Here is a 47,838-nt window from a genome sequence, read left to right as displayed (position 1 = left end):
ACCTGAATTTTTCCAGGTTTTGGTTTAGCGTGATAAACCAGGGCTTCACGCCTTTTTCTAGGGTTGCTACTCATAATTTTTCAATTTGGCTGTAGCTACAAAGTTAGCAAGGTTGCACTAATAATAGCCACAAAAGTTCAGGAAATAAGCCCTGCAGCATCCTCCGGTAAGACGTAAAAATAAATGGCTATAAAATGGCAGAAACTTCCTAATAAAACGAAAATATGAAAAATAGCATGATTAAATTTAATTCTGTCAAGGCTAAAGATTACAGCTCCCAGGGTATATGAAATTCCACCACCCAGTAACCACAAAAGGCCGGGAGTCGCAAGGTTATCGAGTAATGGTTTGACAGCAAAAACAATAATCCATCCCATTACTACATACATGATAGTAGAGAGTGTATTATAGCGTCCGGTGAAAAAGAGTTTCAAAATTATCCCTGTAAACGCAAGGCCCCATACCACCCCAAAGATACTCCAACCGACAACTCCACTTAATGTGACTAAGGCAAATGGCGTATAAGTGCCCGCAATCAGCACATAAATTGAGGCATGATCTACAATATTTAACCGGTATCTCCAGGTAGAATCCTTTGTGGCATGATAGAAAGTGGAAGCTGCATAAAGCAGGATCATACTTGCACCAAAAATACTAAAACTCACCAAGTGCCTGATACCGCCCAACTCGTTCGCTTTTAAAATTAAAAGGACCAGTCCAATTACGCTCAGCGCAAATCCAAATCCGTGAGAAATAATATTGAATTTCTCTTCTGCCGGAGGATAATAATGACAGGTATTATTTTTATTCATTGTAAAAATGGCAAGGCCAAGGCCAGGAAAGATTTCATTAAAAGCGATAACAATATAATCATTTCTGAAAAAAAATCCAACACTAAAGCAGTTAAGGATTTGGGTTATCCAAATCGGATTATTTTAATTAATTGAAGAATTAATCGACTGAAATTCAGCTATTAAATATAAATTACTTAATTTTATTAATCCCAAAAATCATGGATTTTCATCCACTGCCCCTTCTGATGCTGAATTTCAATTAGGCTCACCTCCCGAATATTTTATTAACCAATCAAAAATTTTTAATTATGAAAAATTTATTTTTTATGCTGATTGCCGGGATTGTTTCTCTTTTCATTTTTTCCTGTGATTCTGAAGTCATTGAGGAAGATCGTATTGAGAATGTTAGTGATCTTTCGGCAAAAAACAAGATGGAACCTGCGGTAATTTCTATTAATGAGGAAAATCTTTTCCCTGAAGGAATTGAATACGACCAAAGGGATGATCGTTTCCTGGTTTCCTCAATAACCCGGGGAACAATTGGGCAGGTTAAGGATGGGGTTTATTCTGAATTTATAAAGGATCCCGACCTATTTGCCAGCCTGGGACTGCACATTGATAATTCCACAAAACGCCTCCTTGTGGTCAATTCCAACATTGACGGCACACTTTCTGCTCTTGCGGCTTATGAGCTTAGTTCGGGAGAGAGAATATTTTATGCCGACCTAGATGAGTGGGAAGAAGGACCTCAATTTGCAAATGATGTAACTGTTGATAATAAAGGAATGGCTTATGTTACCGACAGCTATGCAGGGATAATTTACCAGGTGGATAAAGAAGGAAATTCTTCGGTTTTTTATAAAGATGAAGAACTTGCTCCTACTCCAGGAAACATAGGTATAAACGGAATAGATTATGACCCACGCGGATATTTGCTGGTAAGTCACCTGGAAACAAACCGCATCATAAGGATTCCTATAGATAATCCTGAAAAATTTTCAGAAGTAAACATTCCTGTTGATATGTATAGCCCAGATGGAATATATCTGAAAAACCCCAACGAACTGCTTGTAGTAAGCAATGGTGGAGGTGGAGAAAACGCAGTAGTGCATACCTTCAAAACACGTGATAGATGGAAAAGCGCCATCCTGGAGGATGCTTTTTCTACTTCCGCAACTTTTCCCACTACGGTGACCGTCAAAGGAAATACTCCCTATGTTCTTTATTCTTACCTGCATATCCTACTATCAGAAGGTTCACAAGATGAATTTCAAATTGTGAAAGTGGATTAGGATTTTTGAAAAAAATATGAGCTTCGGCCTTAGCGATTTTGTGCGGCCGGGGCTTTTTTTATTAACTTTAGTTTTAGCTAATTTAACCGGCAATGAAAAACAATCTTCAAGCCATCCTGGGTGCAGGAGGTGCAATAGGGAATCACCTGGCCAGGGAGCTCTTGGAATACACAGATAATATAAGGTTGGTGAGCCGGAAACCCGTACAGGTAAATCCAAATGATGAACTTTTCCCCGCAAACCTTCTGAATATCGAGAAAGTTAAAGAGGCTGTTAAAGATTCTACAGTGGTCTATCTTACTGCCGGCTTGCCTTATAATTACAAAGTATGGCGAAAAAATTGGCCTGAAATAGTTAAAAATGTGATCAATGCCTGTGAAGAAACCGGGGCCAAACTGGTTTTTTTCGATAATGTTTATATGTACAGCAAAGAGAGTATTCCCTATATGACCGAAGATGCCCCTATGGCACCAGAAAGTAAAAAAGGACTGGTAAGGGCCGAACTGGCCAGGCTTATTTTAGGTCGGGTGGAAAAAGGAAAACTTACCGCACTTATTGCCCGTTGCGCCGATTATTATGGGCCCAATTCGCAAAACAGCATGATCACTCAAACAGTAATAAAGCCATTAAAAGAAGGAAAAAAAGCGAACTGGCTGGCTTCGGCTGATTATAAACATTCTTTCACCTTTGTTCCAGATGCCGCCAAAGGCACCGCCCTTTTAGGAAACACCGATGATGCTTACAACCAGGTTTGGCATTTACCTACAGCTGAAAACCCGCTTACCGGGAGAGAATGGATAACGGCTATTGCTGCGGAAATGCAGGTGGAACCAAAATTCAGAGAAGTTCCAAAGTTCATGGCTTATTTGCTAGGATTGGTCATTCCGGTGATGAAGGAAATGCCCGAAATGATGTATCAGTATGATCGTGATTACATCTTTAAAAGCACCAAATTCGAAACGCGTTTTGATTTCACACCTACGCCTTATTTGGAAGGGATCAGGAAAAAATTAGCTGCTCCGGAAAACCCGGTGAAGGCCTAACTTTTCAAAAAATCTATATTTCTCTTCAAGCCTGTAAACTTTGTCCTTTTAACAGCAGATTTCCTGAAGATCTCATTAAAGGTTTCTTTGGTGATCTCTTCCCAGTCTTTTTTCTCATTTTCCAATAAATCGGGATGGGGATTAAACAGTGGTTCGTTATGAGGCTTTGAAAACCGGTTCCATGGGCAAACATCCTGGCAGATATCGCAGCCAAACATCCAGTCTTCAAATTGGTTTTTATAGGAAGTGGGTAGTTCGTCTTTCAACTCAATGGTAAAATAAGAAATGCATTTGCTGCCATCCACTTTGTAAGGTTCTACGATGGCATCAGTTGGGCAGGCATCTATGCAGGCCGTACAGCTTCCGCAGTGATCGGTAACCGGCGTATCGTATTCCAGTTCGAGATCTACAATAAGTTCAGCGATAAAATAGAAAGAGCCGGTTTGCTTAGATAAAAGGTTAGAATGTTTCCCCATCCAACCGAGTCCGCTTTTTGCAGCCCAGGCTTTATCCAGAACAGGTGCCGAATCCACAAAGGCGCGCCCTTCTATTTCGCCAATTTCTTTCTGCATATACTGCATCAGGTCTTTAAGCTTATCCTTTATCACAAAATGATAATCCCGGCCGTAAGCATATTTACTGATCTTATAGGAATCCTGATTCTGAATTTGATGAGGGTAATAATTGAGCAGTAAAGAAATAACCGATTTTGAACCTTCAACCAGTTTAGTGGGATCAAGGCGTTTATCGAAATGATTTTCCATATACTTCATTTCGCCGTGCATTCCCTTCTGAAGAAAATTCTCGAGTCGGGGTGCCTCTTCTTCAAGAAATTCGGCTTTTGAAATCCCGCATGAAAGAAAGCCGAGGCGCTTAGCTTCGGCTTTGATTAATTTTGTATATCGCTCCTTTTGATCAATCATGATAATATTACAAAGATGCGATATTTAAAATTTATGACCTATTTCATAGGTTTCTCTACTCTCTCCTGGAAAGCGTTTAATTCTTGTCTTCCTTCATTTTATTCTCAATATCTGTCATTAAGGCCATCATTTCTTCTTCCGGACTAAAATCGATTATCCTGGCATCTTCAATAACCTTAGCCGTGTGACCGGGAGGCATATAAAAGACCTCTCCGGCCGAAATCATTTCAGTAGGACGATTTTTATAATCAGCCTGCAACTTTCCCTTCTCCAGATAACCCCAATGAGGTACCTGGCATAAATCATCCTTTTGCCCTTTTAGAAGTGGTGCAAAATCGGTCCCAGCAGGAGGTTCGTTAATGGCAACGACCATTCCGCCCCATCCTTTAACGAGATTCAACATATCGTCTTTAGGAAAGTCTGATTTGGAGATATGAGTTATTTCGGGAGTTTCGGGTTTAACTTTAGCTTCGGCAAGTGGTGCAAGGTGCTCATGAGTAATCTTCCAGCCGTCATCGGTTTTAATGAATAATAACACCCCTTGTGTTTTAAAGTGATGCGGATCCTCACCAGTCTTAAATTTAAAATCTGAATGAAAGGTAACCGCAGCCACATCTCCACCAAATACAGCAATCTTAAGATCATCCCAGTTCCATTTCTCTACTTCGGTAATCGAGCCTAAAAAGCTCCTTTCGAACTCTTCATTCTCTTTCGAACCTGTCCTTTCTTCCATTGGTTTAAATTCAGTGAATTTAGGACCATAGGCATGCATGGATATCAATTTGTCGATTTCATTATTTCTAATGCTTTGCTCGATCTCATCCAGAGCTTGCTTTACTTCTTTTTTGGCTTCCGGATATTCCTCATTAATTTCATCACCTGACTGAGCATAGGTTGAGAAAAATGCCAGTAAGGAAAACACGATGGTAACAGCTATTTTTTTCATAATAATAAATTTGATTTTTTATATACGCATTATTACTTGAGAATCGATGAGAGAATTTATGTGCCGCAAAGCGAGGTCTAACCAGGTTTTATGTTTTGATTTAAATGAAAGAAATTCTCAGGATCATATTTCGCTTTAATTTTTGCCAAGCGTTCATAATTTCCTTTATATGAACTTTTTATTCTTTCCTGGCCTTCTTCCATCATGAAGTTGACATAGGCGCCACCCATGGCATGTGGCTTTAAATCATCAAAATAATCTTTGCACCATTTAGTAATTTCATCAGCTTTTTCCGGTTCGGGATCTACACCAACAATTACTTGCGCCCAGCGGGCATCTCTATGTGCCCAGGCTGTTTCTTCATTGCCTACATCGTTTACCGCTCCGTCTATAGGATATAAATGAGTGGTTGAACGCATAGTAGGAATCTTTGAGCCGTGCTTAATATTAACTTTAATAGACTCAGGAGTTAATTCTTTGATATAATGTGCTCTCCAATACCACTGCATTCCGGGCGGCATTAAAGTATCAAACATGGTGTTTAAGGCCGGCATTGGAATTTCAGAAACAAAATCCAGGATAGGAGGTACAAACTTGCGTATAGGTTCAAAAACTTCTTCAGCTTTTTCTATTGGCCCGGTATAATTCCACAGGACTCCGCAAACATTTTTATTCCACAATTCTTTTGGAAAGGGTTCTGCAGGCGGAACTATAAGAAAGGCAAAAAAACCATATAAATCGTGAGATGCATCTTTAGTGATTTGATCATAAAATTCCATCGCCTCTGTCGCTTTTTCCAGTGGCCAAAACATAGGGCCGGCATAGACATTTTTAATCTCGAGGAGCTTAAATTTAAATGAAACAACCACCCCGAAATTTCCACCTCCTCCGCGAAGTGCCCAAAAAAGATCAGAATTAGTTTCCGAATTAGCGGTGACCAATTCTCCATTAGCCAATACAACCTTACATTCCAGCAAATTATCGATGGTTAAACCTCCTTTCCGACTTAAATAACCGAGACCGCCACCAAGGGTAATTCCCCCAATGCCGGTAGTGCCAATAATTCCACTGGGAAGGGCAAGGCCAAATTCGTGAGTCGCCGCATCGATCTCTTTTAAAGTATTCCCCGGTCCTATAATGGCGGTATTAGTTTGAGGATCAATGTCAATGTTTTTCATTTCTGAAAGGTCAATTACCAGCCCATCTTCTACCAGAGCCAAACCGGCCCCATTATGCCCGCCACTGCGAATGGAGACTTCCAGATTATTCTTTCTGGCAAAGTTTACCGTATCGATAACATCTTCTTCATCTTTACATTTTACAATAATGGAAGGTTTTTTGTCTATCATAGCATTATAGATAGCCCTGGCTTCATCGTAGTTCTCATCCTCCGGCATAATAACTGTGCCCTTTACAGAGTGTTTTAATTGGGTGGTTTCTTCTCTCATGACTCAAAAAGTATTGGTTAATAACAAAATAGATATTTACTAATTTAACGAGAGGATGGGTTTCATATACGGTATAAATGATTCAAAATCAGTGAATTTTGATTCATTTATACTGAAGTCGAATTTGAAATGCTATATTACTTTGGACGGGGAAATGCCAAATTTTTGAGTGAAACATTTTGAGAAGTAAGAAGGATCATCATAACCTACTTCGTAGGCCACCTGGGAAACGTTGAGATTGTTATTCTTTATAAGGTTAAAAGCAGTTCTTAATTTAAGGTCGCGAATAAACTTCTTGGGTGACCGCCCCGTGATAGATTTTATTTTTCTATACAATTGTGGCCTGCTGAGGCCAATTTCCCTACTTAAGGATTTTACTGATAACTTTTCAGTTGCAAGATTCGATTCTGCATAATCGCAAAAATCCCCGATAAAAATCCGGTGCTTTTCTTCCAAAACTTTAACCTTTTTCTGATCTAAATTTTGAACTTGAAAAGAGCTTATTTTCTTTAGGCAATGAGATAGCAGGATTTGGTTTTCCCCCGCTATCAAGCTTAATCGTTTGGCATAGTCTATAGAATCTTTAAAGAAACTATCAGCCATGGTTACGGGTTGCCCTTCAGTGAGACCTATCTTAAAACTTATTTCCCATTCTTCCTCCTGAAGTCTATTAGTAAAAATCTCCTGAATATTAAGTACACATCTCAGGGACTGATGAGCGTCTGTAAACACAGCGATGATACTATCGTCTGATAAATTTTCTACCAATTCTCCCTGAAACTCTTGTATTATTTTGATTGCTTCATTCCTGGGTTTCTTCGGAAAAACAAATTTTTCGATATCAGAATGGGTAGATAATGAAGTATTCACTACGATATCCAACACCATTATAAATCTAAAACCTGTATCGATTTCCCCATTCTGGGCATAAACAATTCCATTTTGCATCGGAGGGTTTTTCCCCATAAACAAATTAATCAAACCCGGCTCAACTTCAATAATATTACACGCCACATTTCCGTGCGCTTCTTCATGAACTTTAATACAGGCTTCGGGATTAGGTCCTTCGATTAGGCAGAAAATAGACCCTGTTTCCTTATTCACCCAAAATTGATGATATTTCACGCCGTATTTTGCCTGTGTCGCTTTGTCCGTCATATGGGCGGCCTTCACCTCCTCTACGGAAATTCCAGGGAAAATATGGTAATCCATATAAATTGGCATGATTAAAAAATTGAACCCAAAAGATACAAAATATTGATTTACAAATCTATAGGGGATTGCAGGGGTTTTAAAACTCCTTTTTATATGACCGATTTCTAAGACTAAAAAATTCTTCAAATGTTTGGAAAATCCTTTAATAAAGGAGAATTAGGTAGTCAATATTTTTTGACTGAAAATTGGAGAGTTAGCATTAGGATCTTTCCTCGAACCTCAAAATTGCATTTTTTGGCTTCAGGGTAATTAAAGGTGTAATTTCAATTTCCTGCTTATTTGTGCTGATCCTGTACCTGGAAACCAGTTCTGAAATCGCCAAAATCATTTCATACATGGCAAAGTTATTACCAATGCACTTTCGTGGTCCTGCCCCAAAAGGATAGTAGTGGGAGGTATGTTTGGTGCCTTCAGCAAATCGGGAAGGATCAAATTTCTGTGGATTTTCCCAGTAAGCGGCATCACGATGAATTTCATAGATCGAAAACAATAAATTAGAATTTTTGTGGATTCTGAATCCGTTAAATTCATCTTCTTCAAGATTAATGCGGTCTATAAAATAAACCGGCGGATACAGTCGCATAGCTTCTTCTAAAACTTGCTTTGTATAAGTACAGGATGCGATCAATTCCATAAGATCGCTGGTCTTTTCTTTAGCTTCTTTTGTTTCCGAAGCAATTTTTTCCTGAATTTCGGGATGTCTTGCGAGGAGTTCAGCCGTGAAAGTAAGTGCATTCGAAGTGGTTTCGTGCCCTGCGGTAAAAAAGATCAGAATTTCATCGATCAGTTGTTTTTCGCTCATTGCCGTGCCGTCCTCATACCTTGCCTCTAGCAGCATATCCAAGAGGTCTCCTTCACCGGCAGGATTTTCTTTCCTTTCCCGTACTAATTTTCTAAGAATTTCCCGCGCTTCTTCGACTAATTCCATGTGCTTTTTTATACTGCCACTATATTTGAACCACCAGCGTTTAAAGGGCTGCCGGAGCTCTTTAACCAGCATTCGCTGGGCAGCCTCAGTAATATACTGTAGCCTGTTGATCTCCTTTTGGCCAACTGCACTACTAAAAAGCGATTTTACCACCGTTTGAAAAGCAAGATCATTAAAAACCGGAAAAATATCCATGGGCTTTCCCTGCTCAATTTTATCCAGCTCGATCATAATTGCAGAATTTATAGTATCCATTAATCCGGCAATTTGCTTTTTATGAAAAGCGGGTTGAATGAGTTTACGTTGTTTCCGCCAGTGCTCACCTGTGGAAGTCAGTAACCCGTAGCCCAGGTATTTTGCCATATCCCGGGTTTGGATTGGTGATTTTTCAAAGTTTTTATGGTTTTTCTGAAGAGCATATTCGGCAAAGGCTGCATTTCTGGAAAAAACAAGAGGATTTCCAAAACCGACTTTCACCCTAAAAATATCTCCAAGTTTTGCAAAATTTTCAGCATGAAAAGGCAGAGGGTTTTTGAGGATAAGATTGGCTTTCCCCATAAACTTTAGCCACGATACCGCTGGAATTTCCTTTACTTTCATACTTCCCATTTGAAAACCAAGTTAAGAAGAAACCACCTGAAATGGCTTGAATCAAAAAGAAAACACTCCCTTTTTAACTTTTAGAACAATCCGCCCTGGGTATTTCCTTTGGTCCTGCCGAGGTGACGATAGGCTGCTTCGGTTACTTCCCGGCCCCTAGGCGTGCGGTAAATAAATCCCTGCTGAATGAGGAACGGCTCGTAAACTTCTTCGATGGTTTCGGCGCTTTCGCTTACTGCGGTGGCCAAAGTGGTGATGCCAACGGGACCGCCTTTAAATTTATCGATAATGGTTTCCAGGATCTTATTATCCATTTCATCCAAACCGTGAGTATCTACATTAAGTGCCTTAAGACTATATTTAGCGATTTCCATATCGATTTTCCCATTGCCTTTAATCTGGGCAAAATCCCGCACCCTTCTCAATAGCGCGTTCGCAATTCGCGGTGTTCCCCGACTTCTACCGGCAATTTCTATTGCAGCATCAAGACTTATTGGAACTTTTAGGATTTCAGCACTTCGTTGCACTATATCTGAAAGCAGTTCGGTGCTGTAATACTGCAGTCTACTGGAAATACCAAAACGTGCCCGCATAGGCGCTGTAAGCAGCCCTGAACGCGTAGTTGCTCCCACCAGGGTAAACGGATTCAAATTAATTTGAACTGTTCTCGCATTTGGCCCGGTTTCGATCATGATATCAATCCGGTAATCTTCCATAGCCGAATAGAGGTATTCCTCAACTACAGGGCTAAGACGGTGTATTTCATCTATAAAAAGTATGTCTCTTTCGTCAAGGTTTGTAAGTAATCCCGCAAGATCTCCAGGTTTATCCAAAACGGGTCCTGAAGTCACTTTAATTCCGACACTAAGTTCGTTGGCCAGAATATGAGCGAGAGTGGTTTTCCCAAGTCCCGGAGGCCCGTGGAAAAGCGTATGATCTAAAGCTTCGCCCCTTTGATTGGCTGCTTCAACAAAAACCTTTAGGTTGTCCAATACCTGATCCTGGCCGGCAAAATCATCAAATTCCAATGGGCGCAACGCCCTTTCAATATCGAATTCTTCGGGAGAAAAATTTTCTCCGCTGGGATCAAGGTTTTCATTCATAATTCTCAACAGGTCTTTGGACAAAGATAAAGAAAAGGAAGTAAGAAGAATTATGGAAGCACCGGAAAAGAAAAAGCCTTTCCGGAAAAGAAAGGCTCTAACTCTTGATTTTCTTTTGCTTAATTCCCCAATTCAAATATTTCTATTTCTTTGAAAGGAGAGAGCTCGATCTGCTCCATTTTGGAGCGATATTCCGGCCATTCGGTTTCAAAAAACGAGTTTACTTCCTCTAAGGCCTCCTGCAAATCATTCTTGGCATGAGAAATTAAAGTTTTCTCGGTGGAGGTAAGTCCGTCTGGTCGAGTATTAACGTAATATCTAGCCTCATTAATTCTGGATTGCACCGTTGGTTTACGACTTCTTACAATCCCTTGTCGCTCATCCTCTTCTCCAAGAAAAATTGCGATTTTGTTATTTATAGTATCAGCAATGGCTTTGGAAGCATCAATTTCACTTTCAAACTTTTCCTCATCCTCTTTCTTCAACTTCTCCTGAAATTCTTCTGCGATCTTTTTGCTCTGCACCAGTTGCTTTACAGCATCGGCTGCAACCTGAGTCATATTTTCCAGTTCCTTTTCGGTTTCATATAACACTGAAATATCTTCATCTGAAATATTCAACCTCGGATCGGTTTCTACACTTATTTCGCCTTCTGACTCCAGCTCGCCATAATTTATCACTACCCGGTAAGTTCCGGGCTTCACGGTAATTCCACCCGGCTCATCTTTGGATTCCTTAATTTCCCGGGAAGGTGAATCTCCTCCTTTTTCATCCAAAGACCAGGTCATGTTATAAATCCCTGTAGAATCGGGAGCTTCTTTTTTCAAGGTACGAATCAGCCTTTCCCCATCATAAACCTTTAAGCTGATGGTATCCCAAACTGAAGCGGTTTTACTCTTTTCTTCTTCATCATTGTTTTCTTCCTTTGAAGATTTTTCATTCTCCCTTTCTTTAGGATTGATGAAATAGGAAATCTTTGCACCTCTGCCACGGTTTTCACCGCTAAAAACAGCATCAGCAGGAAAACGCATTCCCGATGGTTGCTGGGTAGAGGCAAGGTAGGCAGTAGGTGATGGAAAAACCTCAAGCTTTGACTCTTCTTCCTTCAGATTTGTGAACATAACGTTATTTCTAGCTATTTCCCGAAGAGGTCTTATATCATCAAGTATCCAGAACGACCTTCCGAAGGTGCCAATCACCAGGTCATGTTCCCGTTGATGGATCACCATATCTTTTACGGGCACAGTGGGAAAACCATTAGTCCACTTCTGCCAGTTTACCCCGGCATCTATAGAAACATAAAGGCCATCATCTGTTCCGAGGAATAAAAGATTTTCCTCCTCCGGATCTTCTACGACAGAAAGAGCAAAACTGAGAACATCATCTTTATCAACTATTCTTTCCCAACTCTTTCCGTAGTTACGAGTGCGGTAGACATAAGGCGTATAGTCATCTCTTCTATAATTATTGGCTACTAACAGGGCTTCACCTTTGTTCTTGTTGGAAGCCTGAATTTGTTCTATCCAACTACCTTCAGGTAAGCCTCTCAAATTGCCGGAAACCTCAGTCCAGTTTTCACCACCGTTCTGCGTGTAAAAAACTTTCCCGTCATCAGATCCTGTCCAGATCATATCTTTTTCTACGGAAGATGGTTCAATCACCAAAAGCGTAGTATGGTTTTCTGCTCCAGTAGCATCTATGGTCAAGCCGCCACTCTCCATCTGGTTTTGTTTTTCAGGATCGTTGGTGGTGAGATCTGGGGAGATGACCTCCCAGGTTAATCCTTTGTCGGTTGATTTGTGAACGAACTGACTTCCGAAGTAAAGGGTTTTATTATCAAATGGGTCGATATTAATTGCTGAATCCCAATTGTAACGCAGCTCCACATCAGGATCGGGATGCGTAGGCTTAACGACATAATTACGCCCGGTTTCAGAATCATATCTTCCCACATTCCCCTGCTGACTCATAGACCAGCCATAACGACTATCATCTGGATCGGGAACGACATCAAACCCGTCTCCAAAAGAAATTTCCTGCCAGTAGGAATTCCTAATCCCCTGGGATTTCCATACATATCCGGGACCTTTCCAGCTTCCGTTGTCCTGCATTCCGCCATACACATTATAAGGCGTTTCATTGTCAACCGCCACATGATAAAACTGGCCCACAGGAATATTCTCGGCGAAATGCCAGGTTTTACCACCATCCCGGGTAATGTTTAATCCACCGTCATTACCATCGATCATGAAATCGGGATTTTCAGGGTTAATATACCAGGCGTGGTGATCGGGATGTATGCCATTGTTAGCTCCATAAGCCGGCATTAATTCTTCGAAGCTTTTTCCGCCATCTTCAGATACATTTACAAAAGTAAAGATGCTGTAAACACGGTTTTCATTATTGGGGGCCACATATATTTCAGCATAGTAAAATGGACGGTTTCCAATTTCGCCCATATCATCATTAACTAATTCCCAACTTTCTCCACCATCTTCAGAGCGGTACAAACCATTCTTTTTGGCTTCTATATAAGCATAAACTACCTCAGGTTTTCCCGGAGCTATGGCAAGGCCCATTCGGCCGAGTTCCCCTTCGGGCAAGCCATTATCTTCGGTAATTTCTTTCCAGTTCTCACCACCATCATAAGTAATATACATACCAGAACCAGACCCTCCTGAATTAAAGAACCAGGGTTCCCTTTGATGCTCCCACATGGCAGCGATAAGTTTATTGGGATTTGAAGGATCCATAACAAGCTCAGCTATCCCAGAACTTTCATTGGTATATAAGATCTTCTCCCAGGTTTCTCCGCCATCTGTAGTTTTATATACGCCACGTTCTTCATGCGCTCCCCAGGGAGAACCAATAGCACCCGCATAAACAGTATTAGGATCTGAAGGATCTATAATTACCCTGTGAATATGCCTGGAATCCTTTAATCCCATTCTTTTCCAGGATTTACCGCCGTCAAGGGATTTGTATATTCCGCGGCCGCCATTTAAGCTATTCCTGGGATTTCCTTCGCCGGTACCAACCCAAACCACAGAAGGATTAGATTGCTGAATGGCGACGGCTCCAATAGAAGCGGTTTCTTCCTCGTCAAAAACAGGTTCCCAGTTTACTCCTCCAGATGTCGATTTCCATAAACCACCGGAAGCCGAACCGGCATAAATTATATCAGGGTTGGAGTCTACAGCATCAATGGCGGTTATTCTACCGCTCATTCCGGCTGGACCAATATTGCGCGGCTCCATATTTTTGACCAAAGACATATCGAGTTTTTGGCCGAAAACAAAAAGAGGAAGAATTAAAAAAGCGAGAAGTAGTTTTCTATTCATGTTAATGATTTTCAGGGATTATCTCCAAAAATGCTAAAAGATCATTAAACAAACAAGCAGTCTACCTTAAAAATGAAATATAATGAGGCATATGAAAAGAAAAACCTCCGGAAGTTATCCAGAGGTTTTTATAAGAACTTTAAAAGTTATTTGTTTCTAATGGTTTAGTTCTTCTTCATTTTTCTGAAGCGGAACATCCTGCGGAACAAAGTCTTGTCCTTTGATCACGTATTCGCCATCCTCGTTAGTTTTACTGTAATCGTAAGGCCAGCGGTACACTGATGGGATTTCACCCGGCCAGTTTCCGTGGATGTGTTCTACCGGAGTAGTCCATTCCAGGGTAGTGGCATTCCAGGGGTTTTGAGTTGCTTTTCTTCCATAGAAAATTGAGGAGAAAAAGTTCCATAGAAATACCACCTGAACGGCTGTGGTAATCAGTGCGAAAATAGTTATAATCACATTCACATCGGCAAGATCATCAAAATACGGGAACGCGGTGTTGGTATAGTAACGCCTTGGCAATCCGGCCAGTCCTATAAAGTGCATCGGGAAGAAAACACCGTAGGCACCCACTGCGGTAATCCAGAAGTGAACGTAACCCATATTTTTATTCATCATACGGCCATACATCTTAGGGAACCAGTGGTAAACCCCGGCAAGAAGTCCGTAGATGGCAGAAATACCCATTACCAGGTGGAAGTGGGCAATTACAAAATAAGTATCGTGCACGTTGATATCAAGCGTAGAATCCCCAAGAATAATACCTGTTAACCCTCCTGTAATAAAGGTAGAAACAAATCCGATAGAGAACAGCATTGCAGGGTTCATCTGTAAATTACCTTTCCATAAGGTAGTGATCCAGTTAAAGGCCTTTACTGCTGATGGAATTGCAATCAGTAAGGTTGTAAAAGTAAATACCGAACCAAGGAACGGGTTCATACCTGAAACAAACATATGGTGACCCCATACAATTGTAGAAAGGAATGCAATCGCGAGTATGGAAGCAACCATCGCACGGTAACCAAAAATAGGTTTACGGGCATTAGTAGCCAAAACTTCGGAAACAATACCCATTGCAGGTAGAATTACAATATAAACTTCCGGGTGACCAAGGAACCAGAAAAGGTGCTCGAATAATACCGGAGAACCGCCCTGATGGCTCAATACTTCTCCTGAAATATAAATATCACTAAGGAAGAATGAAGTTCCAAAACTACGATCCATAATAAGCAACAAAGCTGCTGATAATAGAACCGGGAAAGAAACCACACCAATAATAGCAGTCACGAAAAAGGCCCAAATAGTAAGTGGAAGCCTTGTCATAGACATTCCTTTAGTTCTCAGGTTTAAAACAGTCACAATATAATTAAGAGACCCTAACAAGGAGGAAGCAATGAAAATAGCCATAGAAATAAGCCAAAGCGTCATCCCAAGCCCTGAACCTCCAATCGCCTGCGGCAAAGCACTAAGCGGCGGATATATCGTCCAACCTGCAGAAGCCGGACCAGATTCAATAAACAAGGAGCTAAGCATGATCACACAAGAGATGAAAAATAGCCAATATGAAAGCATATTCAAAAATCCTGAGGCCATATCACGGGCTCCAATTTGCAACGGAATAAGCAGGTTACTAAAAGTACCACTTAAGCCGGCTGTTAAGACAAAGAATACCATGATAGTTCCGTGAATGGTAACTAAAGCAAGGTAAATAGAAGGGGTCATTACTCCGTCCGGCGCCCACTTTCCTAAAAGAGTTTCGAAAATAGCGAAAGACTCTTCTGGCCAGGCCAGTTGCAAACGGAATAATACCGACATCATAATACCTACGATCCCCATTAAGATACCGGTGATCAGGTACTGCTTGGAGATCATCTTATGGTCAGTACTAAATATGTATTTAGTAATAAAGGTTTGTTTATGATGATGTCCGTGATCGTCGTGGTGATCGTGAGCCGGTGATGTTGCTATTGCTGACATATCTTAAAGTATATTCTTTTTAAAGTTGTTTCTAATTATCCATAAATTCCCCGAAAGTAGACTGCTCGCTTAACCAGGCATTGTACTCTTCTTCCGTTTCAACTACAATCTTCATCTGCATATTGTAGTGGGCGTCTCCACAAATCTTGTTACAGGCAATAAAATAGTCGAATTCATAAGGATCAAGAGGAGCTTCCCCTTCAGCACTTAAAATTTCACTATTATCCTTTCTAATTTCATTAATGGTTTGAACTTTATCCACCATATACTCGCTTTCTCTCATTTCGGCCGTGGTAATGCTGGGTGTAAAACCGAACTGGGTAACCATACCCGGAACTACGTTCATTTGAGCACGAAAATGAGGGAAATAAGCAGAATGCAATACATCCTGAGATCTGAATTTAAATAATACAGGTTTGTCTACAGGAAGGTGTAATTCTGTAGTGATCTTATCATCCTGTGCATAAGGGTCACTTTCATCTACCCCAACATTGTTTCTTCCCTCAATAAATCTAACATTCGCGTCTCCAAGAGTATTATCTTCACCTGCATAGCGCGCCTGCCAGCTAAATTGCTTAGCATAGATCTCAATTACAATCGGATCACTATCCTCATCGATATTCATAATATCTGACCAGGTAAACAATCCATAGATAATTAATCCAGCAAGAGTAATAACAGGAATTATGGTCCAAATAAACTCCAGTTTATCGTTATCGGCAAAAAATAAGGCTTTTCTACCTTTTCTACCCTGATATTTATAGGCAAACCAGTGCAATAAAGCCTGAGTTAACACCTGCACAATCATTATAATAGCGATAGAGATAAACATAAGGGTATCTACCTGGCTACCATGTTCTGATGCTGCTTCGGGAAGATAAAGTTTACTCCATTTCCAGAAACTGTAGGCCATCCCAACATATATAAAGATCATGAACCAAAGCATATACTTTGCCTGTTGCCTGTTATCGTTATCGTTGGCAATTTGAGTTGAATCTGCTCCCGGTCCTTTGGACAGTTCAAATATCTTGGATAACTGCCATCCGGTTACAGCCAGAAGGGCTAGTACAATTATTACTAAGAATACGGTCATTTTTTAAATTCTTCTTTAAACAATCAATCTTTTAATTAATAATGGAAATGTTCACTTTCTTTAATGAACGGATTCCTTTTTGCCAGCAATGGAGCTTTTGTTAAGGCATTGAAAACCACAAAAATAAACAATCCTGCAAATAATAAAACTGCACTTATTTCAGGAATGCCAACAAACCATGATTCACCTACCGTAGCAGGCATTATCATTACAAAAACATTAAGGTAGTGCCCAACAAGAATGATTATTCCGGTTAGAACAACAAACCAATTAACACGTTTATAGTCGCTATTCATAAGCATTAATAACGGAAATATAAAGTTAAGCGCAACCATTCCAAAGAATGGAAGAGAATAATTTTCTATTCGACTAATAAAATATACAACCTCTTCAGGAATATTTGAATACCAGATCAACATAAACTGGGAGAACCAAAGGTAAGTCCAGAATATACTCATTCCGAACATAAATTTAGCAAGATCATGAATGTGACTATCATTAACAAATGGTAGATAGCCTCTGGATTTCAGGTAAATACTTATAAGAGCTATTACAGTGATTCCGGAAACGAAAAGGCTTGCGAACACATACCATCCGAACAGGGTACTAAACCAGTGCGGATCAAGACTCATAATCCAATCCCAGGACATCATTGATTCAGAAACTATAAAGAATACTAGGAAACCGGCTGAGAGTTTAAAGTTTTTCTTGAAATAGTAATTATCTGAAGCATCATCAAGTCTTCTTGAATTTCTAACTAGAAAATGTCTAAAGACAAACCAACCTCCAAGATAAATTGCAGCCCGAATAAGGAAAAATGGTATGTTAAGATAGCTTGTTTTATTTCGTATTATAGCATCATGTTCAACCACCTCAGGATCCATCCAGATGAAAAGGTGATTAAGATGAAGACTGGAAAGCACTAAAAGAACAAACAAAATTATTCCTCCGGGCACAAGGTAGGCCGTGATTCCCTCCATTACCCTGAAGAGTACCGGAGACCAACCAGCCTGCGCAGCATACTGTACCGCATAAAAAGCCAGCACCCCTAAAGAGATCATAAAGAAAAAGAATGCCGCTACATAAACTGCAGCCCATGGCTTGTTCTGAAGTTGGTGTAACTTATGCTCCAAATGTTCGGTGTCATGTGAGCCTGCTTCAGCGTGATCTGCATCCTGTACTTCATTTCTTCCGGGATCATCATCTAATAACATATCGTGCTCTGCCTTGGCGAAGTTTGCTTCTTCCAGAGTGCTAGTTGCTGGTTCTTCATGATGTTCTTCAGAAGCCAGCATTTCTTCTACATCCTCTAGAGTTGAAGGTGCTTGCAGAAATCCTATAACGAGACCTATGGCACCAACAATCATAAAAATAATTGCTGTTAACTTTAATTTACTGGATAGCGTGTACATATTTATAGATCTAAATGCTTTATTTCTTAATTATTGCTTTCTTCTTCAGTAAGAACAGTCTCTTCTCCAACATTTTCCTGTGCTGCCTGGACATCGGGATCATCAGGGCTTACGGTAGGTCCTACCTCCTCAAATTCCCTTTCCTCATTGCCTTCTAATTGGTCTTTAAGATTCATCACATAGTGTGTAACCTGCCAGCGTTCCTTTTCATCCAATTGAGAAGCATAAGAACCCATGGTGTTAAGGCCGTAGTAAATTACGTGGTAAACACTACCTTCTGTAATTGCTCTCCCAACATCATCGTAGGAAGGAACTCCAAGAATTTTTTCTCTTTCAGCAAGAATTCCTTGTCCATCGCCAGAATCACTATGACAAACTGCACAATAAATTGTATATAATTGTTTTCCTTCATTCAGATTTTCCTCTGTATAAGGCAATGGATTTTCAAGGTCGCTTTTAGCCTGTGAGGATCCATCGGGAGTATTTTCATAATCGTATGGTTTCTTCCCTCTGGCAACACTCCCATCAGCAGGTTCCATGGCTGATTGTCCATTAGGAAAAATATCATATTCTCCATAAGACTCATAACCAACTGGTTCGTACATGTCTGTATCAGACATAAATTGGTAATTAGGTCGATCCTTATCGGCACAGGATACCAGGAGACCCGCTAAAAGAAACAATACTATAGATTTATGGAAAAAGCTTCTCATTTTGTCTATTTATTATCAATTATTTTAATTTCTGAAGCTCCAGTGGTATAAAGGAAATCAGAAAGATCATCTACATTAAGATTAGCTGCATCAACTTCCATAAGGAACTTGTCGTCGGTAGTTCGAACATCAGGGTTCTCAGCGGTTTTAAATGGCCATAACTTACTTCTCATATAGAAAGTAATAACCATAAGGTGAGCTGCAAAAAACACCGTTAACTCAAACATAATAGGAACAAAAGCCGGCATGTTTTCAATAAAACTAAAGCTTGGTTTTCCACCTATATCCTGTGGCCAATCTTCTATCATTATGAAGTTCATCATTAAGATTGAAACAACTAGTCCAACCACCCCATAAAGGAAGGATGTTATGGCTAATCTTGTTGGAGCAAGCCCCATAGCTTTATCCAGACCGTGAACCGGAAACGGGGTATAGATTTCTCCTATATGGTAACGGGCTTCGCGAACCTGCTTTACTGCCTGTAAAAGCACATCGTCATCATTATAAATAGCGTGTATAACTTTTGATGCCATCTTAATTAGTTGTTTTTTAATTTACTTGCCTGGGCTACCCAATCTTCTCTTTGTGTAGCATTAGGGAAGTTTTCTATTACTTCATCCAGCAATTCAAAATCTTTCTCAGTTAAATTACTAACCTGCGCATAGGTGTAAATTCCAACCTGATGTAAACGCTGCTCAAGGAAAGGTCCAACCCCTTTCAATTTCTGAAGATCGTCCGCAATTTGGTTTTCAGGATTGAAGCTTCCAATCCTATCCAACATAGCATCGATTCTGTCTCGCAATAATTCAGAAATAACCAGGCCATCGACGTTCACCGTTTCATTATGAGAGTCCCCGTCAGTTACATCATAATCTTCTGAATCCTGAATCCTCTTATGTATACCCTCTTCGGTATTGGCAACAGGCTCTCTAACCATAGGGTCGTAATGTTTTACATCATCACCATGCTCAGCTCTTAGCTTCTTATATTTTTCCCCGGAAGATTTAAGTATAGTCTTTACTTCAGCCTGTGCAATCACCGGGAAAGAACGGGCATAAAGTAGAAACAGCACAAAGAAGAACCCAATAGTTCCTATAAATATTCCGATATCAACAAAAGTTGGAGAGAACATAGTCCACGAAGAAGGCAGGTAATCACGGTGAAGTGAAGTCACGATAATTACAAACCGCTCAAACCACATTCCAATATTCACAACAATGGAGATAAAGAAAGAGAACATAATACTGGTTCTTAATTTCTTGAACCACATAAACTGAGGAGAGAACACATTACAGGTCATCATCGCCCAATAAGCCCAGGCGTAAGGGCCTGTAGCCCTGTTAAGGAATGCATACTGCTCATATTCCACACCAGAATACCATGCGATTACCAATTCTGTAATGTAGGCAACACCTACAATAGAACCAGTGATCATGATAACGATATTCATTAATTCTATATGCTGAATCGTAATATAATCTTCAAGATTAGAAACCTTTCTCATAATTATAAGAAGGGTGTTTACCATGGCAAATCCGGAGAAAATCGCTCCTGCAACGAAATATGGAGGGAAGATCGTGGTGTGCCATCCGGGAATCACCGAGGTAGCAAAGTCAAAAGATACGATAGTGTGTACCGATAGTACCAAAGGTGTCGCTAATCCGGCAAGAACAAGAGAAACTTCTTCAAAACGCTGCCAGTCTTTGGCCCGGCCACTCCAACCAAAACTTAATATTCCGTAGATTTTTTTATTGAAAGGGGTAATAGCACGATCCCGAATCATCGCAAAATCGGGTAAAAGACCTGTCCACCAGAAAACCAAAGACACAGACAGATAGGTTGAAATCGCAAATACATCCCAAAGCAGTGGTGAGTTAAAATTCACCCAAAGCGAACCAAACTGGTTTGGAATTGGAAGTACCCAATAAGCCAACCAGGGCCGACCCATGTGAATTAAAGGGAACAAACCGGCCTGCATTACAGAGAAAATTGTCATGGCCTCCGCAGAGCGGTTAATCGCCATTCTCCATTTCTGGCGGAAAAGCAAAAGTACTGCCGAAATAAGTGTTCCGGCGTGACCAATTCCTACCCACCATACAAAGTTGGTGATATCCCAGGCCCAACCTACAGTTTTATTAAGACCCCAGGTTCCAATACCTGTAGAAATAGTATAAATGATACTACCTACACCCCAAAGAAAGGCGACAAGTGAAATAGAAAATACAATCCACCAGGTTTTATTAGCCCTTCCCTCTACCGGCCTTGCTACGTCCACAGTAACATCGTGGTAGCTTTTATCCCCGGTAACTAAAGGCTTTCGTATAGGTGCTTCGTAATGAGACATATCCTTTTTAAATTGATTTCTTTAATAGTTGATTTATTAAGCTTCTGTGGTATTCCTGATCTTGGTCTGGTACATCACATTTGGTTTAGTACCTACATATTCCAACAGGTGATACATCCTGTTATCATCACGTTTCTTTACAATTTCAGCGCTAACATCGTTAACATCACCAAATACCATCGCACCTTTATCACAAGCCGCTGAACAAGCTGTATGGAACTCACCGTCTTTAATCTCACGCCCGTCCCGCTTAGCATCAAGGATTGTTTTTTGCGTTTTCTGAATACACATAGAGCATTTTTCCATTACTCCTCTTGAACGAACAGTAACATCAGGGTTAAGAACCATACGACCAAGGTCATTGTTCATGTGGTAATCAAACTCTTCATTTTGGGCGTACTTAAACCAGTTGAAACGACGTACTTTATAAGGACAGTTATTTGCACAATAACGAGTACCTACACATCGGTTATAGATCATCTGGTTTTGACCCTGGCGGCCATGCGAAGTAGCAGCTACAGGACAAACAGTTTCACAAGGCGCATGGTTACAGTGCTGACACATTACAGGCTGAAATACTACCTGAGGATTATCTGCCGGCTCTTCCATTTCTTTAAATTCTGAAAGGGAACTACTAAGGCCTGAAATATTATTTTTCTTTTCTAAATCATCTCTGAAATTATCCTCAGAAGAATAATAGCGATCAATTCTTAACCAGTGCATATCACGAGATCTCCTGATCTCACTTTTACCAACAACGGGAACATTGTTCTCGGCATGGCAAGCGATCACACAAGCACCACAACCGGTACATGAGTTTAAGTCTATGGAAAGGTTAAAATGATGACCAACACTTCTGTCAAAACCTTCCCACATATCAACTTCAGGGGAAGTAACAGGTTTTTCAATGTGATCTAGGGATACATTAGGAACTTTGTTCCAAACATTGGCATCCCGGGTATTGAAGATTTCAAGAGTGGTTTCCTTGATGATATCTCCTCTTCCCATAAGGGTATTGTGCAACTGTACTGATGCAAACTCATGCATCCCAGGTACTTTTTCTATACTTATATTCTGTATTGAACTAAAATCTTTATAAAGCGGGAAGGCATTCACTCCAACCTGCATTTCATCCTGGATGGCTTCTTTCTTACCATAACCAAGTGCAAGTCCAACTGAACCTCTGGCTTGTCCCGGTTGAATCATTACCGGCACATTTTTAACCTCAGCACCATCTATCCTGATGTTTACATAACTACCATTTAAGGCTCCATTGGATACATGTTCGTTTATCAAGTCCAGTTCCTCAGCATCAGCCTTTGATACAGTTAGATAGTTATCCCACGATGCCCTGGTGATTGGATCCGGTAATTCCTGTAACCAGGGATTGTTAGCCTGTTGACCATCACCAATAGCGGTATTGGTATACAAATTAAGTTCAAGTCCATTGGATTCTCCCGCATCGGAAAGATTTCTTGCCGCAGCAGAAACATTAACTTCAGCAGGTGCAGCTTCAGCAGTTTCAATAGAAACCGGAGACGCAGCTTTGAAAGAACCATCATGCAAAGCATCATTCCAGGATTTGTCTCCAAATCCACCAGACCAGGTTTCCTTCAAATATTCATAGTAAGACATTTCATTATCACTCCAGCGAAGCAAACAATCCTGAAACTGGCGGGTATCAAACAATGGTTTGATAGTAGGCTGCATCAGGCTGAAATCCTGCTCGGTATATTGTATATCTCCCCAACTTTCAAGATAGTGAGGAGTAGCAGCAACATATTTTGAAAGTACCGCAGTTTCGTCTGGCTTTAAACTGAAGGAAACAGTTACCTGCACCTTACCCAGAGCCTCAACAAATTCCGTCGCATTGGGAAAGCTATATGCTGGATTCACCCCTGCCATAAGCAGCGCTCCAACATTTCCATTATTCATATCCCCTACTAGCTCCTTCACCGCCTGGGCATTCCCCTGACGGGTCATTCTTGGATTAGCGGTATCCATAACTTCGCTCCCAAGAGCCTCATTTATTGCAAGAACAAGCGCCTGCGCATCATTATCAGGAAGCCCCGACACAACAACGCCGCCGCTCCCGGCTTTTCTAAGTTGGCTTGCAGCTTTCACTACAGCATCATCAACTGCATCGGGTAAATTACTGGTAGAAGACCCACCAGCTACATAACCGTAAAGCGCAGCAAGAACTGCTTTTTGATGAGAAGGCTTAACCGGCACACGCTTATCTGCGTTCGCCCCGGATAAAGTCATATTAGCTTCAAACTGAATATGACGGGACATCTTGCCATCTTTAGGCACTCTTCCTTTAGCATAAGCTGCATCATATCCTCCACCCTGCCAGTCACCAAGAAAATCGGCACCTACAGAAACAATGGTTTCAGCTTTTGAAAAATCATAATTTGGCATTGCACGCTTTCCGTATTTTGCCTGAAATGCGTTTAGAACAGCATCTTCAGAAACGGTGTCATAAACAACGTGGCGTACATTGGGATATTTTGAAGAAAATTCCTCAATAAGTTTTGTCGTAGAAGGGCTGGCGAAAGTTTGGGTTAACAACACTATTTCTCCGTTAACATTTTCCAGGTCGGCTTTAACCTCACGGTCAAATTCTTCCCAGGAAACATTTCTTCCTTCAATCATTGGGCGCTTCACGCGCTGAGTATCATATAAAGACAACACAGAAGCATGTACACGAGCGTTTACACCACTTTTAGCTACTGTGAGGTCATTGTTTTCAATCTTAATAGGTCTTCCCTCACGGGTTTTTACCAAAACGCTGGCAAAATCGAAACCATCAGCAATAGTTGTAGCATAATAATTAGCTACGCCGGGCACAATGCTCTCAGGCTGCACCACATATGGAATAGATTTTATCACAGGTCCTTCACACGCAGCTAAAGATGCTGCCGCAGTACTAAACCCAACATATTTTAGAAAATCTCTTCGCGATGTTTTAGAACTTTCGAGAGATTCTTTATTTCCCAAAAATTCCTCAACAGGAATCTCTTCTGTAAATTCTTTTTGTTGGAGCGTCTCAACAACAGAGCTGTTTTCATTTAGCTCTTCAACACTTTTCCAGTATTTTTTGTTTGATGACATATATATCTAGATATTAACTTCCTAATTAAACCCCGTTAACCGGGAAATCATTTTTAATAGTGACACTTTGCACATTCAAGCCCACCCATTTGAGCTACTGTTAGTTCTTCTACTCCGTATTTCTTAGATAATTCTTCGTGAATCTTTTCGTAGTACTCATTACCTTCCATTCTAACTTTAGTATCACGGTGACAGTTCACACACCAGCCCATTGTTAAAGGAGCATCCTGGTAAACCACCTCCATCTCTTCGATAGGACCATGACAAGTTTGACACTCAACTCCACCCACATTTACGTGTTGCGAGTGATTAAAGTACGCGAAATCTGGTAAATTATGAATTCTAACCCATTTTACGGGCTGAGTTTCTCCTGTGTAAGACTGTGTAGACGGATCCCATCCAACGGCATCGTAAAGTTTAGCGATCTCTTCGTCATAGAATTCTTTTGAATATTCTTCAGTAGCTGTTTCAGGAGATACTTCAGAAATAGTCTTATGGCAATTCATACAAACATTAAGAGAAGGAATCCCCGCCTGCTTAGATGTTCTTGCTGATGAGTGACAATATTTACAATCTATCTGGTTATCTCCAGCATGTATTTTATGTGAATAATGTATGGGCTGAATTGGCTGGTAGCTCTGATCGACTCCAACCTGCATAAACCAACCATAAGCAAAATACCCCACCGCCAAAAGCACTACTACTGAAGTTACGAGAACCAGAAACTGGTTTTCAACAAAAGCTTTCCATACCGGCTTCCTTTTGGGCTTTTCAGGAATAACCACCCCTGAGGCTTCCGCAAAATTCTTAAGGGTTTTGTTTACAAGGAATAGAACTACAAGTAGCATCACCAAAACAAAAACAAGGATAGCAAGAATCACATTTACTGAAACTCCTCCCTGAGAACCCTCACCTCCTCCGGCAGTCCCTTCTCCTCCAGCGGCCACTGCAGGTTCAGCTTTTGGCTGCTCTACATAGGCAAGAATATCATCAATATCATCTTCGCTTAACTGTGGGAAACCAGGCATGGGAGTATTATTGTACTCCTCAAATATTGCTACCGCCTCTTCATCGCCACTGGCAATAAGATCGGCACTGTTTTCAATCCACTGGTATAACCACTCAATGTCCCTCTGTTCGGTAATCCCATGAAGCGCAGGCCCTATAGACTCAGAATAAGGCTTATGACAAGCAGCACACTGGGAATTAAACAAGGATTTTCCATTGACTGGATCCCCCAAATCCGAAGCCGCAGCTTCGTCCACCTGTTCTTCCTGCACTTCAGCATCTGCTGGCTCCTCAGCTTCTTCCTGAGCTACACCTAAGAAAGTACACGAAATAAAAAAAGCTACACTTAAGAGCCATAATCGCGAAGTTGAATTTCGGTATTTCACCTTTTTCATATTATAAAGTTGAATTAAGGTCTAAATTTTGGCACGATAATTTAAGCAAAATAACAATTAAAATGTATTCGCACCTTTAATTTGGTAGGCAAAAGTAATATTTAAAATGTTGTTGCGGAATGTTACAATGGTGTTAACACATAATTTATAATAGTTCTAAATAACAAAATCGATTGCTTTCTGAAATTTAATTTTACTTTTGTTCTAAATAAATAATTATGAGAAAATTGAACGTCAAATCTATACTTGCCGGTTGTATCATGGCAGCATTTTCATTAACAGGAGTTCAGGCTCAGGAAGGACCGATTAATTCTTCCCAGGAAGAAAAGATTGAAACTCTAATGGAATTAAAGACCGAAATGACTAAAGATAATGAGATTGGGGACCGATATAAAATTCAACTTTTTTACGGAGATAACGGAGAAGCCAACGAGGTAATTAAAGAATACAGAAACAAATACTCCTATTCGTCCTTAATCGCTTATGAAGCTCCAAATTACAAAGTATGGGTGGGTAATTTTAGAAATCGCCTGGAAGCCGACAGGGCTCTAATGGAGATCAAAGAAACTTTCCCTTCAGCATTTATTCCTAAGCCAAGACAGCGTTAAAAAATTTAAACATAAAAAAAAAGCTGTTTCGTTCGAAACAGCTTTTTTTTTATGAATTATACTCAGGTTTTTTATTTTAATTTCTTCTTAACCTCTACTTCACGGAATGCTTCAATTACATCGCCTTCTTTAATATCGTTGTAATTTTTAACCTGCATACCGCAATCGTATCCTTTGGAAACTTCCTTCACATCTTCTTTGAAACGTTTCAGAGAGGCAAGTTCACCAGTAAAGATTACTACTCCGTCACGGATTAGCCTAATGCCTGAACTTCTGTATATCTTACCTGAAGTAACCATACATCCAGCAATAGTTCCGATTTTAGAGATCTTGAAGGTTTCTCTAATTTCAGCTGTACCGGTAATTTCCTCTTTTAGTTCAGGAGAAAGCATACCTTCCATGGCATCCTTAAGATCGTTGATAGCATCATAAATAATGGAATAAGTTCTGATATCGATTTCTTCCTTATCTGCTACCTGTCTTGCATTTCCGGCAGGTCTTACATTGAATCCAATAATAACCGCATCAGACGCTGATGCCAGCAATACATCACTCTCTGTGATTGCTCCTACTCCTTTATGTATAATATTAATCTGGATCTCTTCCGTAGAAAGTTTCAGGAAGCTATCAGTAAGTGCTTCCACCGATCCGTCAACGTCACCTTTAAGGATTATATTAAGTTCCTTGAACTCTCCAAGTGCAATTCGGCGTCCAATTTCATCAAGTGTAATATGACGCTGTGTTCTAACTGATTGCTCGCGTTGTAACTGGGTACGTTTAGCAGCAATATCTTTTGCCTCACGTTCATCAGCCATCACCTTGAATTTATCACCGGCCTGTGGCGCTCCATCGAGGCCTAAAATAGAAACTGGCGTTGATGGCCCTGCCTCTTTAACTTCGTGGCCACGCTCATCGTGCATCGCTTTAATCTTACCACTATGTCTACCGGCAAGAACATAATCTCCAATTTTTAGGGTTCCGGCTTGCACCAGAATTGTTGATACATAACCTCTACCTTTGTCCAGGTAGGCTTCAACTACAGTTCCTGTTCCGAGTTTATTCGGATTAGCTTTCAACTCGAGGATCTCGGCTTCAAGAAGAACTTTTTCAAGCAATTCTTCCACTCCGGTTCCTGTTTTTGCAGAAATATCATGGGATTGAACTTTACCTCCCCAGTCTTCAACCAATAAGTTCATTGCAGCCAGTTTTTCCTTAATCTTTTCAGGATTCGCTGTGGGTAGATCAGACTTATTTATTGCAAACACAATTGGAACACCCGCCGCCTGAGCGTGGGAAATAGCCTCTTTTGTTTGTGGCATCACGTCATCATCTGCAGCGATCACGACAATAGCAATATCTGTAACCTGAGCACCACGTGCACGCATAGCCGTAAAGGCCTCGTGACCCGGGGTATCCAGGAAGGTCATTCTTTCACCATTCTTCAACTCTACACTATAGGCTCCAATGTGCTGAGTAATCCCACCACTCTCACCGGCGATAACATTCTCTTTACGAATGTAATCCAGCAAAGAGGTTTTACCGTGGTCTACGTGCCCCATAACAGTTACTATAGGAGCTCTTTCTTCAAGGTCCTCAGGATTTTCAACTACCTCTTCAGTAGTCTCTTCGATATCGGCAGTTACGAAATCTACCTCATAACCAAACTCATCAGCAACAATAGAAAGAGTTTCAGCATCCAGACGCTGATTCATCGTAACCATCATTCCAAGAGACATACACGCCGAAATAACTTTTGTTACAGGCACCTCCATCATTGTAGCAACTTCACTTACCGTTACAAACTCTGTAACTTTAAGCACTTTGCTGTCAGTTTCCTGTTGGGCCAAATCATCTTCTGAACGTTGACGGTGTTGATCCCTTTTATCTCTTCGGTATTTAGCGCCCTTACCTTTACCTGATTTACCCTGGAGTTTTTCCAGAGTTTCACGTACTTGTTTTTGCACTTCTTCTTCGCTCGGCTCTTCTTTTGTAATAGGCCTTGCGCGTTTACGTCCTCCGGCTCCTGTAGTAGGTGTACCTTTTTTGGCACCCTGGCCTGGAGCTCCGGGTTTTACATCTTTACTGATACGCCGACGACGTTTCTTGCGTTTGTCTCTTTTATCGTCTTCAGCCTTTTTATCTTCTTTTTTCTTTTCTGGCTTTTTAAACTGAGAAAGATCTATTTTCTGCCCGGTAAAATTAGGCCCGTTAAGCTTGGTGTATTTTGTTTCAATTGTAGAGTTTTCTTCCTCTTCAGCCTTGGCTGGCTCTTCTTCTTTTGCAGGTTCTGAAGATTTCTCTTCAGCAGCAGGCTTAGTTTCCTGAATAGGCTCGGGCTTTGCCTCCTCTTTCTTCTCTTCCTTCTCCTCTGTTTTCTTCTCTTCCACTTTCGGCTCTTCAGCCTCCTTCTTAGGAGCTTCAGTCTCTTTTGGTTTTTCCTCCTCTTTCTTCCCGATGGGCTCTTCAGGTTTTACAGGCTCTTCTTCTTTCTTGGGCGTCTCAGTCTTTTTATCAAGGTCAATCTTGCCTACCTTCTTAGGTCCCGCAAGTTTGGTTTTAGAAGAAATAACCTCCTCTTCCTCTCTTGCCTTCTCCTTATCTTCCTCAACTTTGCGCTTCTCTTCCTGCTCTTTTTCCCGGGCAATACGCAGCTCTTCCTTCTCCTTACGCTTTTCTTCCCCGACTTCTTTAGAAGCTACTTTCTTGCTTTTATCGGTTTCGAATTCATCAGACAGCACCTGATAAATCTCAGGGGAGATCTTCGTAGTTGGACGTGCTTCAATATCGTGACCTTTGGAATTTAGGTATTCCACAGCCCGGTCTAACGAAATATTAAATTCACGTAAAACTTTGTTTAATCGCATTGTTTTTGCTTCAGCCATAAATTGCCCTCTAAATTAACCTGTATTGTATTGTATTCTATTATTCTTATTCTTCGAATTCTTCTCTCAAAACACTGATTACAGCCCGTATAGTTTCTTCTTCTAAATCTGTACGTCGCACCAGGTCATCCAAATCCTGTTCCAAAATACTTTTTGCAGTATCCAGACCAATTTTGGAGAATTCTTTTATTACCCAGTCTTCAATTTCATCAGAGAATTCGTTTAACTCAACATCTTCTTCAACCCCTTCTCTAAATACGTCAATTTCGTAACCGGTTAACTGCCCTGCCAGTCTGATGTTATGTCCACCACGACCAATAGCTTTAGAAACCTCTTCGGGTCTAAGCATTACTTCAGCAGTTTTGTTTTCTTCATCTATCTTCATAGAGGTGATCTTAGCGGGACTTAAAGCCCGGGTGATAAATAACTGGTCGTTATTTGTATAATTGATCACATCTATATTCTCATTGCCCAATTCACGGACAATACTGTGTATTCTTGAACCCTTCATCCCCACACAAGCTCCAACAGGATCGATTCTATCATCATAAGAATCAACAGCCACTTTCGCTTTCTCACCGGGAACTCTCACTACTTTTTTAATAGTAATAAGTCCGTCAAAAACTTCAGGGATTTCCTGTTCAAAAAGTTTCTCAAGAAAACCGGGAGCAGTTCGTGACAAAATAATACTTGGTTTATTCCCTTTAAGCTCCACGCTTTCAATTATTCCTCTCACGTTTTCTCCTTTTCTGAAGAAATCTGAAGGAATCTGGCGGTCTTTTGGAAGGATGATCTCATTACCTTCATCATCAAGTAAAATTATAGCTCTGTGGCGTATATGATGAACTTCGGCAGTATAAATTTCGCCTTCAAGATCTTTAAAGTGCTTATAGATATTGGTATTATCATGCTCGTGAATCTTAGAAATAAGATTTTGACGCAAAGCCAAAATAGCACGACGCCCAAGGTCTACAAGTTTTACTTCTTCTGAAACATCTTCACCAACTTCAAAATCAGGTTCTATTTTTCGGGCTTCAGTAAGAGAAATTTCCTGGTTAGGATCTTCTACTTCACCATCAGCAACCACAACACGGTTTCTCCAAATCTCAAGATCCCCTTTATCTGGGTTTACAATAATATCAAAATTATCGTCCTCACCATATTTTTTCTTCAATGCGTTTCTGAAAACTTCCTCCAGAATAGCCATCAGGGTAACTCTATCTATAAGCTTATCATCCTTAAACTCTGAAAATGACTCAATCAAAGCGATATTTTCCATATCAATTTGCGGTTAAAATGTTATAATAACTTTTGCTTCAACAATCTCTGAATACGGGATCACGGCTTCTTTTTCCACTGTGTGTTTTCCCTTACCTACAGGCTTAGGCTCCCTTGTTTTCCAGTTCATTGTAATATCCTGCTCTGTTGCCTGGCTCAAATCTCCTTCTATAGTTTCAGAAGCAGTCTTTACCTTTACTTTTCTACCAATATTCTTTTTGAACTGTCTTGGCAATCGAAGCGGCTCTGAAACACCCGCCGAGCTAACCTCAAGGGAAAAATCTTCTTCCTCTCTATCCAGATTGTGCTCAATCTGACGGCTTACGGCTATACAATCATTAACAGAAACACCTTTGTCTCCATCAATGACCACATAAATTTGGTTGTTGGTAGGGTTAACTTCCAGGCTAATTAAAAATAAAGAATTATTCTCTTCTAAAGCTTCCTCCAGCAATTTTTCTACTTTATCCTGCAACATAGCTTATAAAAAGAGGGGACTTTCGTCCCCTCGCTGTACTTTTTTTAGTTTCAACGATGCAAATATAATAATAAAATTGGAGATAGAAAACCACACTCCAATTCAAATTCACTACTTCTCCTAAAATAAAGTTTTCATTTCTAAAGCCTTAGAGAAACTCTGGAGGAACATCTTACTCAGCAAGACCAATTCTTAAGAACCGGGAAGCACCTTTTGGCCTTTTTTATCATTATGACTTAACTCATAAACAGGCTTAGGCTTAATAACCACCTTTGTATCAACAACATCAAAAATTATTTAATCCAATACCAAAAAGCATCTATTAACAATAAAAACCTGAATTATGAATGAATTAAGATCAAAAACAGTAGCTCAACTGGTTACTGAAAACATCGACACAGCCCACGTCTTTAAAAAACACGGCATAGATTTTTGCTGTGGGGGCAACATTGCGGTTTCAGAAGCCTGCGAAAATGCAAATGTCGATTATTCCACTCTTGAGAAGGAGCTTCTTAATGTAAATCCAACCTCCAGCAGAGCGTCAAATTATAACAGCTGGGAACTGGATTTTCTTACAGATCATATAATTAATGTTCACCACACTTACGTTGAAGAAAATATTCCCCTTCTTTTACAATATTCAGCAAAAGTAACCACCGTTCACGCGCATCATGCACCCGAATTAAATAAAATACATGACCTTGTAACTGAAGTAGCCGGGGAGTTAAGCGGTCATATGAAAAAGGAAGAACTTATTCTTTTTCCTTTCATCAAAAAATTAGTGCAGGCAAACAGGGAGGAAGCCGCACCACCAAAGCCCCATTTTGGCACTGCCGATAACCCAATTAAAATGATGGAGGCAGAACACGAAACCGCAGGGGAATTATTAAGAAAGATTTCTGTTTTAAGCAATAATTACACCCCACCTGAATTTGCCTGCAACACCTACAAGGCATTCTTTTCTAAACTGGAAGAATTTGAACAGGATTTGCATCAACATGTACACCTGGAAAATAACATACTTTTTCCCAAAACTCTGGAATTGGAGAAAAAGCTAAATGAGCAAACCGAATAAAGCTTTATAAGTAGTTTGATTTTCAAAATCAGGAAGGAGGCTAGACAAGATGTCAAGCCTCCTTCCTTTTGTCGGAATTGAAAGGTCTAAACCCAATCCCGTATTGTAAAAAGACCAAGGACCTACAAGAATCTAAGGATTCTATGATGACAGAAGTCCCAGCGCCAAAACAGCTATAAAAAATATATAAACCCAATACAACTGTGTGCTTCTATTTAGATTTTCCATATCTCTTTATTTTAATTGGAGCCTCAAATAAAGAAAAATATCAAGTGGCTAAAAATGACTGAGATCATAAAAATATCAATCCATACCCCAACTTTCGGTCCTTATAAACAACTGAATAATACATATTTCTTAAAGTGAAATTCCAGTATTCATTTTTTTTGTACTTTTAATAGTACATTTAATTCCACCTTACAGGTTTGCATCCTTATGAAAAAAATACTAGTTCCCACAGATTTTTCCGATCAGGCAGAAAAAGCATTAAAAGTAGCCGCCCAACTTGCGCGTAAATTCGATAGTGAAATTTACCTTTTGCACATGCTGGAATTACCCTTGCAACTTATAGATCCCGTGCAGGGGAGCAATACACATAACCTTCCTGAATCTATATTTTTCATGAAACTTGCACACCAGCGATTTTCAAAATTAATGGCAAAACCCTATTTGAAAGATTTAAAAGTGAAGGAAACAGTATTATTCCATCAAGCATTTGAGGGCATTAGAGAGGTTAGTGAAGAAAGGAAATGTGACCTTATTGTTATGGGGTCCCACGGAGCTAGTGGCATCAGGGAAATGTTTATTGGAAGCAATACTGAAAAGGTGGTTAGAACCTCAAATATTCCCGTGTTGGTAATTAAGAAGGATAATCCCAACTTTAAAGTAGAGGATTTTGTTTTCGCTACCGATGCTGATGAAGCTAACCGCCACACCCTTAATCATGCTGCTGAAATTGCAAAAAAATTATCTGCAAACCTGCATCTACTCTTTATTAACACTCCCAATAATTTTATTACCAGCCAGGAAGCATACGATCTACTGGATAGATTTATCGAAGGTTCGGGATTTGAAAATGAGAATATAAAAACTCATGTCTATAACGACACCAGTGTAGAAAAAGGGATACTTAATTTTGCCCGGAATCTTGACGCGGGATTAATAGGAATTAGCACCCATGGCCGCAAGGGGATTGCGCATTTCTTTAACGGAAGTGTTAGTGAAGACCTGGTAAATCATGCCAACAGGCCGGTAGTAACCTTTAGAATTTAGAAGAAAGATTTAAGCGCCCCTTCCTGAATCATTTTCCATAGATAATTCCAGAAGGAGCGGGTTTTATCCCTGGTTACTTCTAATTCTTTCTGATTGACATCCTCAGACATCGCATCATTATTCATAATTAAATTGGCCAGAGCAGACAACACCTTGTTCTTTCTGGTACCATCATTTCGCAGAACTTCAACCTTAAAATCCTTATAAACCAATTTCATATCTCCTGTGGCTTCGGTGTGATTTCCGGAGTAATTAAATGCCATATCTTCAATAGAACCCTTTGCAAGAACATTCATGGCCGGTTTTAAAAAACGATTCATCGAATCTTCAGAAATATGATTCATGTTTCCTGAAATATAAAAACGGTCTGCTTTATTCCTGATATTAAAATTCCAATTCACGCTTAAATCCGCCTCTTGCATGAACCTGGTTTTTACATCAATATCGGTTCCTTTATATCCTTCAGTATGATTGGTTAAATTAAAAATACTGGCATTCATATTACTGAAATCAACCTCCCCGGGCGACCGGCCTTCATCCATCAATTCTTCATACTTAATATAGGAATCACTAACTCTTATGGTATCAAGTCTTAATCTCAGTGGCAGTTCCCTGATCATTTGACTATACATTTTCTTCTTGCGAGTATCTTCAGGTTGAAGTTTATCCCGATAGATTTCAAGGTGGGCATTTTTAATCTTCGTTAGTGGGTTTTCAATGGAAAGACTGTCACCTGTAACTTCGAGTTTTAAATCACTAAGGCTTATCTCTTCAATTAACAGATCAAAACGATCCATCTCATATGGAATATGTTGCTGAAATTCCTGCTTTCCATAAACAGGAATTATCCTGAAAGCTTTTATTAAAGAATTACCATTCCTAATGTTAACCTCTTCCGTGCTTATATTATGCCGTGAGTCCAACTTATAAAACAGGGAATCTCCTTTAAAAGTATAATTTTCATAATTAAAAGGCAAGGTGTTCTTCACCGTTCCTGAGTCTATTTGAAATTGACTAATCTCAAGTTCACTGAAGTTTGTAAAAAATGAATTGTCGGCCGAATCATTTTCCACTAATGCCAGCGTACCATCTTTAACCAGGAGTTTTTTAATGAGGATATTCTCTTCAAATCCTGAAGACGAATCCTTGCGACTGCTTTCGGAGGTTTTGCTTTGGTCAATTTGGAGATTGGGTGATTGCAACAAAACTTCGCCAATTTCCAATTCCTTATTCTGAATATATTTTAAGATCTCAATATTATTAAGGCTAAGTTTTTCAGCCCTGAAGTTTTTCCCATCTATAGAAAAGGAAGGGGATTCCAGGACGGCTTTGCGGCTAAGCAAATTTACCTCCAGCTTCTCATATTCAAGATTAATTTGAGATGAGGCTTCTTTAATTCCTTCTTTAAGTTTCTTTTCGGCAATGTTATTCAAGGCAAAAAGAATGATCGCAAGTAGCGCCAATCCGGCGAAAATATAAAGGAAAGTCTTGGTCGTTTTCTTCAAAATCAAAATTTATTTAAGCACAATTTACAATTCTAAAGAAGCATCAATGGGACGTTTAAGATTTTTTAACTTAAAATATTAACCGCCACATTTATACATCGTTAAATTTAAGTCAAACATTTTTTGGACGAAATTTGGAGAGGTTTTTGGTTGTATCTTTGAACCAAATCACAAATTAAAAATGTTTTTAAAATTAAGTGCAAAAATATTATTTATAGCTGTAGAGATCTTTCTTGGATTCTATAGCCTGGCAATAAGCGACAGTTTATTTGTAAAATTCCTGTTCTTTGCTGTCACCGCACTAATTATAGCATTTGGCATAGTTAAATTAATTAGCAAACTTTTACCTATAGATAAAGACTACACCTCTCCTGAAATTGAAGAGAAAGAAAGAAAAGAAAGATAAGATCTTGTCGCTGCGATTTTTTTAGTGAAGTGAAGATGAGGAACCTTGAAGAAGGAATCGCGGTAACAGAGAGAATCCGGTGAATTACTTTCATCGGATTTTTTTATCTTTTAATTTTAAAAAGTTTCCATTTAAATGAAGTTAATATGTATTGGTGACACCCATAATAAGCACCGGGAAATGAAAATCCCTCATGGAGACATCTTAATTCATGTGGGAGATTTCACAGAAGCCGGCACAAAATTGGAAACTTTAGCTTTTCTGGATTGGTTTACCAAACAACCACATGGATACAAGATCTTTATTGCAGGAAATCATGATTTTTATATGGAAAAGCTAAGTTCCAGAACTATTAAAAAAATGCTTCCTGAGAATACCTTCTATCTGGAAGACGAAGGGGTCGTAATAGAGGGAATAAAATTCTGGGGTTCTCCTGTAACTCCGGGTAATGGCACCTGGGCGTTTAATTATGAACGTGGTTCACAAATTAGAAAACATTGGAACAAGATCCCGGAAGACACCCAAGTCTTAATAACCCACACTCCTCCTTATAGTATAAAAGACACCTTAAACAATAAACAACATATTGGCTGCGAAGAGCTTTTCAAAAGAATAAAACAGCTCCAACTTCAATTTCACATTTTTGGCCATCTCCATAATAACTTTGGAAAAACTACAATTTCTCCTACCACTTTCATCAATGCTTCAAGCCTTGACGACCAATATCGTTTCCTCCATTCCCCGATAATATTAGAAGTTTAAAGAGAATTTCATCTGCCGATCAAATTATTTGTAAGATTCACCTTACAATTTTAAGTAAAATGCTTAAGGAATTTTTAGAAATGTTCATTAAGGCAGTTAAACTTTTATTAATCAAAGGACTATTAGTTTTTTTTTAACAGGAAATCATCAAGCTAAGTTTAATTTAGCCAATGTAGATTTAGAATACTAACACCAAAATAACCATTCTTAATTATGAACACGATTACGCAGCCAGATCACATCATTGACGAAGTTAAGAATTTGATTACCTACAGTATCACCAATCCTGATGTTGAAATGAATTATTTCAACACCATGCACAGAGCTATAATTAAAAAATATTTTGAAGCTAAAAATATTAAGATAAATTATGCTGAACAGACCGTAGAAATGCAAATTCCAGTTGGAAATAGACAATATACCAATATCACCTTTGAGTGCCAGAACCTTCAACGATTTTTAAAGGCATGTATTAAGAAGGATGAAAAAAGTCTGGAATTTTATCAAAGCCTGCTTACCCATTATAATGTAACGCATGCTGCCTGAAAAAGAGAAATTCCAAACCAAAGACACCAAAGCTGCCGGATTAACCCGCAGCTTTTTTTATGTTCTGATATAAATTAACCCTTTCAGCTCAAGTTATTTTATTTTAATTAATTTTGAAACCTTTAAACAAGGAATCATCATGAAGAATAAACAAAAGGAAGTATCAAAACCCGAACAGGCCTTCATATTTGGAAAGAAAAATTACACCTTTATGTTTATTGGGCTGGCGGTTATAGCCCTCGGATTTATTCTTATGGCCGGTGGCGGCAGCGAAGATCCCAATAGTTTCAACGATGCTATTTATAATTTTAGACGCATTAGACTAGCACCTACCCTGGTTCTTTTAGGTTTTGCAATTGAAGTCTATGCTATTTTATTGAATCCTCACAAAAAATAAACATCCTTGAACGAATTTGATGCTGCAATTCTTGGAATAATCCAGGGACTTACCGAATTTTTACCGGTTTCATCCAGTGGCCATCTCGAACTGGGAAAAGCGATTTTAGGCGATACCAGTGTTCCCGAAGAGTCCCTTCTGTTTACCGTGGTTTTACATTTTGCCACCGCCCTTAGTACGCTGGTGGTTTTCAGAAAAGATGTCGCAGAGATATTCCGCGGCCTCTTTCAGTTTAAATGGAATGAAGAAACCGAATTTTCAGCGAAAATTATCGTTTCTATGATTCCTGCCGCTTTCATCGGTTTTTATTTTGAAGATGAACTGGAATCCCTTTTTGGAGGAAACGTCCTGTTTGTTGGGTTTATGCTCATTATTACTGCGCTTCTTCTATGGCTGGCAGATAAAGCTAAAAACACCCAGAAAAAAGTCAGCTTTTCGAATGCCTTTGTAATTGGGGTTTCCCAGGCAATCTCAATCTTGCCGGGAATCTCGCGCAGTGGAGCAACAATTTCCACTTCGGTATTACTTGGTAATGACAAAACCAAGGCTGCCCGTTTTTCCTTCCTTATGGTTGTTCCACTAATTTTTGGAAAGATTGCAAAAGATATTATTGACGGGAACCTGGCCGCAACTCAAACCGATGCTTCTTTACTCATTATAGGTTTTATTGCAGCTTTTATTTCTGGTCTGGCGGCATGTACCTGGATGATTACATTGGTTAAAAAAAGCAAACTTTCCTATTTCGCAATCTATTGTTTTGTAGTTGGGACTGCCGCAATAGTCTATGGATATTATAACTATTAAATGGAATCCAAACAATTTACAGCCGAAGATTTTAAATCAGGGCAAATTCTTTTATTTGATAAACCCCTGGATTGGACCTCCTTTCAGGTGGTGAATAAAGTTCGGTGGCTTATCAGGAAAAGTTATGGAATTAAAAAGATAAAAGTAGGTCACGCCGGAACTCTTGATCCTTTAGCGAGCGGACTTCTTATTATTTGCACAGGGAAGTTCACTAAAAGAATTGAGGAACTCCAGGGACAGGAAAAAGAATATACAGGCACCTTCACCCTGGGCTCTACAACACCTTCTTACGATCTTGAGACTGAAATTGATAAAGAATACCCCGTAGATCATATTACTGACGATGATCTTAAATTAGCAGTTCTTAAATTTACAGGGGAATTTGAACAAATGCCTCCGGTTTTTTCAGCATTAAAAAAAGAAGGAAAACGACTTTATGAATACGCGAGGAGTGGTGAAGCAGTAAAGATGAACACCCGACCGGTAAAAATAAGCGAATTTACAATCGATGCTTCCCGGTTTCCGGAGATAGATTTCAAAGTAGTTTGCAGCAAAGGAACATACATTCGTAGTTTGGCGCACGACTTTGGAAGAGCACTTAACAGTGGCGCACATCTTTCAGCATTAAGACGAACCCGCATTGGAGAGTATCAGGTCGAAAATGCCTTCAGTATAGAATCCTTTCAGAATTTCTTACCTTCACAGGAAAACTAATTAGCAGAAACCTCAATCCTGGTTGCCTAATTATTAACAAATTAAACAAGGAATTCACAACCCGGCTGAAATAAAAGCTTTCCGGCCGAGTTTTATATGCAATGGATTTTTTTGACAAACATAAGGCCTTGATTATAACTATTCTGTTTTGCTCGGTGGTGGTGCTGGCTTTGCATATTTTTACGTTATCCCAAAAGCAGAAACAAATAAGCGAGATGATTGTAGACCTCGATGAATTTGAGCCTGAAGAGGAAGAAGAACCTGAACTTGAAGAAGCCCCGGAAACCCCGAAATCTACAGCCCGGGAAACCCATAGAGCTTTTGATGAAAACCAGGAAGCCCGGCAGGAAAATTTCGAAAGGGAATTAGAGGAAATTTTTGAGAAAAACAGCGCTCAAAGCGAAGAAACTTCAGAAGATGAATCTGAGTCTAAAGACGGGGAATATAATATTCAGAAATCATCGCGAAAGGAAAAACAGGCTTCTGATGGAGATGATACTTCGCAAAAAATTTCAGCGCAATCCGGCAGCTTAAGAAACAGCTCGATTTCCTTTTCTTTAAAAGGGCGTAGCGCGATTAATATTCCTAATCCCGTTTACACCTGTGACAGAGCGGGAAAAGTGGTTATAAATATTCAGGTTGACTCGAATGGAAGAGTGCTCGAAACTTCGGTAAATAAAGCAAGTTCCACTACAACAAATCAGTGCCTTACCGAAAATGCCCTCCAATATGCTGCTGATGCTGTTTTTAGTCAGTTACCTGGCAGGGATAACCAGCCCGGGACTATAACCTATGAATTTCAGCCATGATGAAAAACCGCTGCGGATGGTGCGAAGGAGATCCTTTATACGAAGCGTACCACGACGAAGAATGGGGCGCTCCCGTTTATGATGATAAAACGATATTCGAATTCCTGATCCTGGAAACCTTTCAGGCAGGTTTAAGCTGGATTACCGTTCTGCGAAAAAGAGAGAATTTCCGTAAGGCTTTTGATGATTTCGACTATAAAAAGATCGCTGGCTATTCTGAAGAGAAAATCCTGGAACTCCTTGATAATCCCGGGATAATCCGGAATAAACTCAAAGTACGCTCGGCGGTTTCCAATGCACAAGCCTTTATGGAAATTCAGAAAGAGTATGGTAGCTTCAGTAAATATATCTGGGGTTTTGTAGATGAGAAATCAATTCAGAATAAAGTCAAAAACTATAAAGAAGCCCCGGCAACCACTGAAATTAGCGATAAATTAAGTAAAGACCTCAAAAAACGAGGATTCAAATTTGTGGGCTCGACCGTAGTTTACGCTCATATGCAAGCCACCGGGATGGTGAATGATCACGAGATGAAATGCTTCAGGTATGAAGAGATTCACCCCGATTTATAGGCTAAGTTTCACTTTCAGGATTTTCCATTTTTCCGCTTTCAGTTCCCATTAATTTATCCCAGAAAGTAAAATACAAGCCATAATTGGTATTGAATTCAGCATGGTGATAATGGTGGTGGGTGGCACCTATAAATAATTTTCCAAACCAACTTTTTTGAAAATGTTCCGGATAGACTTCTATATCTAAATGATTAATGACGCTGCTAATGGTCATTATTAACAAATAAAATGCAAGAACATAGATATTAACCGGAAGCACCAATAGTATCAAGGGCAGAATAATAGCCTCTAGCAAGCTCTCCCATGGATGAAAAGAAAAAGCCGTCCAGGGTGTGGGCGTTAAGCTATCGTGGTGCACTTTGTGCACGGTTTTATAAATGCGGGGATGATGCATCCAACGATGAACCCAGTAATAATATGTTTCGTGAATTAAGAGGATAATTATGAGGCTCAAAGGTAAATACCAATAGCCATATTCTTTAGGATTAAGGTAAATAGCAGTGAGGTCTTTGGTCCATAACCAATAGAGTATTGTACCTGCGAGGGCAAAGATCAACGAGGCTTTTATACTCCAGATAATTTCTTTTCTTAATTGGCCTTTTTTAGGACCTCTTCTGCTAAGCCTTTTGGAGTCGAATTTTTTAGCATTCCATTTATAATAATAGTAGTAAAAAATACCGGCCGAAATAAAATACCTCAAGAGGATGGCAAAAAAGAAAATTGCCAGATATAAAAGAAACAAGGTACCTGTATTGATCTCAGGAAACATAATTTTCACGCTTAAGTTCTAAATTTACATATTTAGACAATTCTTTTCACCAATAACCTCATCTCCAAGAAAATATTATTTTCTTACTCAAGAAATTTTATGAATTCCTTTCTTGGGATTTCTTCAGCTCCCAGGCTTGCAAGGTGATCTGTATATATCTGACAGTCGATAAGCTTCACTCCTTCCTTCCTCAATTTTTCCACCAATTTTATAAATCCGAATTTTGAAGCGTTGCTCACTTTTGCAAACATGCTTTCCCCGCAGAAGACTTTTTTATCCCTTAGGTAGATTCCGTAAAGTCCGCCTACAAGTTTTCCTTCCTTCCAAACTTCCACCGATTGAGCGATGTTAAGCTCGTGTAATTTTTGATATTGATCCTTAATTTCACCAGTGATCCAGGTACCCTCCTGGCCAGAACGTTTTATATTGGCACAATTTTCTAAAACCTCGCCAAAATTTTCATTTAAAGTGATTTTAAAGGCATCCTTCTTAAGCAACTGCTTCATGCTTTTTGAAATCTTAAGCTTTTCGGGAAAAAGCACCATTCTGGGATCCGGGCTCCACCATAAAACTGGTTGTGAAGAATCATACCACGGAAAAATCCCCCGGCTGTATGCCGAAGTAAGACTCTTAACATTAAGTTCTCCCCCAACGGCAAGAAGCCCCTGCTCATCGGCTTTTTCTACGGGAGGAAAAGGATCACCGGCTTTAAGAAAGATCAACAGCTCAAATTTTAGGATTAAAAAAGCCTGGCAGAAAACTACCAGGCTTTTAAATTATAAATTTTATCAGAATTAAAACGGTAGATCATCGTGATCTTCTTCGTTAAAATCACTTGCCGGTTCAAACTGGTCTGGTGGAGGTACCTCCTGAGTTCCGGGCTGCTGTGCCTGAAGGTTCTCAATTCTCCAACCTTGTATGGAATTGAAATATTTGGTTTCTCCCTGAGGACTAACCCATTCACGTCCACGTAGGTTAATTCCTACTTTTACCGGTTGGCCAACCTGGTAACTATCCAAAAGATCGGTTTTATCCTGTACGAACTCGATCATTATATGTTGTGGATACTGTTCCTCTGTGGTCACCACCAATTCTCTCTTTCTAAAACCATTGCTGCCAAAGGTTTTAGTCTCCCCAATAAGTTTAATCTTTCCTTGTACTTCCATAAATCTTTATTTTGCTAATAGTATTTTCCAGGCCGTTTCAGGGTTTTCCGCTTTCAGAAGTTCCTGGGCCTTTAGATGAATTTTATTTATATCTCCGCTTTTAATAAGTTTTGCAATTTCTGAATTTTCCTTCAAATAACCTTGAATTTCTTCTTCAGAAGGTAAACGCTCCACATTCCCAAGTTTCCCCAGGTCATTTCCGGTAAGTATCTTACTATCTCTTATTTCAGCAGAAATAGAATCCACACCAATTCCTAAAGTAGAAAGCGGTTTGGGCACTTCGAACATTCCCATATTGGCGCGGGTGTACCAATTACCTCCCATTCGCGCTACCTGATCGATCTTATGCTGATCTATAAATCCGTTCTCATCCAGAATTTCTTCTTTTATATGCATTTTCAGTACCTCGCAAATAATCAGGTTACCTGCTCCACCTTCCTGCCCGAGTTCGACAACTTCTTTCACTTTACATTCAAACTGTACAGGAGATTCAGCTACGCGAAAAGGTTTAACAAGCTCTGACCTCAACATGGTAAGCCCTGCTTTCTCGAATTCATTTATTCCTTCGCCATATTCGGTGCTGGAAAGTGACATTTGCTGCACCATCTCGAAATTCACAATATTTATCACCACTTCTTTGGTGGCCTTAGCATTATTATAAGTATGCTTAACAGTATTATCTCTTCCGCGCCTGGCAGGAGAAAAAATCAGGGTTGGGGGATTGGAACCAAAAACATTAAAGAAGCTAAAGGGAGACAAATTAGGTCTGCCCTGTTCATCCAGAGTGCTGGCAAATGCGATAGGCCTTGGTCCAACCGCTCCAAGCAAATATTGATGTAATTTGCCGGTACTAATCTCTCCGGGAGTTATACTTACCATTCTTAAATTTTTGACAAAGGTAACGAAACCCATAAGGAATGAAAAGGACAGCCGTACAATAAAAAATGTTTAAAAACGCTTATCTTTAAATCATAAAACCTGTTTTACTGAATGAATTTTCCTGATGAGCGAAATTTTAACCGCTGGTTTATTGTAATATCCTGTTTGGTAGTTGTCGGGTTAGTTCTGTGGAATACCTCAATTTTTTTCCAACGCCTCAAAGAAGATGAACGCGCCAAGATGAACATCTGGGCAAAAGCTCAGCAGGAGCTTGACAATGCCACAGCCGACTCAGAGATTGATCTTATCCTGGAAATACTTAATAATAACACCAGTATTCCTATAATTCATACCTATGCCGATGGGCAGGTGGCCTACACCACAAATATAGATCCTTCAATTACCCAGAACGAAAAGAGGTTAAAAAATTACCTCAACCGCATAAAGGATGAAAATGAACCTATTGTTATTAACCTTGGTGAAGGACAGGAACAATATATTTTCTACGGAAATTCCCCGGCACTAAATAAGCTAAAATATTATCCTATTGGGCTCACCCTTATAGGCTTCTTGTTTATTGGAGTGGTTTATTTTTTCTATACCACAACAAAATCCAGTGAACAGAATAAATTATGGGCCGGGATGGCCAAGGAAACCGCGCATCAAATCGGTACACCTTTATCTTCATTAATCGGGTGGACAGAAATTCTGAAGGGGGAAAATGTAAATCCTTCATATATCAGGGAGATGGAAAAGGATATAGACCGCCTGAAAACCATCACCGAACGCTTCTCCAAGATTGGTTCAGCACCGCTATTAACCAGGACAGATATTGTAGAAGAAACACATAATACCTTTGATTATTTAAAGACCAGAAGCTCAAACCTAATCGATTTTCAATTAATCGTCCCTGATGAAACCATTTATGTAAACCTTAACCAACAACTCTATAGCTGGACCATAGAGAATCTTGTGAAAAACGCTATAGATGCCATGCGTGGTAAAGGCACACTTATTATCTCGATAAAACAGGACAATAACTGGGCTTATATTGATATTAAGGATTCCGGAAAGGGTATAGACAAAAATAAGTTCAAACTCATCTTTGAGCCCGGACATACCACTAAGAAAAGAGGTTGGGGATTAGGTCTTTCGCTGGCTAAAAGAATTATAGAAGAATATCACCGTGGAAGAATTAAAGTAGCCCACAGCGAAATCAATAAAGGCACAACCTTCAGAATCTCTCTAAGGAAAGTCTGATCTATTCTGATTTTCTCTAAAACCTGGTTAAAAGATCTCCCTAAAGGTTTACGTGAATAGACTGAGCAAGCTTTTCAAACTCTTCTTTGCTCATTTCCACGTTATTTGAGAAATCCATGTCTTTCATGGAATTCAGCGGGATAAGATGAACATGTACGTGGGGCACTTCCAGGCCTACCACAGCCATTCCAACACGTTTACAGGGAACGGTTTTCTCCAGGGCAATTGCTACTTTTCGGGAGAAACGCATCAATTCCTGGTAAATTTCCTCATCCAGATCAAAGATCTTATCTACTTCCTTCTTGGGAATACAGAGAGTATGGCCTTTGGCATTCGGGTTGATATCGAGAAAAGCAAGAAACTGACTATCTTCTGCGATCTTATAAGCAGGGACCTCTCCCTGGGCTATTTTACTGAAAAGTGTGGCCATAACTTTGGTTTTTGTTAGTTTCCTTAAAGATAAAATCCTTTTCTTTCTTCCTGAGTTAAGGAATTGGAAAAGGATTTTACCTATTTGTTAAATAAAAATTATTCCCTCCAGATTTCGAGAATTTCAAATTCCATTTTTCCGCTGGGAACATCAATTTCGGCCTTTTCACCTACTTTTTTGCCAAGCAGACCTTTTCCTATAGGAGAATCCACTGAAATTTTCCCTGATTTAAGATCGGCTTCGCTTTGGGCTACTAGCTTATATTTCATTTCTGAACCGTTGCCCAGATTTTTAATCCGAACAAAAGAATGCACAAGCACCTTAGAGGTATCGAGTTGAGATTCGTCTATAACGCGGGCATTAGCCACAATTTCTTCCATTTGGGAAATTTTCATTTCCAACATTCCCTGGGCTTCCTTAGCTGCATCATATTCAGCATTCTCACTAAGGTCTCCTTTATCACGGGCTTCGGCGATCGCTTCAGAAGCTTTTGGCCGTTCAACATCTCTAAGCTGATTTAATTCATCTTTCAACTTTTTAAGCCCTTCTGCAGTATAATAAGATACTTTGCTCATAACTTCTTCGTTTATATAAATACAAAAAAATCCCATGCAAAACGGGATTTTATCTACACAAATATAATAAATTTAAGCTTTGAAAGCAATTATATTCTTTCAGCAAGAAATGCATATTTTATGAAAAAGATACTTCTTGGCTTAATCATTTCGGTTTATTTCGTCGGGTGCTCAACAGATGATAACAACCGAATTAATAACCCCAATCTTCCGGATATTAATTTCAGGATTCAGCTAAATTTAGACCTGCCCGAATATAACAATCTACAGTTTCCAGGGAATTCCTATTCCACTTACAGCAATGGGATAAAAGGTATTGTGGTTTACAACATCAATAATTCCCAGTACACCGCGTTTGAACTAAGCGACCCAAACCACCCGCCAAGTAATTGCTCTGCGATGCAGGTAACCGGAATTACCGCAAAATGCCAGTGTGACGATGGAAATGAATACAATATTGTAACCGGTGAGCTCACTGAGGGTGAGGGCCAGTATACTTTAAAACCTTACCGAATAGAACGACGAGGGAATGTAATTGAAGTATATAATTAGAATACAAAAATCCCTCCCCTTTAATGAAAAAGGAGAGGGATGGTCACAAACAAATTAAAATTTCAAAGTAACTCCAACTAAAAAGTTTCTTGTGGCCTGCGGATAATATCCCGCTCCGTCATAGGTTTGCAGTCCGCTGGCAAATTCAGGGTTTGGCACATCGTAAGTATAATAGTAACCATTGGAAACATATTCTACTCCAAAAATATTATTAAGAAGACCGGTAAATACTACCTCTTTAAAAAGCGGAGCATCTTTCCAACTGTATTGCACATTAAAATCATTTACAAAATAGCTATCCAGTTTTGAAGCTTCGGTTTCAATATTACTCATATACTGTTCGCCCACATATTTAGAAAGAAAATTCAGTTCCAAACCTTCAATTGGAGTATATCCTATCATATTCCCCGCAACAATGGTGGGAGAATACGAAATCTCGGTATTACCAAAATTTACCGCTTCCCCGTCCCAGGTAGAAACGAAATCTATATTTTGATTCTGACTCAAAGACAAGTTTGGCCTCCAGTTTATTTTATCTGAAATTCTTATCGAGGCGTCTATTTCCAGCCCCAAACGGTAACTTTCTCCACTATTTTCACGAATGAAAGCTCCAACTTCATCCAAGCCACCGGTTAGCACCAGTTGATTTTGATAATCCATATAGTAAAGGTTCGAATTCACCTGAACATTAGGCGAGTTGTACCTCCACCCCAATTCAAAATCATTTAATTCCTCAGGTTCAGGATCGCCGTTTTCATAGTCGTTTCGGCTGGGTTCCCTGTGTGCCCGGGCAAAAGAGAAATAAAACTGATTACCGGTATTCATCTGGTAGGTAAGTCCCGCTTTGGGATTGAAAAAGTTTAAATTATCATCTACCGGAAAATCACTTCCGTCAGAAAGTATTCCTTCTGTTTCATAATTAACAGTCCTCAACTGAAGATCAGCATAAGCCGCTAGTTTTTCAGTAATCGAAAAAGTTGCTTTTCCGTAGATATTAAAATCGGTTTTTGTGGCTGTATTTTCGTAATACGGTTCGTAAGGCCTTTTGTTGCGGGCAAATTTCGTGTAGATAACTTCCCCGAAATGATCGCCAACATACTTATTCCATCCTCCGCCCAGGACCAGATCAAAATCACTTTCCTGGTAATTGATCCCAAAGGTTGTTCCGTAGAAATGGTTATCCAGCCATTTGGTACCAACAAGATCTGAATTAGAAATCATCTCACCCCCGGCTTCAAAAGGTTCTAATCCAAATTCGGTGAGATCGGCACCTTCTTCATACTCTTCATAAAAACCCCTTCCGTAGGTATAATGAAGTGCAAGGTTAGAAGACCAGTTAGAATTGTATTCCTCGTTCCACAATAACTGATAATGATCCTGCTTGTAATTATCGGTTTGATTCTCATAGAAACGGGTCTCGCCATTCTCATCTTCATAGATTCCCGCAGGATTAAAAGTTCGATCGGTTTCAAGGGTTTCAGCATCTATTCCGTACCAGGCCTGATAGGTTCTTTCGCTTCCGCCAAAAGTGAGGGCTTTTATCAGGGTGTTTTCATCTACAAAAGTTCCCTGTAGAAAATAAGATTTCAAATCGCTCTCAGCCCGGTCTATATATCCATCACTTTTAATCTGTGAAACACGCCCGGCGAATTCCCAATTCTCATCAATAAGGCCGGTGCTGAATTTCAAGGTATGTTTCCTGGTGTTATAAGACCCTACACTGTTAGCAAGCTCTGCGGAAGCTTCTTCCTTGTAGCCATCGGTAAGAATATTAAGACTGGCTCCAAAAGCTCCGGCTCCGTTTGTTGAAGTTCCTACCCCACGCTGAAGCTGCATATTCTCTACAGAGGAAGCGAAATCCCCAAGGTTAACCCAGAAACTTCCCTGGCTTTCGGCATCGTTATAGGGCACACCGTTAATGGTTACATTTACCCTTGTACCATCGCTACCTCTAACGCGAATTCCCGTGTAGCCAATTCCCGCTCCGGCATCTGAGGTAGAGACCACATTGGGCATATAATTCATTAGAATTGGAATATCCTGACCCAGATTTCGGTCTTCAATTTCCTCATTGGTCAGGTTACTGTAAGTAATGGGAGATTGGGCATTTACCCTTAAAGACGAGAGAAAAACCTCATCAAGCACTTCCTGCGCGTCAGAAAGATCGATATTCAGGGTTTTGTTCTGGAAAAGATCCACCTGAACAGATTTCTGATTTCCATAGGAAAAGATTAGGTTATAAGACCCGTCTTCCAGTTCCAAACGGTAATTACCATCGGCATTGGTTTGGGTTCCTGCACCTGTTTCCTTAGCGTAAACCGAAACGCCTTCAATGGGGACATCATCCTCGGTGACTTTTCCTTTTAAAATGTGAGTTTGAGCTATGGCCTGAAAGGAAATCAGACAAAGG

General features: G+C 39.8%; 42 protein-coding genes. 15 read left to right on the top strand and 27 right to left on the bottom strand.

Annotation, left to right across the window (positions count from 1 at the left end; genetic code table 11):
- Positions 1 to 137: 137 nt before the first annotated feature.
- Complete coding sequence (locus tag ACESK1_RS03525) at positions 138 to 812, bottom strand: hemolysin III family protein (protein WP_372917987.1); 675 nt, start codon at positions 810 to 812, stop codon at positions 138 to 140.
- A gap of 290 nt (positions 813 to 1,102) precedes the next feature.
- On the opposite strand from ACESK1_RS03525, the gene ACESK1_RS03520 reads away from it, so the two are divergent.
- On the top strand, positions 1,103 to 2,086 hold the full coding sequence (locus tag ACESK1_RS03520) for a hypothetical protein (protein ID WP_372917985.1): 984 nt from the start codon (positions 1,103 to 1,105) through the stop codon (positions 2,084 to 2,086).
- 92 nt (positions 2,087 to 2,178) lie between these two features.
- The gene (locus tag ACESK1_RS03515; protein ID WP_372917983.1) at positions 2,179 to 3,129 is read left to right on the top strand and encodes an NAD-dependent epimerase/dehydratase family protein; all 951 of its coding nucleotides are present in this window, start codon (positions 2,179 to 2,181) and stop codon (positions 3,127 to 3,129) included.
- Here the strand turns inward: ACESK1_RS03515 and queG are convergent.
- From queG to ACESK1_RS03440, 15 genes are all read right to left on the bottom strand, one after another.
- Complete coding sequence (gene queG, locus ACESK1_RS03510; protein ID WP_372917981.1) at positions 3,126 to 4,052, bottom strand: tRNA epoxyqueuosine(34) reductase QueG; 927 nt, start codon at positions 4,050 to 4,052, stop codon at positions 3,126 to 3,128. The genes ACESK1_RS03515 and queG overlap by 4 nt on opposite strands.
- Positions 4,053 to 4,128: 76 nt before the next feature.
- On the bottom strand, positions 4,129 to 4,998 hold the full coding sequence (locus ACESK1_RS03505) for a nuclear transport factor 2 family protein (RefSeq protein ID WP_372917979.1): 870 nt from the start codon (positions 4,996 to 4,998) through the stop codon (positions 4,129 to 4,131).
- A gap of 77 nt (positions 4,999 to 5,075) precedes the next feature.
- Positions 5,076 to 6,446: an FAD-binding oxidoreductase gene (locus ACESK1_RS03500; RefSeq protein ID WP_372917977.1), complete on the bottom strand. Its 1,371-nt coding sequence runs from the start codon at positions 6,444 to 6,446 to the stop codon at positions 5,076 to 5,078.
- Between the two features lie 132 nt (positions 6,447 to 6,578).
- Positions 6,579 to 7,670, bottom strand: coding sequence for a nickel-binding protein (locus ACESK1_RS03495; protein ID WP_372917975.1), 1,092 nt, complete (start codon positions 7,668 to 7,670; stop codon positions 6,579 to 6,581).
- Positions 7,671 to 7,860: 190 nt separating this feature from the next.
- The gene (locus ACESK1_RS03490; protein ID WP_372917973.1) at positions 7,861 to 9,189 is read right to left on the bottom strand and encodes a cytochrome P450; all 1,329 of its coding nucleotides are present in this window, start codon (positions 9,187 to 9,189) and stop codon (positions 7,861 to 7,863) included.
- Between the two features lie 80 nt (positions 9,190 to 9,269).
- A complete protein-coding gene (gene ruvB / locus ACESK1_RS03485) occupies positions 9,270 to 10,292 on the bottom strand; it encodes a Holliday junction branch migration DNA helicase RuvB (protein WP_372917971.1) in 1,023 nt (340 codons plus the stop codon).
- 119 nt (positions 10,293 to 10,411) lie between these two features.
- Entirely contained in the window at positions 10,412 to 13,633 is a 3,222-nt protein-coding gene (locus tag ACESK1_RS03480; protein ID WP_372917969.1) for a hypothetical protein, read from the bottom strand.
- Between the two features lie 156 nt (positions 13,634 to 13,789).
- Positions 13,790 to 15,610 carry a cbb3-type cytochrome c oxidase subunit I gene (locus tag ACESK1_RS03475; RefSeq protein WP_372917967.1) on the bottom strand — a complete coding sequence of 607 codons (1,821 nt, stop codon included), beginning with the start codon at positions 15,608 to 15,610 and terminating at the stop codon, positions 13,790 to 13,792.
- 31 nt (positions 15,611 to 15,641) lie between these two features.
- Positions 15,642 to 16,703, bottom strand: a complete 1,062-nt coding sequence (locus ACESK1_RS03470; RefSeq protein WP_372917965.1) for a cytochrome c oxidase subunit II — start codon at positions 16,701 to 16,703, stop codon at positions 15,642 to 15,644.
- A 35-nt stretch (positions 16,704 to 16,738) separates the two neighbouring features.
- A complete protein-coding gene (locus ACESK1_RS03465; protein WP_372917963.1) occupies positions 16,739 to 18,115 on the bottom strand; it encodes a quinol:cytochrome C oxidoreductase in 1,377 nt (458 codons plus the stop codon).
- A 26-nt stretch (positions 18,116 to 18,141) separates the two neighbouring features.
- Positions 18,142 to 18,828: a cytochrome c gene (locus ACESK1_RS03460; protein WP_372917961.1), complete on the bottom strand. Its 687-nt coding sequence runs from the start codon at positions 18,826 to 18,828 to the stop codon at positions 18,142 to 18,144.
- 5 nt (positions 18,829 to 18,833) lie between these two features.
- Positions 18,834 to 19,361 carry a DUF3341 domain-containing protein gene (locus tag ACESK1_RS03455; RefSeq protein ID WP_372917959.1) on the bottom strand — a complete coding sequence of 176 codons (528 nt, stop codon included), beginning with the start codon at positions 19,359 to 19,361 and terminating at the stop codon, positions 18,834 to 18,836.
- Positions 19,362 to 19,366: 5 nt separating this feature from the next.
- On the bottom strand, positions 19,367 to 21,172 hold the full coding sequence (gene nrfD / locus ACESK1_RS03450) for an NrfD/PsrC family molybdoenzyme membrane anchor subunit (RefSeq protein WP_372917957.1): 1,806 nt from the start codon (positions 21,170 to 21,172) through the stop codon (positions 19,367 to 19,369).
- Positions 21,173 to 21,208: 36 nt separating this feature from the next.
- The gene (locus tag ACESK1_RS03445) at positions 21,209 to 24,286 is read right to left on the bottom strand and encodes a TAT-variant-translocated molybdopterin oxidoreductase (protein ID WP_372917955.1); all 3,078 of its coding nucleotides are present in this window, start codon (positions 24,284 to 24,286) and stop codon (positions 21,209 to 21,211) included.
- A gap of 53 nt (positions 24,287 to 24,339) precedes the next feature.
- Entirely contained in the window at positions 24,340 to 25,689 is a 1,350-nt protein-coding gene (locus ACESK1_RS03440) for a cytochrome c3 family protein (protein ID WP_372917953.1), read from the bottom strand.
- A gap of 218 nt (positions 25,690 to 25,907) precedes the next feature.
- On the opposite strand from ACESK1_RS03440, the gene ACESK1_RS03435 reads away from it, so the two are divergent.
- A complete protein-coding gene (locus ACESK1_RS03435; RefSeq protein ID WP_372917951.1) occupies positions 25,908 to 26,297 on the top strand; it encodes an SPOR domain-containing protein in 390 nt (129 codons plus the stop codon).
- A gap of 71 nt (positions 26,298 to 26,368) precedes the next feature.
- Here ACESK1_RS03435 and infB read toward each other — a convergent pair whose 3' ends face one another.
- From infB to rimP, 3 genes are read right to left on the bottom strand one after another with little or no spacing between them, the layout of a single operon-like run.
- Complete coding sequence (gene infB, locus ACESK1_RS03430; RefSeq protein WP_372917949.1) at positions 26,369 to 29,179, bottom strand: translation initiation factor IF-2; 2,811 nt, start codon at positions 29,177 to 29,179, stop codon at positions 26,369 to 26,371.
- A 46-nt stretch (positions 29,180 to 29,225) separates the two neighbouring features.
- A complete protein-coding gene (gene nusA / locus ACESK1_RS03425; RefSeq protein ID WP_372917947.1) occupies positions 29,226 to 30,458 on the bottom strand; it encodes a transcription termination factor NusA in 1,233 nt (410 codons plus the stop codon).
- A gap of 12 nt (positions 30,459 to 30,470) precedes the next feature.
- Positions 30,471 to 30,935, bottom strand: a complete 465-nt coding sequence (gene rimP / locus ACESK1_RS03420; protein WP_372917945.1) for a ribosome assembly cofactor RimP — start codon at positions 30,933 to 30,935, stop codon at positions 30,471 to 30,473.
- Positions 30,936 to 31,278: 343 nt separating this feature from the next.
- On the opposite strand from rimP, the gene ric reads away from it, so the two are divergent.
- Together ric and ACESK1_RS03410 are read left to right on the top strand one after the other, a co-directional pair.
- Positions 31,279 to 32,010, top strand: a complete 732-nt coding sequence (gene ric / locus ACESK1_RS03415; RefSeq protein WP_372917943.1) for an iron-sulfur cluster repair di-iron protein — start codon at positions 31,279 to 31,281, stop codon at positions 32,008 to 32,010.
- 435 nt (positions 32,011 to 32,445) lie between these two features.
- A complete protein-coding gene (locus ACESK1_RS03410) occupies positions 32,446 to 33,282 on the top strand; it encodes a universal stress protein (RefSeq protein ID WP_372917941.1) in 837 nt (278 codons plus the stop codon).
- On the opposite strand, the gene ACESK1_RS03405 is transcribed toward ACESK1_RS03410, so the two are convergent.
- A complete protein-coding gene (locus ACESK1_RS03405) occupies positions 33,279 to 34,787 on the bottom strand; it encodes a hypothetical protein (RefSeq protein WP_372917939.1) in 1,509 nt (502 codons plus the stop codon). The genes ACESK1_RS03410 and ACESK1_RS03405 overlap by 4 nt on opposite strands.
- A 181-nt stretch (positions 34,788 to 34,968) precedes the next feature.
- Here ACESK1_RS03405 and ACESK1_RS03400 point away from each other — a divergent pair, with 181 nt between their 5' ends.
- From ACESK1_RS03400 to ACESK1_RS03365, 8 genes are all read left to right on the top strand, one after another.
- Positions 34,969 to 35,193 (top strand): hypothetical protein, encoded by a 225-nt coding sequence (locus ACESK1_RS03400; protein WP_372917937.1) that lies wholly within the window; start codon positions 34,969 to 34,971, stop codon positions 35,191 to 35,193.
- A gap of 135 nt (positions 35,194 to 35,328) precedes the next feature.
- The gene (locus ACESK1_RS03395; protein WP_372917935.1) at positions 35,329 to 35,955 is read left to right on the top strand and encodes a metallophosphatase domain-containing protein; all 627 of its coding nucleotides are present in this window, start codon (positions 35,329 to 35,331) and stop codon (positions 35,953 to 35,955) included.
- A 213-nt stretch (positions 35,956 to 36,168) separates the two neighbouring features.
- Positions 36,169 to 36,501, top strand: a complete 333-nt coding sequence (locus ACESK1_RS03390) for a hypothetical protein (RefSeq protein ID WP_372917933.1) — start codon at positions 36,169 to 36,171, stop codon at positions 36,499 to 36,501.
- A 139-nt stretch (positions 36,502 to 36,640) separates the two neighbouring features.
- On the top strand, positions 36,641 to 36,898 hold the full coding sequence (locus tag ACESK1_RS03385; RefSeq protein WP_372917931.1) for a DUF3098 domain-containing protein: 258 nt from the start codon (positions 36,641 to 36,643) through the stop codon (positions 36,896 to 36,898).
- Between the two features lie 6 nt (positions 36,899 to 36,904).
- A complete protein-coding gene (locus ACESK1_RS03380; protein WP_372917929.1) occupies positions 36,905 to 37,702 on the top strand; it encodes an undecaprenyl-diphosphate phosphatase in 798 nt (265 codons plus the stop codon).
- Positions 37,703 to 38,416 carry a tRNA pseudouridine(55) synthase TruB gene (gene truB, locus ACESK1_RS03375; protein ID WP_372917927.1) on the top strand — a complete coding sequence of 238 codons (714 nt, stop codon included), beginning with the start codon at positions 37,703 to 37,705 and terminating at the stop codon, positions 38,414 to 38,416.
- Between the two features lie 128 nt (positions 38,417 to 38,544).
- Positions 38,545 to 39,225 (top strand): TonB family protein, encoded by a 681-nt coding sequence (locus tag ACESK1_RS03370; protein ID WP_372917925.1) that lies wholly within the window; start codon positions 38,545 to 38,547, stop codon positions 39,223 to 39,225.
- On the top strand, positions 39,222 to 39,797 hold the full coding sequence (locus ACESK1_RS03365) for a DNA-3-methyladenine glycosylase I (protein WP_372917923.1): 576 nt from the start codon (positions 39,222 to 39,224) through the stop codon (positions 39,795 to 39,797). Before ACESK1_RS03370 ends, ACESK1_RS03365 begins: the two co-directional genes overlap by 4 nt.
- Position 39,798: 1 nt before the next feature.
- Here ACESK1_RS03365 and ACESK1_RS03360 read toward each other — a convergent pair whose 3' ends face one another.
- From ACESK1_RS03360 to ACESK1_RS03345, 4 genes are all read right to left on the bottom strand, one after another.
- Positions 39,799 to 40,566 (bottom strand): sterol desaturase family protein, encoded by a 768-nt coding sequence (locus tag ACESK1_RS03360; RefSeq protein WP_372917989.1) that lies wholly within the window; start codon positions 40,564 to 40,566, stop codon positions 39,799 to 39,801.
- 83 nt (positions 40,567 to 40,649) lie between these two features.
- A complete protein-coding gene (gene aat / locus ACESK1_RS03355) occupies positions 40,650 to 41,288 on the bottom strand; it encodes a leucyl/phenylalanyl-tRNA--protein transferase (protein WP_372917921.1) in 639 nt (212 codons plus the stop codon).
- A gap of 72 nt (positions 41,289 to 41,360) precedes the next feature.
- Positions 41,361 to 41,732, bottom strand: coding sequence for a DUF3127 domain-containing protein (locus ACESK1_RS03350; RefSeq protein ID WP_372917919.1), 372 nt, complete (start codon positions 41,730 to 41,732; stop codon positions 41,361 to 41,363).
- 6 nt (positions 41,733 to 41,738) lie between these two features.
- Positions 41,739 to 42,611 (bottom strand): flavin reductase family protein, encoded by an 873-nt coding sequence (locus ACESK1_RS03345; protein ID WP_372917917.1) that lies wholly within the window; start codon positions 42,609 to 42,611, stop codon positions 41,739 to 41,741.
- A gap of 111 nt (positions 42,612 to 42,722) precedes the next feature.
- On the opposite strand from ACESK1_RS03345, the gene ACESK1_RS03340 reads away from it, so the two are divergent.
- Positions 42,723 to 43,871, top strand: coding sequence for a sensor histidine kinase (locus ACESK1_RS03340; protein WP_372917915.1), 1,149 nt, complete (start codon positions 42,723 to 42,725; stop codon positions 43,869 to 43,871).
- A 40-nt stretch (positions 43,872 to 43,911) separates the two neighbouring features.
- On the opposite strand, the gene ACESK1_RS03335 is transcribed toward ACESK1_RS03340, so the two are convergent.
- A complete protein-coding gene (locus ACESK1_RS03335) occupies positions 43,912 to 44,301 on the bottom strand; it encodes an HIT family protein (protein WP_372917913.1) in 390 nt (129 codons plus the stop codon).
- A gap of 98 nt (positions 44,302 to 44,399) precedes the next feature.
- Positions 44,400 to 44,876 (bottom strand): transcription elongation factor GreA, encoded by a 477-nt coding sequence (gene greA, locus ACESK1_RS03330; RefSeq protein ID WP_372917911.1) that lies wholly within the window; start codon positions 44,874 to 44,876, stop codon positions 44,400 to 44,402.
- A gap of 120 nt (positions 44,877 to 44,996) precedes the next feature.
- Here greA and ACESK1_RS03325 point away from each other — a divergent pair, with 120 nt between their 5' ends.
- The gene (locus tag ACESK1_RS03325) at positions 44,997 to 45,428 is read left to right on the top strand and encodes a hypothetical protein (RefSeq protein WP_372917909.1); all 432 of its coding nucleotides are present in this window, start codon (positions 44,997 to 44,999) and stop codon (positions 45,426 to 45,428) included.
- Positions 45,429 to 45,482: 54 nt separating this feature from the next.
- On the opposite strand, the gene ACESK1_RS03320 is transcribed toward ACESK1_RS03325, so the two are convergent.
- A partial coding sequence (locus ACESK1_RS03320; protein WP_372917907.1) for a TonB-dependent receptor occupies positions 45,483 to 47,838 on the bottom strand: 2,356 nt, incomplete at its 5' end.

Source organism: Salegentibacter sp., from assembly GCF_041642575.1.
Taxonomy (GTDB): Bacteria; Bacteroidota; Bacteroidia; order Flavobacteriales; family Flavobacteriaceae; genus Salegentibacter.
Note: the sequence above shows the minus strand (reverse complement) of the source record. Positions and strands in the feature narration are given on the sequence as shown.

What these genes read in the sequence shown, in the direction of transcription:
- ACESK1_RS03525 (WP_372917987.1), bottom strand. Translation starts at nt 812, where the DNA reads ATGAATAAAAATAATACCTGTCATTATTATCCTCCGGCAGAAGAGAAA.
- ruvB (WP_372917971.1), bottom strand. Translation starts at nt 10,292, where the DNA reads ATGAATGAAAACCTTGATCCCAGCGGAGAAAATTTTTCTCCCGAAGAA.
- ACESK1_RS03495 (WP_372917975.1), bottom strand. Translation starts at nt 7,670, where the DNA reads ATGCCAATTTATATGGATTACCATATTTTCCCTGGAATTTCCGTAGAG.
- ACESK1_RS03505 (WP_372917979.1), bottom strand. Translation starts at nt 4,998, where the DNA reads ATGAAAAAAATAGCTGTTACCATCGTGTTTTCCTTACTGGCATTTTTC.
- ACESK1_RS03475 (WP_372917967.1), bottom strand. Translation starts at nt 15,610, where the DNA reads ATGTCAGCAATAGCAACATCACCGGCTCACGATCACCACGACGATCAC.
- ACESK1_RS03325 (WP_372917909.1), top strand. Translation starts at nt 44,997, where the DNA reads ATGAAAAAGATACTTCTTGGCTTAATCATTTCGGTTTATTTCGTCGGG.
- ACESK1_RS03460 (WP_372917961.1), bottom strand. Translation starts at nt 18,828, where the DNA reads ATGAGAAGCTTTTTCCATAAATCTATAGTATTGTTTCTTTTAGCGGGT.
- ACESK1_RS03520 (WP_372917985.1), top strand. Translation starts at nt 1,103, where the DNA reads ATGAAAAATTTATTTTTTATGCTGATTGCCGGGATTGTTTCTCTTTTC.
- infB (WP_372917949.1), bottom strand. Translation starts at nt 29,179, where the DNA reads ATGGCTGAAGCAAAAACAATGCGATTAAACAAAGTTTTACGTGAATTT.
- ACESK1_RS03390 (WP_372917933.1), top strand. Translation starts at nt 36,169, where the DNA reads ATGAACACGATTACGCAGCCAGATCACATCATTGACGAAGTTAAGAAT.
- ACESK1_RS03385 (WP_372917931.1), top strand. Translation starts at nt 36,641, where the DNA reads ATGAAGAATAAACAAAAGGAAGTATCAAAACCCGAACAGGCCTTCATA.
- ACESK1_RS03480 (WP_372917969.1), bottom strand. Translation starts at nt 13,633, where the DNA reads ATGAATAGAAAACTACTTCTCGCTTTTTTAATTCTTCCTCTTTTTGTT.
- ACESK1_RS03455 (WP_372917959.1), bottom strand. Translation starts at nt 19,361, where the DNA reads ATGGCATCAAAAGTTATACACGCTATTTATAATGATGACGATGTGCTT.
- ACESK1_RS03395 (WP_372917935.1), top strand. Translation starts at nt 35,329, where the DNA reads ATGAAGTTAATATGTATTGGTGACACCCATAATAAGCACCGGGAAATG.
- ACESK1_RS03345 (WP_372917917.1), bottom strand. Translation starts at nt 42,611, where the DNA reads ATGGTAAGTATAACTCCCGGAGAGATTAGTACCGGCAAATTACATCAA.
- ACESK1_RS03360 (WP_372917989.1), bottom strand. Translation starts at nt 40,566, where the DNA reads ATGTTTCCTGAGATCAATACAGGTACCTTGTTTCTTTTATATCTGGCA.
- ACESK1_RS03500 (WP_372917977.1), bottom strand. Translation starts at nt 6,446, where the DNA reads ATGAGAGAAGAAACCACCCAATTAAAACACTCTGTAAAGGGCACAGTT.
- ACESK1_RS03365 (WP_372917923.1), top strand. Translation starts at nt 39,222, where the DNA reads ATGATGAAAAACCGCTGCGGATGGTGCGAAGGAGATCCTTTATACGAA.
- ric (WP_372917943.1), top strand. Translation starts at nt 31,279, where the DNA reads ATGAATGAATTAAGATCAAAAACAGTAGCTCAACTGGTTACTGAAAAC.
- truB (WP_372917927.1), top strand. Translation starts at nt 37,703, where the DNA reads ATGGAATCCAAACAATTTACAGCCGAAGATTTTAAATCAGGGCAAATT.
- ACESK1_RS03470 (WP_372917965.1), bottom strand. Translation starts at nt 16,703, where the DNA reads ATGACCGTATTCTTAGTAATAATTGTACTAGCCCTTCTGGCTGTAACC.
- rimP (WP_372917945.1), bottom strand. Translation starts at nt 30,935, where the DNA reads ATGTTGCAGGATAAAGTAGAAAAATTGCTGGAGGAAGCTTTAGAAGAG.
- ACESK1_RS03490 (WP_372917973.1), bottom strand. Translation starts at nt 9,189, where the DNA reads ATGAAAGTAAAGGAAATTCCAGCGGTATCGTGGCTAAAGTTTATGGGG.
- queG (WP_372917981.1), bottom strand. Translation starts at nt 4,052, where the DNA reads ATGATTGATCAAAAGGAGCGATATACAAAATTAATCAAAGCCGAAGCT.
- nusA (WP_372917947.1), bottom strand. Translation starts at nt 30,458, where the DNA reads ATGGAAAATATCGCTTTGATTGAGTCATTTTCAGAGTTTAAGGATGAT.
- ACESK1_RS03400 (WP_372917937.1), top strand. Translation starts at nt 34,969, where the DNA reads ATGTTTTTAAAATTAAGTGCAAAAATATTATTTATAGCTGTAGAGATC.
- ACESK1_RS03440 (WP_372917953.1), bottom strand. Translation starts at nt 25,689, where the DNA reads ATGAAAAAGGTGAAATACCGAAATTCAACTTCGCGATTATGGCTCTTA.
- ACESK1_RS03340 (WP_372917915.1), top strand. Translation starts at nt 42,723, where the DNA reads ATGAATTTTCCTGATGAGCGAAATTTTAACCGCTGGTTTATTGTAATA.
- ACESK1_RS03335 (WP_372917913.1), bottom strand. Translation starts at nt 44,301, where the DNA reads ATGGCCACACTTTTCAGTAAAATAGCCCAGGGAGAGGTCCCTGCTTAT.
- ACESK1_RS03445 (WP_372917955.1), bottom strand. Translation starts at nt 24,286, where the DNA reads ATGTCATCAAACAAAAAATACTGGAAAAGTGTTGAAGAGCTAAATGAA.
- ACESK1_RS03515 (WP_372917983.1), top strand. Translation starts at nt 2,179, where the DNA reads ATGAAAAACAATCTTCAAGCCATCCTGGGTGCAGGAGGTGCAATAGGG.
- nrfD (WP_372917957.1), bottom strand. Translation starts at nt 21,172, where the DNA reads ATGTCTCATTACGAAGCACCTATACGAAAGCCTTTAGTTACCGGGGAT.
- ACESK1_RS03350 (WP_372917919.1), bottom strand. Translation starts at nt 41,732, where the DNA reads ATGGAAGTACAAGGAAAGATTAAACTTATTGGGGAGACTAAAACCTTT.
- ACESK1_RS03465 (WP_372917963.1), bottom strand. Translation starts at nt 18,115, where the DNA reads ATGTACACGCTATCCAGTAAATTAAAGTTAACAGCAATTATTTTTATG.
- ACESK1_RS03410 (WP_372917941.1), top strand. Translation starts at nt 32,446, where the DNA reads ATGAAAAAAATACTAGTTCCCACAGATTTTTCCGATCAGGCAGAAAAA.
- ACESK1_RS03435 (WP_372917951.1), top strand. Translation starts at nt 25,908, where the DNA reads ATGAGAAAATTGAACGTCAAATCTATACTTGCCGGTTGTATCATGGCA.
- greA (WP_372917911.1), bottom strand. Translation starts at nt 44,876, where the DNA reads ATGAGCAAAGTATCTTATTATACTGCAGAAGGGCTTAAAAAGTTGAAA.